Raw genomic sequence first — 57,671 nt, forward strand, 5'->3', positions numbered from 1 at the left:
CGCCGTTCGTGCTGGACAGCGTCCACGCGTTGAGCGTGACATCGCCGTTTCCGCCGATCGTGCCCGCGCCCGCGACGCCGCCCGCATTGCTGTTCGTGATCGCGCTGGCGCTGATCGTGGTCGTGCCGGAACCTGTGTTTGCGATGCGACCGTTCATGTTGTCGAGCGTTGCGCCCGTGACCGTCAGTGTTGACCCGGTGCCGTCCGCCTCGATCTGTCCGCCTGTGTTGTCGATTGCGCCCTGTGCCGACACCGTCGTGTTACCCGTGCCCTGGATCATGCCCGCACGGTTGCCGAGCGTGCCGCCGGACTGTACCGACGCCGCGCCGCCCGCCGTGATCGTGCCGCCCGAGTTGTCGACGCTGCCGCCCGCGACCGACACGCCGCCGTTGCCGCCAATCAGACCGTTGCGTGTGTTCGTGACTGCGTCCGTCGCCGTGACACTCGCCGCACCTGTGCCGCCGTTCGCGATTGAACCGCCGTCGTTGGCGATGGATTGCGCGGAGACGGCCAGCGCGTCGTCCGCCTGGATTGTCCCGCCCGCGTTATTGAGTGCGCCCGCATCCGTCACCGATACCGTCTTTGCGCCGACATAGCCGCCGGCGCTGTTGTCGAGCGATGCGAGCTTTAACGTCGCGCCCGTCTGTGCCGCAAGTGTGCCGCCGCGATTCGAGACTGCGCCCGCGCGCACGTCGAGCGCGCCATTCGTTGCAATGGTTCCGCCGTTGTTCGACAACGCGCCCGTTGCGACCGACAGTGTTCCCGTGCCCGCGCTGGCAATCGTGCCGTTATCGTTCGTGAGCGCAGCGGGGCCAAGCGCGAGACTGTCGGCGTTGGTCTGGAGTGATCCGCCCGTGTTGTCGAGTTTGCCGGTCACATCGACCGTTGTCGCGCCCGTGCCTGTTTGCGTGATGCTGCCGCTGTGATTGACGAGGTTTGTCGCGTGCAGCGTGAACTGCCCGGCCTGTGTCGTGCCGTGGCTATTGTCGAATGTGGCCGCCGCGATGGACGCGGCGTTTCCGGCCGCGATGGTGTTCGCGTTCGCCAGCGTCGTACCGGCTGACAGCGTCGCGTTGCCGTTCGCCGCGAGCGTGCCGGTGTTGAACAGGGTCTGCACAGCCGTTGCAATCAGGTTCTGGACGGCCGCAATCGAACCTGCATTCGCGATCTGTCCGGCCTGCAACACAACGTTTCCATTGCCGCCGATGCTGCCGCCCGTGCCGTTGTTCAGCAGGCCGCTCACCGTGAGACTCAGGCCGTCCGAATTGAGCGACGCAATGTGACCGCCCATGTTGTCAACCGAACCCGCGTGCAGCATCTGTGCGCCCGCTGCCTGGATCGTGCCGCCCTGGTTCGAGACTGCACCCGTCACAGCCGTTGTCAGCGTCGAGCCTGAAACGATCTGTCCGTTGCGGTTCGAGAGCGCGCCCGCTGTGATGGTCTGCGCGCCTCCCGACGACAGCGCGCCGTTATCGTTCGTGAGATTGCCCGTCGCGCTCGCGTTGAGCGTCGTGCCTGCCGTCGTGGTTGCGCCGGTCAGGTTCAGGTCGCCGCTGTTCGCCGCGAGGGTGAGCGCGCCTTTGGCCGACGTGCTGCTGCCTGCGAGATCGAGCGACGCGCCGTTCAGCATTGCGTTGCCGCCCGCAGCATTGCGGCCAGTTGCAGTGACTGCGCCGCTCGCGGACACCGACAGGTCGCCGGAGTTAGCAATCGTGCCGTCGCCATTCACGCCCGCGCCGAGCGTGCCCGTCGATGCAACACTGCCCGCGCTGATGGTCGTGTTCTGCTGCGCGGCGAGGGTGCCGCTGTTGGCAAGCGTGCCCGATGTGCTCGCGCTGACGCTTTGCTGCCCGTAGGTCGTGCCGCTGTTGTCGATGCCATCGCGCGCGCTCGCGGTGATATTGCCGCTCGCGGTCGTCTGACCGGCGAGAATCAGCTTGCCCTGCGTCGTCAGGATCAGGTCGCCCGCCTGCGCCGCGAGCACGCCCCGGTTCGACACGCCGACGCCGTTCTCCGTACCGACAAGCATGATGCGATTCGCATACATGCCACCCAGGTTGCTCACGTCGATGGAGACACCCGGCACGGGGCCGCTGCCCGCAACAGGCGTCGCGGCAAGCGTGTTGTAGTCGACGGCATTTGCGCCTGTCACGACATTGAGGTTCTTTGCATAGATTGCGGCATTGGCTTGCACCGCACGCGCCAGCAGATCGACCTGATCGACATTCGAACCATTGAACCCCGCGCCCTGCACAGTGATATTGCCGCCCGTGACATTGAAGCCCGCAAGCGAACCATCGGCCGCGAAGTTGGGCGTGCCTGTCGTGAGCGTCGCGCGCGACGTATTGATTAAGCCGCCGCCGTCGATCATCAACCCGTTCGGGTTCGCGATAACGACCTGCGCGCTCTTGCCCGCGACTTCGAGATACCCTCGCAACTGCGACGGCGAACTGCTGTTGACCTGATTGACGATCACGCGCGCGGCATCGTTCGGCCCGAAGTTCGGATTGCCGTTGATGTAGCCCGCCTGCTGTGTATTAACGATGGTGGGCGAGTTGTTAAGAATCGCGCCGTTCTTCTGAACGTCGAACTGGTTGTAGGTATTCACCGACACGCCTGCACCGCCAGGCCTGCTAATGTTGACCTGCGGGATGCCATTCTGCGTCGTCACAACGCCCGGCGCATGCGCACCGCCCGGTACGATCTGCGCGCTCGCCATAACAGGCGCAAGGGCGAGCAACGCGGACAGCGCAAGCTGACGCAACGACAGGACTATATCCAGCGCTCCCGATGCGCGGCCCGCCGCGCGTGTCTCTCCCGCCTTTCCTGCTGATGTTGCGGTTTCCTCGACGGCCACGAGCATACCGCGCAACCGGCTAAATACGAGCCGGTAAGTCTTTTGATTCATTTTGTTCGTGTTGCTTATTATCCGAGCGGTAAACCTATCGCGAGTCTCGCGAAATATCTGTTGATAACTGTCAACACGCGAACGAAAACAACAGAGCCGGCAAAATCAGTGCTCTCTGATTGCAGGCGAAAAAAAAGCCCGCTTATAGCGGGCTGGAAATCAGCTATCCGTTTTGGGCACTACATCGATGGCCGGACCGCGCGGGGTCGCGAGTTCGAACAAGCCTCAATGTATTCACTGCTTTCTGTGACGGTCTATCGAACAAGTCCGAAAATTCGCTGCGCCCATCGCTTGAGCCTGAGCAGCCGAACGGTTCGTCGCGACCGGTGTGATGCACCTCAAACCTTGCCCGAGGCCCGAATCTGTTCGCACGCGTTGCCAACGCTTCGAACAAATGCCCCCCGCTTCAATTACCCGCACAAAAGCTAACCTCGCCGGGCGTTTGAAACCGTATGCAGGCTGTCGTGATTTTTTTGCCGCCCGCTTCAGCCCTTCGGGTCGCCGAACAGGCTGTTCAGGTCTTTCGTGTCTTCCGACAGGTTGTATTCCTTCTGCACCGCCTTGAGTGCTTCGTCCACCGTGCGGTCGAAGCCAATTGCATTGCCGAAATGCTTCATCGTCCAGTTGCAACCGCTTGCGTCCGGTTCCTGTAGTTGCGGGCGCGGCACGCGGATCTTCACGCCGTCTTCGATTACCTCCGGCGCGCGCTCGATGCGCCGCCTCACCTCGTCCTGTAGTTGGGAAGCGGTGCGTGTCTTGCGTAGCATGAGCGTCTCCTGCGCTGTTGGCCGATGTCGCCGGACAGTCTAGCGCATGGCTTCACACGAAGCGCTTACGATCGTGTGGCGCACCGAAATCCTGCACCGGGCCAACCGGTACGATGCCCGTCGGGTTCACCGAGCGGTGGCTCCCGTAGTAATGCCGCTTGATATGCTCGAAGTTCACCGTGTCGGCCACGCCTCGATGCTGGTAGATGTCCCGCGTATATGCCGACAGATTCGGATAGTCCGCGATGCGCCGCAGGTTGCACTTGAAGTGCCCGAAGTACACGGCATCGAAACGGATCAGCGTCGTGAAGAGCCGGATGTCCGCTTCCGTCAGCCGGTTGCCCGTCAGGAATCGCTGCGTAGACAGTTTCTGTTCGAGCCAGTCGAGCGTCTCGAACAGCGGCACGACAGCCTCCTCGTACGCCGCCTGCGTGGTCGCGAAGCCCGACTTGTAGACGCCGTTATTCACCGTGTCGTAGACGCGCGCATTGATCGCGTCGATCTCGGCGCGCAGCGGCGGCGGATAGAAGTCGCCCGGCTCGGCGCCGAGTTCGTCGAACGCCGTGTTCAGCATGCGGATGATTTCCGACGACTCGTTGCTGACGATCGTCCGTTGATGCTTGTCCCACAAGATCGGCACGGTCACGCGGCCCGTGTAGTGCGGGTCCGCGGCGACGTAAACGTCGCGCAGATACTTCGCGTGGTTCAACGTGTCGGGCACGACGCCCGGGCCGTCTGCGAAGGTCCAGCCGTCGCCGAGCATCAGCCAGTGCACGACGGATACGCTGATCATGTCTTCGAGGCCCTTCAGCGCGCGCACGATCAGCGTGCGATGTGCCCACGGACACGCAAGGCTCACATACAGGTGATAACGTCCCGCTTCCGCTTCGAAGCCGTCGCTGCCGCTCGGGCCGGCTTCGCCGTCGGGTGTGACCCAGTTGCGGAAGATGGCATCCGTGCGCACGAAGCGGCCGCCCGTCGATGCCGTGTCGTACCAGTTGTCCTGCCATTGACCGTCGACTAACAATCCCATTTCGCTGCTCCTTCTATCCCGCGTTCCCGGCCCGCGCGCCGTGCGCTTCGCCGCTGCGATGTCAGCCGCGCAGCGGAACATCGGCACAAGACCCTATGATGGACCGGCGTTCGGGTTTTGCCGTACGATTTTTCCGTTTATCTCATTCGACAGGTTCGCACATGTTGACGGATGAAGAGCTTGCGCTGCTCGAAGCGATTCGCGAAAGCGGCAGCTTGTCGCGCGCTGCGGCGCGCCTCGGCAAGGCTCCGTCGACGGTGTCGCACGCGGCGCGCCAGCTCGAAACGCGCTTCGATGCGCTGCTGTTCGACCGCCGCCGCTACCGGCTGCAACTGACGCCCGCCGGCCAACTGCTCGCCGAAGAGGCCGCGCGCCTGATGCAGGACGTGTCGCGCATGACGCAACGCGTGCGGCAGATCGCCAGCGGCTGGGAGGACCGGCTGTGGATCGTCACCGACGAGCTCATGGAGTTCGAGACCTTCATGCCCGTCGTCCATGCGTTCGATGCACTGCAATCGGGCGTCAAGCTGCGTCTGACGACGGAAGTGCTCAGCGGCACGTGGGAAGCGCTGCGCGATGGCCGCGCCGATGTGATCGTCGGCGCGACCAACGAGCCGCCCGCCATTCCTGGCTTGCGCTGGTTCGAGCTGGGCGTGGTCGACTGGGTGTTCGCCGTGTCGCCGCGGCATGCGCTCGCGAGCATCAAGGAGCCGCTCAGGCGCGAGCAGATCGCGAAGCAGCGCGGCATCGTCGTGGCGGATTCGTCGCGCGCGAGCGGCCGTGCGTATGGCCTGCTCGGCGGGCAGACTTCGCTCGCGGTGCCCAGTATGCGTGCGAAAATCCTCGCGCAGCGCGATGGGCTCGGCGTCGGCTGGTTGCCGCGCCAGCGCGTCGCGTCGCTGCTCAAGCGCGGTGAACTCGTCGAAAAGGAAACCGCCGATCCGCGCGAACCGAATGTGCTGTACGTCGCGTGGCGCGGCGATCAGGAGGGCCGGGCACTGAAGTGGTGGCTCGACCAGCTGCGCGAGCCGCGTTTTGCGAAACGTCTGGTGCAGGGGATCGACCAGTTCGCGTGAACGGCGCGAGGCGCGTCCGGCCAGTCCAGTGAACGGCCGACGGCCGCGCGAAACAAACGGAAATGCGACGGAAACCCGCAACCCGCACGTTGAAGGAATAAAGCGGCCGGATCGGGCGTTCTGTTGATAAGACGATTGCAGTGCGCGCCTGCATGTCGTTCCGCCGGCTTGCACATCGCTTTCGCCGTCCCCACCGACTCCCAACCACAACGGCTCATGAACACTTCGACAACTTCCCGCACGGCCTCGCGAGACGGCATCGAGACGCTCTCCACGCCAGCGCATGCGCCCCGCTACACACGCACCGCGATCATCCTGCATTGGCTGATTGCCGTGCTGATCATCGTGAACGTGGTGCTCGGGCTTTCCGCCGACGCGCTGCCGGACGGCTGGGTGCGCCCCGTCATCGACACGCACAAGTCGATCGGCATCACGGTGCTCGGCCTGGCGCTGCTGCGCCTGCTGTGGCGTGCATCGCACCGGCCGCCGCCGCTGCCGCGCGAATTTCCGTCGTGGGAGCGGATGGCCGCACACATCGCGCACTTCCTGCTCTATTTCGTGATGATCGCGCTGCCGCTGTCGGGCTGGATGCATGATTCGGCGTGGAAGGCGGCGGCAACGCATCCCATGCACCTGTTCGGCGTGATCCCGTTTCCGCGCATCGGCTTCATCATGAATCTCGATCCCGCCGTGAAAGAGCCGCTGCACGACAGATTCGGCGCGCTGCACACGTACCTCGGCTATGCGCTGTACGCGTTGCTGGCGATGCATATCGGCGGCGCGCTCAAGCATGAGCTGTTCGACCGTCATTCCGTCATCAAGCGGATGGTGCCGTGATGGATACCGATGTGATTGAAGACGCGACGCTGACTAACTACAGCCTTTCCGACGAGCCCACGGTTGTAGCGGGCGAGCGTCCCAGGCCGTCGCTACGCGAAGCGCTCGCCGCCGCGTCGCCGCGCATCAACCCGCGCAAGGGCACCTGGCAGAGCGCCGTGATCCACGGCAGCGTGACCGCTTTGTGGCTGCTGCTGTTCGCGCGCGCGTTCTTTCTGCATGGCGCGCTCGCGTGGTCGACGGGGATCGCTTACGTGCTGTACGACACGCTGCTGCTCGCGTTCGTCACGGTGAAGACGTGGCCGCTGATCCACCGCTCGTTGCCTGCGCGTCGGTCGGCGGATGGTGCGAAATTGCCGAGCATGGGCGTGATCGTCGCCGCGCACAACGAGGCAGGCGTGCTGCCCGTGACGCTCGCCGCGCTGCTGCGGCAGACGCAAGGCCCGGCGCAGATCGTGATCGCCGACGACGGCTCGACGGACGGCACACGCGATCTGCTGACCAGCCGCTTCGGTCTGACGGAGCCCGCGTTGGGCGTGCTGAGCGCGCCGAGCAGCCGCTATCCGAATCTGCAGTGGCTGCGCGTGCCGCACGGCGGCAAGGCGCTGGCGCTGAACGCCGCGATCGACGTGATGACGACGGACACCGTGATGACCGTCGACGCCGACACCTTGCTCGCCGACGACGCCACGCTCGCCATGCGCGCGTCTTTCGCGCAGTCGCCGAAGCTCGTTGCCGCGACGGGCATCCTCGTGCCCGTCTGCGACCGCACGGCGAGCGGGCGCGTGTTCCAGTGGTTCCAGACTTACGAATACATGCGCAACTTCATCGCGCGCTTCGCCTGGATGCGCGCCGACAGCCTGTTGCTGGTGTCGGGCGCATTTGCGTCGTTCCGGCGCGACGCGCTGGTCGCCGTCGGCGGCTTCGACGCGCAATGTCTGGTCGAAGATTACGAACTGATTCACCGGCTGCGTCGCTATTCCGTCGATCACAACCTCGGCTGGGACGTGCGCGTGGTCGGCGACGCGCACGCGCAGACGGAAGCGCCCGCAACGCTTGGCGCGTTCCTGCGCCAGCGCCGCCGCTGGTTCGCAGGTTTCCTGCAAACGCAGTACTGGAACCGCGACATGACGGGCAATGCGCGATACGGCACGCTCGGCCGGGTGATGCTGCCCGTGAAGGCGTTCGACACGATGCAGCCCGTCTACGGCCTGACCGCGTTCGCGTTGCTGCTCGGCTTCGTGGCCGGCGGACATGGCCTGATCGTCGTGTCGATCTTCAGCGTGATCGGTCTGAAGACGGCCATCGACCTCGCGTTCTATTTGTGGAGCATTCATCTGTACCGCCGCTGGACGGGGCTGACGAGCGGCACGAGCCTGTCGATGGCCGTCGTCGCCGCCATCGCCGAGCCGTTCACGTTTCAGTTGCTGCGGCATACGGGCGCCGTGCTCGGCTGGCTGCAATTTCTACGCGGTGGCAAGACGTGGGGCAAGCAGCATCGGTCGGGTCTCGTCGGCGCGACACAAGTCACGCGTTGAGCGCCGTTACGCCGCATTTCGGCGACGTATGAGGTTGTTGGGGGCTTGTTGAGCGTTGCGGTTGCAACGAAAACTGACGGGCGGTGCTTCGGCGCCGCCCTTTGTTTTTGGCGCGGCGGCGGGCGTCGGCGCACGTCCGGTAATGCCTACCGGCGCGCCTATCTGCGGCGAGTCCTCATGATTCTCCGGCGCGACTTCTAGTAGACTGACCGGACATCGGTTTTCTAACTATCAAACCCGCTCGGTCCCGGCGACCGGCCGACCGTTGTGCCAGGAGGCTTCATTCATGCACGTAGTCGCTCCGTTGGACAGCAATCCCGTCGATAACCCTCCCAAGGCTGCCGTGCGCGATCTGCGCCGCGTCGATATTCACCCCGATCACTGGTATCCCCTTGCATGGTCGCGCGAAGTGAAGCGCGGTAAAACGCATGCCGTGCGCTTTGCAGGCGAGCCGATCGTGCTGGCGCGCACCGAATCGGGCAAGGTGATCGCGCTGGAGGATCGCTGCGCGCACCGGCAGGTGCCGCTGAGCGGCGGCGTGGTCGACGGCGAGGCTATCCGCTGCGGCTATCACGGCTGGACCTACGACTGCTCGGGCAAATGCATCGACGTGCCGTATCTCGGCCGCGAGCGTCTGCCGAATGGCGTGCGCGCGTATCCGTGCCGCGAAGCCGAAGGACTGATCTTCGTGTTTCCCGGCGACGCCGCGCTCGCCGAGACGATGCCGCTGCCCCCGCTCGGCTCCGTGGCCGACAAGGCCTACAAGACGCGGCGTTTCGGCCGCGAAGTGGCTTGCCACTACTCGTTCATGCACGAAAACCTGATGGATATGAACCATCAGTTCCTGCATCGCAAGCAGATGGGCAAGATGCGCGCGCGTTCGCTGGGCCGGCGGCGCGGCGACGACTGGGTCGAAGTGGACTACACGTTCGCGCGCGAAGCAGGGCAGCAGCCGATCGGCGAAGCGCTCGTGTTCGGGCAGAGCCGCAAGAACACGAGGACCGACCACAAGGATGTGATGACGATCCGCACGCAGTATCCGTTTCAGACGCTGCGGATTCGCACGTCCGACGGGACGATCGTCATGGACCTGTGGATCTGCTACGTGCCGCTCGATCGCGAACAGCGCACCAATCGCACGTTCGGCCTGCTGTCCATCAAGCGGCCGAAGATCGGCGCGCTGCTCGACGTCGCGTGGCCGCTGCTGGTGTGGTTCACCGAGCGCATCTTCAAGGAAGACCGCTGGATCGTCGAGCTTGAGCAGGCAGCACACGACGCGCAAGGCGCCGACTGGAATCACGAAGTCTTCCCGGTCATCAACGACCTGCGCGATCTGCTGCGGGAATGCGGCGCGCCCGCGGCGCGGCGGGTGATTCCGATCGAGCCGTCCGCCGAGCCTTCTGCCGAGTCGGTTGCCGTCTGAGCTTGCGGCGCTGCGTTTCCAGCGGCCATTGATCGGACTTTAGGCGCGGACGTTAGGCGTTCGAACGTTCGGCCCCTCTCATTCGCCGCGACTTTCTGTCCGTGCCGCGTGCGGCAGGCGCGCGATCCTTCGCCAATGCGTTATGCTTGATTTATCCGCCTGTCTTCGGGCGGATGCAGGGCATTGTTCGAAGGAGGCTGTCTCATGTCCGAGGATGGCGACGCAACTCCGCCTATCGCGGATCTGCAAATCGTATCGACGCGCGTGTTCGATTTTCCGCGCGATCTCGTGTTCAGGGCCTGGACGGAGCCGGTACATCTCGCGCACTGGTGGGGCCCGAAGGGCTTCACCCATTCCTTCCACGAATTCGACCTGCGTCCGGGCGGCAACTGGCGCTTCGCAATGCACGGGCCGGATGGCGTCGACTACAAGAATCACAGCGTATTCGTCGAGATCGTCGCGCCCGAGCGTATCGTGTTCGATCATGTGTCGGGGCCGCACTACCGCGTCACGGCTACCTTCGATGCGCTGAGCGACGAGCAGACGCGCATCACGTTTCGCATGGTCTTCGAGACGCCTGCCGTGTGCGCGCAGGTGAAGACGTTTGCCGTCAAGGCCAATGAAGAGAACTTCGACCGTCTGCAGAAAGAGTTGAAGCGGATGGTCTGAGCGGGCGTCACGGTTCTCGTGGCGCTGCCCCGTCAGTTCAGCCGGCTCAATAGGCAACGGCCTCACGTTCGGAAGAACGTGAGGCCGTTGTGGTCGCCTCGTGGGCCCGAGCGCTTACGGCAGGTCGATCGTACGCATCGACCCGCCGCGCTTCGTGTTCGATTAGAAGCGGTGACGCAGACCGACGGATGCGACGCCCTGGCGGTGCGACGACGAAACGCCCGTCACGCTGCCGTTGTCGATCACTGCGTTGATCGTCGAGCCAGCCGGCGCGCTCGTTTCCTGATACGTGCCTTGCGCATACACGTCCGTGCGCTTGGACAGCGCGTAGTCGCCCTTCAGGCCGATCTGATTCGCGTGGAAGTGAGCATCTTCGGCCGCACCGTTCGAGTACGTGTAGGCAACACCCAGCGCCAGCGCAGGCGTCAGGTTGTACGTGGCGTTGGCTTCGTAGTTGTTGGTGTGAACGGAACCCGTGCCGCCCGTCACGTTGTCGAGGCGAGCTTGCGTCCAGACGATGCCGAACAGCGCCGGGCCGAACGCATAGGTTGCACCCGCGCCGAACTCGCGCTGGCGGAACGATACGCCCGTCAGACCGATATTGCTCAGGTCGGCATTGTTGTACGCGCCGCCCGACGTGGTGTTCGGGTTGTTCTGCTGCGCGTAGCCCGCGCCGACGCGCAGACCTGCGTTTTCATAGCCCGCACCGAAGCTGTATGCGCGGTTGTTGGCGAACTGCGAGCTGTTCGAGAACGAATACGTGCCGGCGAACGAGACGCCCGAGTAGTTGGCGCTCGTGAACTTGATCGAGTTGCTGGCTGCGTCCTTGCTGTCCTTGTTGAGGTGATCGAGGTTGCCGTAGTGGGCGAAATTCGCGCCGCCCCAGCTACCCGTTGCAGACAGCGGCGACACGAAGTCCTGCATCGCGTCGTACTGACGGCCCAGCGTGACCGTGCCAGCCTGGCTCGACAGGCCGACGAATGCCTGACGCGAGAACATCTTGCCTTGCGACGCCTGTGCGCCGTTGTTCGTGTCGAAGCCTTCTTCCAACGTGAAGATGGTCTTCAGGCCGCCGCCGAGGTCTTCGACGCCGCGCAGGCCGAAGCGGTTTTCATCGGTCGAGCCGCTGCCGACTGCCCACTGGTGGCCGCCATTGACGTTGCTCGTGTAGGAGATCGACGTGTCCAGCGTGCCGTACAGCGTGACGCTGCTTTGTGCGTGTGCGACCGAGGCGAACGAGGCAGCCACTGCCGTCGCGATCAGAATCTTCTTCATCTGTGCTTCCTTCAGTTCATGGGGCAATACGAGGCTTGAATACAAACGGACAAGCTATGCATGCCACGTCCTGTACGAAGCAAGACCACTCAACTTGCCCGGTTTGGGGAAGCGCAAGTATAGAAAGGGACCCTAACTATCGATTGATATCTAAGTCGGAAATGGTCTGTTTCCAAAAAGGAAAGGAAAGGGGTAAGGGTTTGATTCGATTTATATTTTAATTGAGATAATTTCTGGAATTTTTATTGGTACAAATTAAATTGTTGTGATACGGCAACGAAGTATTGTGATGATTTATTTGAGATAAGTCATGTCGGGAAAATACGCGCGATGTAGTCGCGCGTGCAGCCGTATCGGTACTTTTATAGCGATGAAAGCCCTATGAAATATGGGGCTGAGGCGTATGAGCGATTTCGTCAGAGTATGTCATAGATCAAAAATGTCGATGAACTTTTTGGGCGAATTGCGATCGTCGACGTAATCGAATTAATTTGATTGAGTGTCGATCGGAAATAGTGTGCGTTATAAATAGATTGCAGTCGTAAAAAAAGACAGATATTCACAATTAAGCAAATAAAACGCGAGTGACATCTTTTGACAAATATTAAGGCGGCGATTGAGCTTAAATCGCCGCCTTTAAAAACAACTTCGACCCGCATCACTTGCCCAGTTCGTGACCGATGATCCCGCCCGCGACAGCGCCGCCCACCGTGCCCACGGTGCTATGCGTCGTCTCGTGGCCGACATAGCCACCCGCTGCCGCGCCGCCGACGGTGCATCCGCTCACCAACGGCACCAGGACCGCTGCTGCGATTGCGACGCGGACGATATAGCGCTTCAACATGTCGTGCTCCTGCGAGATTGAGGATCCAGGTCGTTCAGCAAGCGTTATGCCATTTCCCTCAGTGGAATGCCCATTCGCGCGGCAGACCTTTCCGCCCGCGTTGCCACTTTGCTAGACTGCCTTCGCCAGCAGAATCAACCTTTGCTGCCATTGCCGCCGCGCCACCCGTCTCACGAAGTACGGCACCCCTCGAACGCCGCGGCCCGACAACCGGAACACGGAGTCACCATGTCCTACATGCTGCTCATCGTCGAACCTACCCAGCAACGCGAGGAACGCGGCGAAGTCGCGGGCCGCGCCGTCTACGACCGCATGCTCAAATACCGCGCCGGGTTGCGGGCGCGCGGCCAGCTGATCGCGGCCGAATCGCTGTCGCCCGACAAAAACGGTGTGCGTCTCGAAAAGCGCGACGGCCAGACGCGCCTGATCGACGGGCCGTTTGCCGAAGCGAAGGAAATGGTCGGCGGCTTCTTTCTGCTGAACGTCGATACCTACGAAGAAGCGCTCGCGCTCGCCGAAGAGTGCCCGGCCGCCGAGTGGTGCACGATCGAAATCCGCAAGGTCGCGCCGTGCTACGAGTACTGACGGCGCGCGCCGGCCGACCCGTCCGGCGCATCCGCAAGGGTTTTCCCTGACGATGCCGGTTGTCGATCTGACTGCGCGCCGCTCGTCGTGGAAGTGAGAAGCCGCCACGGGGCTTCGTTCATCCACGAGGAGAGACGGCGATGCGATTCATGATTCTAGTGAAGGCCACGGCCGACAGCGAAGCCGGCAAGATGCCGGAAGAAGAACTGATGGCGTCGATGGCGACGTATCACGAAGCCTTGCAGAAGGCGGGCGTGCTGCTCGACGCGTGCGGCCTGCAGCCGAGCGCGAAAGGCTGGCGCGTGCGCTATGCGGGCGGCCGGCGCACCGTCACGGAAGGGCCGTTTGCGCAGACGAAAGAACTGGTGGCGGGCTACACCGTGATTCAGGTGCGATCGCGCGAAGAAGCGATGGAATGGGCGCGGCGCTTCCCCGCGCCGTCCGGCGAGCAGGCCGACGGCGAAATCGAAGTGCGCCAGATGTTCGAACTCGACGACTTCGAGCCGAGCCAGTCGACCGAACGCTTTCGCAAGATCGAAGGCGCAAACCACTGACCTTGCACCTGTGACCTGCCAGCTTCCGAGGAACGATCATGCACAAGCAAATCTATGTGAACCTCGCCGTGAGCAGCGTGGAGAAATCGAAGGCGTTCTTCTCGCAACTCGGCTTTACGTTCGAACCGAAATTCACCAATGAGCAGGCCGCCTGCATGGTGATCGGCGAGAACATCTACGCCATGCTGCTCGCGAAGGACTTTTTCCAGACCTTCACGAACAGGACGCTGTGCAACCCGAAAGAGAGCACGGAAGCGCTGATCTGCCTGTCGTGCGACAGCCGTGCGCAAGTCGACGATCTGGCCGGCAAGGCGCTCGCCGCAGGCGGCGCGTCGGCGCGCCCGGCGCAGGACCACGGCTTCATGTACGAGCGCAGTATCGAGGATATCGACGGGCATATCTGGGAACTCGTGTACATGGACCCGAACGCCGCGATGCCAGCGGCCGACGCGTCTTGAGGCCGGCCGTGACGACGGCTGCGACCCATCGTGCCATCGAGGCAGTCTGGCGGATCGAATCCGCGAAGGTCATCGCTCACGTCGCGCGCATCGTGCGCGATGTCGGCGTGGCGGAAGAACTCGCGCAGGACGCGCTGGTGGCCGCGCTCGAAACCTGGCCCGACGCAGGCGTGCCGGACAATCCTGGAGCATGGCTGATGGCGACGGCGAAAAACCGCGCGCTCGACCGCTGGCGCCAGGATGCGCTGCACGCGCGCAAGCACGAGGAACTCGGCGCCGACATGGACGCGCGCGAGGCGCATATCGTGCCCGATTTCGTCGATGCGCTCGACGCCGCGCGCGCCGACGATATCGGCGACGATCTGCTGCGACTGGTGTTCACCGCCTGCCACCCCGTGCTGTCGAAAGACGCACGTGTGGCGCTGACGTTGCGCCTGCTTGGCGGCCTGGCCACGGATGAGATCGCGCGCGCGTTTCTCGTGCCCGAGCCGACCATTGCGCAGCGCATCGTGCGCGCCAAGAAGACGTTGTCGGCGGCGAAGGTGCCGTTCGAAGTGCCGCAGACGAACGAACGCGCGGTGCGGCTCGCTTCCGTGCTCGAAGTGATTTATCTGATCTTCAACGAAGGCTATTCGGCGACGGCGGGCGACGACTGGATGCGCCCGACGCTGTGCGAGGAAGCGCTGCGCCTGGGCCGCGTGCTGGCGGGCCTGATGCCCGACGAAAGCGAAGTGTACGGACTGGTCGCGCTGATGGAGATTCAGGCGTCGCGCATGCATGCGCGCGTCGATGCGCAGGGACGGCCGGTGCTGCTGCTCGATCAGGACCGCAGCCGCTGGGACCCGCTGCTGATCCGTCGCGGGTTGAGTGCGCTTGCCCGCTCGGAGGCGCTCGGCGGGATGAGCGGGCCGTACACGCTGCAGGCCGCGCTCGCCGCGTGCCATGCGCGCGCGCACACGGCGGCACAAACGGATTGGGTGCAGATCGTCGCGCTGTACGATGCGCTTGCCGAGGTAGCGCCGTCGCCCGTGGTGGATCTGAATCGCGCGGTTGCTGTCGGCATGGCGTATGGCCCGATGGCCGCGCTCGAACTCGTCGACGCGCTTGCCGACGAGCCTTCGCTGAAGAATTATCACTGGCTGCCGAGCGTGCGCGGCGATCTGCTCGCCAAGCTCGCTCGCAACGATGAAGCGCGCGCGGAATTCGAGCGCGCCGCATCGATGACGCGCAATGCGCGCGAACGCGAACTGCTGCTCGAACGCGCGCTCGAAATGGGCGGCGCGCCCGGCCGCATGCAGTAAGCGGTCGCGTGCCGCATCAGCTTGTTACGTGAGCGAGCAGCGAGCGCACGAACGGAATCGCATGCTCGCCGGCGACCATGCCGAGCAGGCCGAGCAGCGCGACGATGGGCGGCGCGGGCGATTTCACATCGACGATGTTGTACAGCAGTCCGACGACGACACCTGCCGCCAGCGACACGATATACGGCTTCATACGAGTCTCCGGATTCGATTGAACGGGTGTGTCACATCGTGATGACGACGCGCCCGCGTGTGCCGCCGGCGACGGCGGCGTAAGCGTCGCGCGCCTGTTCGAGCGGAAAGGTCTGCGCGATCGACGGCGCCTGCAACGCGCCGCTATCGAACACGCTGGCCAGTTCCGTCATCAGGCGCGCGGAATCCGCGACGCCGAGCTTGGCGCTGTCCGCGCCGAACAGTTGCGTTTCGTTGTGATAGAAGTCGATCAGGTCGAACTCGACGCGCCGCTTGCCCGTTGCGCTGATCTCGACCACCCGGCCGCGCCACTTCGCGAGCTTCAGCGCCGTTTCGAACGCGACGCCGCCGACGGCGTCGTACACGACATCCGCGCCGCCGAGTGCCTTGACGCGTTCCGCGGCGTGCTCGTCGAACGGTACATAGTGGTCGAGCAGACGGCCCGCGGGCGAGTCCGCGTCAGGCTCGTGGCGATCAACGGCGATCACCTTGCAGCCGCGTGACTTCGCGATCTGCACGACCGCGCCGCCGACGCCGCCGCTCGCGCCGATCACGGCCACCGTTTCGCCCGCGACGAGCTGTGCATAATCGACGACGCCGAGCCACGCGACCACGAAGTTCACGCCGATCGCCGACGCCTGTTCGTGCGTGAGCGTGCGCGGCTTGCGCGACAGCGCGCCGACGGGAACCTTGATGAACTGCGCGTGCGTGCCGTCGCGCGTGAAGCCGATGTCGCCGCCCGTGCCCCATACTTCCGCGCCGATCCATTCGGCGGGGCCTTGCGTCACGACGCCGCTGAAGTCGCGGCCCGGGATGCGCGGCAGCGTCGTGTGGCTGAAATGGCCCGAGAGGTTTTTCACGTCGCTCGGATTCACCGAGGCTGCTTTCACCTGCACGATCGCGCTGTCGGCGTCGGCGTCGGCGGCGGGTGTCGGCAGGTCGACGAGGTTGAGGACTTCGGGACCGCCAAAAGAGTTGAACTGGATCGCCTTCATTGCCGCTCCTGTGAAACCGTCGGATTCGATAGGGTTTGCTTGCTGCTTCACGATGGGTAAATCAGCGTATGAAGGCAGTCTAAGTGTCCTGCGCAGCGCGGTTCAGACAAGTGCTTTCGAATATCGGACAGAGGGCGGCCCGCGTCCGGAATGATTGTCAACGCACATTTAAGATGCGACCAATTTTTAGCATCCTATTTAAACGTTTTGCCCCGTGAGCGATTTTTCGCATTATGGAAGGCAGCCGCCAAAAGCAGTCGTAGCGGGGCTCTCGTGGTCGCTAGCTAGGCGTATTGCTGCGCCACAGCAATTGATGTGAGGTTGAAAACTGTTTGAATGCACAACCAATATAATTTGTGCGCTCAGCTCTGTCCTCGAGCCAGCAACGAAACTGCTAAGTTGTGAATGGTTTCAGCGAATACCTATCATCTGGCCACCTCACTGTAACAACAGCTAAGCCCGGGACTACATGTACGCCAGACAAGGCTCGCCGGCTTTTGCGGTGCGTCAATTGAAGCAAGCGCGAAGCCCGTGTCCTTTCGACCGTGCATAAATAGCGTGGGAGCCAACCTTACATTTTTCGAACGAAGCTTGCGGGCCTGGCATTGCGACAGGTATCTGGAAGATCTCGGTAAGGAACCTCGCAGGCGTTCGCCGCACGTCAATTTGATAAGATTGCGGGACTTTCATGTCTCCGAATCGGGCTCCTTTTGGTACCACCCAACGTCGGCGGGTCGAACGATGCTGCGCAATTTCGTCGCGAGCTAGGGTCGGTCGTACGCGTGCTGCGCGCACACAGAAAGTTTTCTCAGCAAGGGTTGGCTGATCGTTCGGGATTGACGCGAGCATTCATTAGTCTTTTGGAACGAGGGGAGTCCAACGTCTCTATCGATTCGTTGTTTTCATTGTGCGCAGGGTTGTCAATCTCGTTCACTGAACTCGTGATGCTAATGCGCGAGCTCGAAGAGATCGAATCTCAACGACGTAGGAGGGGCCGCGTTCCGAAAAAAGAGCTGGCGCGTGGCAAGCTCAAGATGCGTCAACAACCTGCGAACGCGACTGGCGTCAGGAAACTGGCCTTACTGCTTCTCAAGAACGAGGCGTAGCTCGAAGTGTAAGGGGCGCTCGCATTCATTTCATGTTTGCCAAGCCGGCCTCTGACAGCGAATAAGTATTGTCGCGCGAAGCGCGGCACAACCGGATTCGGTGTAAGGCACTCATGCCGATGCTGCCTGTTAAGCCGACCAAGCAGTGGCCTGCAATGCCCCTCTACAGAGCTGGCTCACGGCTCCTTAGTAAAGAACCAGTTTGTGACCTGGGCGTAATAGCCGAAGCCAGGATGCTCTTCACCTAACGTCACAACGGTCAAGAAGTTGCCGTAGACGTCATGGAACGCGAAAGTGCACTGAGCAAGCCCGGTTGGCCAGGCATTTTCTATCTCCCAGTATCCTTTGGACCAAAACTCGGGAACGTTGCCTCCGCGAACTTCCGGATGATCGACGTGTGAGTGGTGGCGCATTCGCGGTTGCCAGCCAGCCCCAACCAGCAGGCTCCTCGCATCATGGTAGATGAGGCCTGCTATTCGAGGGAGGGGAGCGTGAACCGCTGACGCCGGCTGCGGCAGGTAGTCCGGCGCATGCCGCCCCGTCAATGCGACGTCCGCATCAAACTCCGCGTCTCGCTTCCATTGATGCAAAAGCTGAGACGTGAAGCGCATTAGATCGGAATCGATCAGCTTTGAGCAAATTTGGCATAGCCATATCCCGTTCACGATTGCGGAACGTTGCTGGGCCGAGATGGTTTCGTCATAACGTGGGCTACCGACGGACGCAGCGGTGATATGGCTCGCGACCCCGACATTAACTGATCGGCCCGCCTCTTCGTGCGGCCCGCTTGTTGTTCTACGGCAGTTCGGATTGGAGCACCGGTGACCGACCCTCTTCGCGAGCGTCTCCTTTACACGCTTGGGAAAGTCGTCTCTCATCGACGTTTATGAACAGTTGGACAAATGAAACTGAGCGCGCAGATTTCTTGATGCCGTGCTGCGCCGGCATGCCCGCGAAGCGTTTTGCGGTTTCTGCTCCGCGTCTTTGCGCGAGATGCAAAAAACTTTTTGCGCATAAATTCTGTATTTGTCGAGGTGAAGGACCGCGTATGTGCACGGAGATCCTCAACGCGTCCGAAATGCCTCCGCTCAACAGCTAGGCCGACCTTTGCATCGCCTCCTGCCTTCGCCCAGGTTGAGCGTCAAAGACTACGACAGGCAGCCCTTCAAATTGGTCTGGGGCGCTGCCAGCAAGAGGCCGCCGTTGCGAAACTGCAATCGTATCAGGTCGAGCAATAAGTGAAACCTGCCACCGGCGCCTTAGCTTCGGACTTAGAGGAGGAAACAGTGTCGACCGGTTTCTGACAAAATGTGTGGGCTGGCGTCGAGCGCCGCACGTCCGGAATTTCATGCCCTCGCGGCCATGAGCGATGACAATGTGGCGGTGATTACTAACTATGAGAGAGGGCTAAAATGTCGTTAGGGCTGGTTCGTGGGTCAACAGATTTGCTTTTTTCCCGGGTCGACTGGTACAGCGTCGAACAGCATCAAAGAGGATCTCTCGATGCGGAAATTAAGGACTATCACGCCGACAAACTTCTGAACACGTCGGATGACGCACTCATCGCTTACTTTCAGAGCAAGTATCGGATGGATGTGCCGACTATCGAGCGAGAGGCAATTACGGTTGACCAGCGCGAAACGCGGATGGACGTCAGTAACGATCCCATGCGATACATTTCCGATAGAAGTCAGCCGTTCTACGTGTCCGGAACACTCATTGAAGCAGAGATGCCGTTTTCAGGAGACGAGGAGTTCTTCTTCGTTCAGCCCACATCGTTCTCGCTCAACCCCCCGCGTGGTGAAATTCGCGGAGGTAGCCTGTTCACGCAGATTCACGGAACAGGCCTCCAGCCCGAGCAGGTCAAGCAGCAGATTGAAACCACGCTATCGGAGATCCAGACGAATCTTGATCGACTTCGCGCATCTGCTGACCAGTTCAACCGCACCATCGTGTCGCAAGCGCAAAGCGCAATTGCAACCCGAAAACAGAAACTTCTGAAGGACCGAAATCTGGTCGCCAATCTTGGCTTTCCGATGAAGCGCCGAGAGGGTGCTCCTGCAACCTATGCCAGCCCCCAGGTGCGCAAAAAGCTCTTGCCCGTACAACCTCCGGCGAATACTGCGAGCTTCGCGCCTGAACCGACGCTGCCGGACGATCACTACAACAATATCCTCGACATCATGACCAACATGGTTCATGTGATGGAGTGTAGTCCGGCCGCATTCGAGCATAGCGACGAGGAAGCGATTCGAACGCACTTCCTGGTGCAACTCAATTCGCAATATCAGGGGCAGGCGACCGGAGAAACGTTCAATTTCGAGGGTAAAACAGACATTCTGGTCAAAGACAACGGTCGCAACATTTTCATCGCGGAATGCAAGTTTTGGCGTGGGGAAAAGGCGTACCTGGAAACTATCGACCAGCTGCTGGGCTATTTGACTTGGCGTGATACCAAGGCCGCAGTCGTGATTTTCAACCGGAACAAGAACTTTAGCGATGTGCTGGCGAAGGTGAGATCGCAGACTGAGACCCATCCGGGCTTCCGAAAATTAATAGCCGAACGATCGGAAACGAGCTGGACGTTTCGTTTTGCCCACCGAGATGATCCCAACCGGGAGATGACAATTACTGTGCTCGTGTTCGACGTACCGCGAGCCGAGTAGGGTTCAGTCTGGAAAAGCAACACAGTTGAGTATCACGCATGCTTCGGGCTATCAAGAATCACGGGGATGAGGGCAGAGCCTCCGTGCGCTTGGCGACTGTGCGCAGCTTTTCCTCGGGTATCTCTCGCGGTGTACGCTATGTTTTTCAGTAGTAGTTGCGCAGATGCGGCACGCCTGCGAGTCGGGTTATGCCTTCAGTCGTTGGGAAACATATGAGTGAGAAGGCGAAAAGTGGGTTGAGCGGATATCGAGGCTACGAATACCAAATCGTCGCTTCTATCTGGGTCACACTGATACTGATGCTAGACGCGCGTCGAGTCACGGAAGTGACTATAGAGCCAGATAATCAGGAAGACCTCCAGGCCGAACTGGTCGGGACAGGGTCGCCTCTAGATCAAGAGTCTTCTATCGTCGCGGCGTCATTTGGAGAGTCGATTCGCCACGTCTTCCAGATGAAGACTCTATCCTCAAGCGTATGGTCAGTCGCCCTACTGAAGGATGTGATCGGCGACGGGGCATCGACTCAGGAAACCGGCGTCGAATCTCGACGCCGCCCTAGGGCCTTGCAGTTGCTTCTGAAAGATCGCTCTTTGTCGTACACGTTAGTGACGGATGCTAAGGTCAAACCTCAACTCAGCACCCTTGCGCGCGACAATGTCCTGCTGGAGCGCGATGATACCGAGCTGCCCACCGAACTGTTAAAAGGCGGCACGCCCGACAGCGTATCGAGTCTACGCGGTCGACTCCATATTATCAGTGGCTCAAATGCGGAATTGCTTCAGTATCGGATTCGCGAGTTGCTCACCCAGAAGGGTGGAGTGCCTCATAGTCGCGTTGTCTCTTGCATCGATGACCTCACACAAGTGTTTCGCCAATGCCTGCTCGGTGAGCGCAACACCCGTTTTACACTCACAGAGCTCGAGTCAACACTGAGCCGTTACGGTGCACGGCCTGTTGCAACTCCGGGCCCTTGGTATGTGCCGCCAGTCGTCGCTGAACAGGCATCCTCGATACTGCGTTCCCAAGGATGCGCTGTTATTGTCGGCCCCTCGGATATCGGCAAAGCATCGCTCGCCGACCACCTCGCATCCACTTTCAAACTAGGTGATCTGGCCTGTCCGTCGATCCGGGTGAATCGTCTGGACGAGTTGGCAGGCCGTCTGCGGGAAGAGGGGCCGGCATTAATAGTCGCAAGAGATGGCTGGGCTGACAGCGATGGTCGGCGTGAGCCCGCCAACCTATCGGCGATGCTGGCGAATGCACTTGGTGACAAGTACGTAATTGTGACATCCGACCTTGACGTATTTCAGCGCTTGCCGCCGCACATGCGTACTTCTCTTGCGCGATTTGTTGTGACGTTGAATGCGGAACACTACGACGAATCGGCTCGCTGGCAGATTGTACTGAACGAGGCCGGGCTTTCGGGATGGCAATTGGAGTCATTGAACGCCTCTCGCGCGGTAGTTCTGCGTGAACTTGCTGAACCCTTCCCTCTGCGTTTCTTCGGCACACTCGTACGCAACCACGCGGAGAGCATGATTCAGCCAGCGATCTTAGATGGCGAAGAAATGCCACCGTTTGATTTCCGACAAGCAGGCCCGAACGAGGACTTCTTCAGCGAACTCGCCGAGCGCGCTCTTCGAGAAACCGAGGGACACCGCGTGGAGGGGCTGATATTGGCCTACCCCAACGCACCGCTGCAACACGCAGCACTCGTACTGGGGATTCACGTGATGCAGGGGCAGGGTGGCGTTTTATGGTTAAAAGATGCATTGCCGGCCATGGAGCGCATTGCCGAAAGCGTGGCGACGATGAGGGCACTACATCTGCAAGTCGACTCTTATATCGAGCATCTGGTGAAGACCGGCGTTGTGCAACGCTGGGAGGACAAACGTCTCACCTTCGAAGCTGGATCGATTGACGCGCTATGTCGAGTTATCACAGACGGAATCAGTGAGGTTCACCGGGTGCTTGCGGCAGTCGCGTCTGAGTTTGTTCAGGCGATGGGGCCAGGTAATTTCTCGGTACATCTCCGCCGAATCGTGACACTGCTTCAGCTCACATATGGCGATGCATCGCCACGTAGTAATGCCTGGACGGACGTAGTAACGGCGATAGATGCTCAGCTTGTTCGTGCGCTTAGCGGTCAGGATCGCGTCGAATCTGAAAATAACGTGCAGGCGGCGATGGAATGGGGCTGGGGGATGTCCGCGTTGGCACGCCTCTTGTACACCATGCACCCGAAGCGTGTTCCCTTTGTCGAGAACAGTGACTTCTGGTTTTCCTCCCATGACGCTTGGTCCGCTGTGACAAGGCTGCAGCCTGACTTCAACTTGCGCCGATTTGTGCGGCGTTATCTCATCGGCTTTATGCCATACACGTGGATCGACTATAGTGCAGCGTCAGAGCAATTTGCCAGTTTCTTCCGGGCTTCTGGGCTAGTGCTTGGGGAAGATGTGTACCATGCCGTGCATGCGCTGGAACAGCATAGCTCGACGGGTGGTCGGGGCGATGATCGATGGACGTACGAGGACGGCAATCATAACAAGCGGCCACTGTTAGCTTTGCTGGCAGCCGTCAGCGAAAGACCGTTTGTGTCCCGGTTGCGGCCTCCGACCCCATCGTGGGATCTGTAAACCGACGTCCCGCGCACTTATCACTGCCGCAATGTGCGCGAACGTTCCTCCAGTGTCGCTGAACCTGCGGACGGTAATCTCGTGCCAGTTCGGAGACCGGACGCGCGATCGCGAGACTTTATCGCGTCAGATCCGGCACTTCATCGCTGACTTGAGCGTCGCAAAATCCTTGCTTGTTCATTTGCCGCAGGTTTTTGTCGCAGGCCAGCGGGCGTATCAGATTTAGTGCCGAATGGCAATCGGTGACCAGTTAAAAAACCACAGTATCGTTACTGCGTAACGAAGAGTTTCACACGTAAAACGCGAGTTCGGTTGGTGGACTCGATTCCACGAGAAGGGCCGACTTTTTTGTTTTAGTCGCAGCTACCAAAAGAGTAGAGCCTCGCATATGCATCGGCCGCCGGCTGTGCACATTGCGAGCGAAGGGGAGTAGTGCGGACCCTTACCGATACTATCTTGCGCAGGTGGTCGCATAGGGCGCGCTATTCTGTCGAATATCAAAAGATGGGCGCCGAGCATCGGGTGGTACGGTCGGCGGCCTGTTGCGAATATCGACAGTTCTTATGAGCCGCAATGAGCACGAAACGCATCGAGGTCGGGGGCATAGTGGTTATCGAGCCTGACGCGAACCATTTTCGCAGACGCTATCCGCGTTTCGACACGGTTGAGCGAGTTGAGAAACCGTATCAGCAATTACAGATGGCACGGGACCAGGCGCTCGATCATGAGTATTACAACCAGCACGAACAAAGTCGAAGCATGGAGGCTGGCGAGTACCCCTTGCCGGTAATCGATTTATCGGGTGGAAACGAGGTGATGCTCGAGGGTTGGAGTACATACGATGTACTGGTGCAGCGCGGCGTTGCCAAGGTTCCCGCACTGCTCGTTGAAGACAGCGCTCAACAACCTTGAGTCGTTCCACCCGCAGTCGTTACCTCATGCGCAGCGTTCGATGAGCCGCCGCACATAGTTTTCGACTCCCAGGCAAGTCAGTGGACGAGTCGCAAATGATTCAGGACATCTGTGATTCTCGCGCGCTGTTCTTCGACAGCGTCCGCGCGCTCTGTCACCAGTCTCTCAAGGATGTTCATCGCTCGCTGGAGAGATTGGAACGAGTGGATGTCTTGCAGAGTCATCTCCCGTGCATCATTGTCAGCGGCTACCACGACATCGTTACTCTCCTGTACCACTGCAACATGCTCGTCCGTACGTGCAGATGGATGAGCTACTAAAAACATATATTGCTTGTTCATCGAATTCCCGAGAACTATGAGCAGAACCTGTGAGTGTTTAACGGCCTGAGAGCCCGGAACTTTACTTCTGGTGTCTGCGAATCTGTTTTGAGTGATTCTTCTTTGACGGTTGAGCGGCCGTCGCTACTCAGTATCACGAATGTTCGCTGGCGGTCCGGCCGAACGGCATCAGTGATTCCTGCTGAGGCCGCCGCCACAGTATCGTTGTTGTTATTGTTGGGTTGTCGGAAATTACGCTGTGGCACGCCCGCGAAAGGCTCGCGGGGCAACCGTCGCCGTGTCGTAGTTAGCGATTTCGCTGTGCAGCCAAGGATCGCAACGTCGACAGATCCATGAAAAAAGCCCGCCGGGAAAGGCGGGCTTCCAGAATCCGCACTGCCGCCTTTATGCCGCAGCGTCCTTCAGTTTCTTCAGCGCGCGTACTTTCAGGCGCACCGTCGCCGGCTTGGCATCAAACCAACGCTCTTCGCCCGTGAACGGATCTTTGCCAAAGCGTCGCTTTTTCGCCGGAACCTGCTGCACGCCAATCTTCACCAGCCCAGACAGCGTGAACTCCCCTGCGCCCTTCTTGTGAACAGAACCGAGGATTGTCTCTTCGAGAGCTGCAAGCACCGCCTTCGCCTGCTTCGGCTCAACACCGGCTTGCTCAGCAACGTAGGTCGCAAGCGACGCCTTGGTAAACTGCTCTTTTAGGGGCTTCAGCGTTGAGCCAGCGGTCGCCGCTTTCTTCGCCGGCGCCGCCTTCTTCACGGCAGTTTTTGTGGCAGCCTTTTTGGCTGCAGGTTTTGCGGTCTTCGTTGCCATCGACTTCCTCTTATTCAGGTTTGGAGAACCGCTTAAGACGGCACACGACGCCTTGCGTTACTGCGCCGTCTTAAGCTGGGGCCTAGCGTAGCAATGGTTGATCCACCGCGCAAGCAGCAAAGTGCCTAAAACAAGGGCTTTTTCTGCGTTGATGCAGAGATCGATCCTTCCCAGGGTCAATTTCGCGGGCACGGCGCGAGCTACAGTGGACAGAAGCAGCGGTCATTCCGCGATCGAACCGGCACGCTACCTATGGGCTACCGGCTTGCTGTTATGCTTGATTGACTCGCGTTTGCTCAAGAACTCCTCGACAGGCTTTGGCGACGCGACAACTGCCCCCAAGTGGCTCCAGATGAGCTGCCCGCCCGCGAGACCATGCGCCGGCTCTGTCGGAAGTTAAGCCGGATGAAATATTGCCGTGGCTTAGCGATACGTCCGTCGAAGGCTCGCCCTCATTTGCCTCGCTGCAACTGGTTTCGGCGTCCAGACACGCCACCGGGCGGCGCCGGACAGCTCAAGTTTCGCCGCGAAAACCCGATATATTGGGAGAAAGACCGCATAGATTAATGCGTCAGCCTGTGCATAATTACGGAGAGGCATCCGAGCGGCCACGAAACAGCGGGCGAGTTTGATTTATTTCAAACTGCGCGAATTCGCGACGAACATTGAGACCAGTCAAGACTTATGAAAATCAGAACTCTCCTTCTGCTATCGGGCATAGCATGGGCTGCGCGTGCCAGTGCTGCTGGCCCCGTCAGTACAGTGCTTGCCGATACGCCAACTATGGCATTCATACTCGTCAACCTGGGCTTAACGATATTCTTCGCGTTTATCCGATTTGACAGGTTCTCTGTCGTTCATGGTCCGGAGGTGCTGACGACAATCGGCATCCTCGGATGTTTTTCTGGGATTGCTATGGCGTTGCTGCACTTCGACGCCTCAAATGTATCCGAAAGCGTGCCGCACCTGCTGGAGGGAGTGAAAACGGCTTTCCTCGCGTCCGTGAGCGGAGTGTTCGGCTCGCTGGTCATCCGAGGGCGGCACTATTTCCGGAAAACACCTATTCCCCAGACCGAGGGGGCCCCGAAGGCCGCCACCCTGGATGATGTAGTCGCGGCCACTCAGGCGCTTCAACTGAGTCTTTCAGGTAACGAACAGGGCAGCCTTCTGTCTCAACTCAAACTGATGCGACAGGAGCAAGGGGACGAGTTGCGTATGCTGCGGATGTCGTTTGACACGTTTGCTCAGAAGATGACAGAGGATGGATCGAAAGCCCTCATCGAGGCGTTGAAGGAAGTCATTCGCGATTTCAACGCGCAGATCAACGAACAGTTTGGTGAGAACTTTAAGCATTTGAACGCAGCTGTGGAAAAGCTCGTGATCTGGCAGCAGCAGTACAAGGAAGAGCTCGACAAGTTGCAATCGTTACAAAAAGCATCCGCCGACGATATGCGAAGTGCCGCAGCTGGCCTGGCGCTGTTCATTGACAGAGCTTCTGCCTTCGCCCAAACGGCGACGGCGCTCGAGGAGACGCTCAAGGGGCTTGCGCATCAACACCAGCAGATCGACCAGTCCCAGCGTTCGATGGTTGATGTTCTATCGCAGATGAAAGATGTTACGCCACAGTTTTCGCGTAAGGTCGACGAGATGACCGAATCGATGAAACAAGGGGTTGCCAAGGTGCAGGCAGACGTCAGCGATGTGGTCAAGAATTTTGGAGTTCAGGTGCAGTCTTCGTCGTCAGAGATGAAGCAGCTTCTAACCGATACGCTTCGCAAGACGCAGTCTGAAGTTAATGAGAGCCTCGTTCGCTCAATGGATTCTGTCCGCCAGAGCGTTGTCACGTTGGACAAGGGGTTGCAGGAAGAGCTCACGAAAAGCCTCCAGACGCTTGGTCGTCAGCTCGCATCGCTTTCAGAAAAATTTGTGTCGGACTACACGCCGCTCACAGATCGTCTGAGAGAAGTGGTTCGAATTGCTGGTACCGCTTGAGGTCGAGATGGATTTCGAGCATAGCAACCAATCTTATTGGATACCAATGGCGGACCTGATGACAGGTCTGATGATGGTATTCATGCTACTCACCGCTGCGTTCATGCTGCGGGTCGAACAGACGACAACGCTCGTGGTCAAAGAGTATGAAGCAACCAAACGAGACATGCAGCTCGCGTTACAGAAAGAATTCGCAAAGGATTTGAAGCAGTGGAACGCTGAGATACTTGGCGATATGACCATCCGTTTCAACGACCCGACCGTTCTCTTCGCCACTGGCTCCTCCGAGCTGCGGCCGCGCTTCAAGCAGGTGCTTGCTCAGTTCTTTCCGCGCTATGTAGCGTTGCTGACATCAGGGCAGTACAAGGACGCAGTCAAAGAAATTCGAATTGAAGGCCACACAAGCGCGTTGTGGACCGGCACTACCGATGAGAAGACAGCTTACTTTAAGAACATGGAGCTATCTCAGGCACGTACCAGAAGTGCTCTCGAATACCTTCTATCACTTCCGTCGGTCCAGGGAAACGAGAAATGGCTCGTACAGCATGTCACAGCGAACGGTTTATCGTCTTCGCGTCCAGTATCTCAGGAGACGTCATCTGAAAGGTCGCCGGTTGCAAATCAACGCGTTGAGTTTCGCATCGTTACCAATGCAAGCGAAAAGATGGACCTTATAGCGGACAAGCTGGCCAGGAAATGAGCTTCGAGCTACCGGATTTTCTTGAATGGAGTTCGTTGAACGCACTGCGGCGGGAGATGCGAGCGCCGCTTGCTGCCAACTTCGTCCCTGACCACAGATTCAAGGACATCGATCTCCCCGTGCGCGAGCGGCTCGAGAGTGCCGGGGTCGACGTCAATTTTGACGAGGTCGAGGTACTTGACGACGGCACCTTGGCTTACAAGGGCTTCCGGGTCTTGCTCTATATCAGAGACATTGGATCAATTGGGCATCAGGAGAGCATGCCCCGCTATCATCTTGCGTACTGCCGAACCCTCGACAAGATGCGTCGGAATTCCAGATTTGACCGATATGTAGTTGCGAATGGGGACAGCGGAAGTTTCCAGGTTAATGTAATAGAGAATAATGTACGAACCCAGCACGTACGATTGAACGTATGCCAGAATTGTCTTGATGAAGTGCATTGGGATGGATTCGATATGGCGATGTCGCGCGAAGATCGCATGCGACTGGTATCCGGGTTCGCGCTCCCAGACTTTTTCAGAAAATATCCACGCGACCTGATGGCAGTAAAACCAGCGCATTCTGCTGATACTGCTCCGCTCAACGTCTACGCACAGGACTGGCCTGAGGTGTCGGAGCGGACCAAGCAGCAGCGCGGCTATAGATGCGGTACCTGTAGCATCGTGCTTAGACAGACTGATTCACGGTTCCTGCACGTACATCATCGTAACGGACAGAAGCACGACAATCGTGATTCAAACCTTGACGTGCTATGTATCGGTTGTCACGCCGAAGAGCCGATGCACGCACATATGAAACGCTTATCTGACTATAAGACATATATCGAGCGATATCGTCGATAGGTATTGAAGTGGCTTCAATCTTTGCCGTAAAAAATATAATCTCCGAGGGCACAATGCGTATTCAATCTGTCCGTATAAGAAATCTCCGAACCATCAAAGACGCAGTCGTGGCCATCGACCCATACAACTGCTTCGTCGGGCCGAATGGTGCGGGTAAATCCACCTTTCTTTTTGCGCTAAACGTTTTCTTCCGTGAAACGGATGGCGTTTCTACGGATGTCACCGTTCTGTCCGCCGAGGACTTTCACCGAAAAGACACGTCAGAACCAGTTGAGATCACCGTCACGTTTTGCGAACTGAGCGACGATGCCAAACAGGAGTTCAAGGACTATTTCCGACAGGACCGGCTGATAGTCACGGCAAAGGCAACTTTCGATCCGGCGTCCGGACGTGCTGAAGTCGTGCAGTTCGGTGAACGACTGGGGATGGCAGAGTTCATGGAGTTCTTCAGACGGCACGGCGATAAGGCTAAGGCTGACGAGTTGAAGAGGATATACACGGATCTCCAGGCAAATTTCGACTTGCCAAAAGCCAGTAGTGTCGGCGCTATGGCCGATGCCCTTAAGAGCTTTGAGGCAGAGCGTCCGGACAAATGCACGCTGATTCCAAGCGAGGACCAGTTTTACGGTGTTAGCAAGGGAGCGAACCGCCTCCAGAAGTATTTGCAGTGGGTGTACATTCCTGCTGTCAAGGATGCGACGGTGGAGCAGTCGGAAAGCAAAACCACCGCGTTGGGCAGGCTACTTGCAAGAACGGTACGGTCTAAGGTCAATTTCGCTGAGCGGCTGAACGCTCTCGCCCAGCAGACAAGGGACGAGTATCAAAAGCTGCTTGATGAGAGTCAGGGGGATCTGGAAGGAATCTCTGATTCGTTGCAGAACCGGCTTATGCAATGGGCGCATCCGGATACAAGCCTGCGTGTAAGCTGGCAGCAGGATCCGGGTAAGTCCGTAAAGGTTGAAGAGCCGTTTGCGAGAATTATCGCGGGCGAAGGCACGTTCGAAGGCGACCTGGCGCGCTTCGGCCATGGCTTCCAACGTTCCTTTCTGTTGGCGTTGTTGCAGGAACTTGCGAGCCAGGGTGAATCGACCGAACCAAGGCTAGTGCTTGGCTGCGAAGAGCCAGAACTCTATCAACATCCTCCGCAGGCACGTCACCTGGCGGGGGTTCTAACCAGCTTAGCTGCTGGTGGCTCACAGGTTCTGGTAACCACCCATAGTCCGTTATTTGTTTCGGGCAACTCGTTCGAAAGCGTTCGACTCGTACGTCGCGATTCGGCAACGAAAGCGTCGTATGCTACGCAACCGTCACCGACGGAGATTGGGCGCCAATATGCGGAACTGACGGGTGAAGCACCTCTCGCCGCAAAGGGAAGCCTGGCAAGAATCGCTCAGATATTGCAGCCCACCCTGTCCGAGATATTCTTTGCGCAGAAGCTTATCCTGGTTGAGGGAATCGAAGACGTTGCATATATCCATTCTTGGCTGGCACTGAACGATCGCATGGACGAGTTCCGGAAGGCCGGATGCCATATCGTCCCGGTTGACGGCAAGAGTTACATGCTCCGTCCCGCCATTATCGCGAGGCAGCTGGAGATTCCCCTGTTTGTCATATTCGATGGTGACGCCGATTGCGATGACAAGTACAAGACTCACCATGTGAAAGACAATACAGCCCTACTGAAATTGCTAGGCGGCGATGAGACAGTTCCATTGCCGACCGACACGGTTTGGACTGGAAACTTCACCATGTGGCGCACCAATCTCGGTCAAACGGTTGACTCGGAAATCGGGGCGTCGTTGGGGGAGGAACAATTCGAGAAACTTAAAAACAAGGCGCACGCGTTGTACGGTAACGCGAAAAACATCCACAAGAATCCATTGCTTATTGGCGCGAAGCTCGCACTCGCGCTCGACGACGGCGCCAAATCAGAGTCACTTGACAAGCTCTGCGACCGGATCCTGGAGTTCGGTCGCGGGTGAGTCTTTCCAGCTCACCGACCAAATCGCCACCGGAAAACTGCTGTAAGCCGGTGGCGCGACTGATGTTGTTTCACGCTTGCACTCGCAATGCTTATCCTTCACACGTCCGACTGGCATCTTGACTAGCATTTCACTCGCGGAAGCCGCCCGCCGAACACCAAGCCTTGTGCAGGTCGAAGCATGCGGCAGACGCACTTTTGATAGCGGCTGGCGTTTTCGACAGAGGGAAGCCGCAAAATTACCATTGCACGAAATCGTAAATACATGCAGCTAGAGGGGTCGATGCGAGAAAAGTATGGGGAACAATCGTCGCGACAAGATAAGCAGCTCAGTCCGAGCAGCTTTATGCGAGCGCGTCGACCGGAGCTGTATTCAGACTCGGTATCCGTAGAAGAGCAAGGGCTCACAAAAAACCAGCTTGAGTTTCATCTGGATACGCTGACTCAGCGCAAAGAAGAGATACGGTTCGAGCACTTCTGCCGCCGGCTTGCGGAGAAGGAGCTTTGTCCGAATCTCCTACCTCAAACCGGCCCTACGGGAGGCGGCGACAGCAAAGCGGATAGTGAGACGTATCCGGTCGCGGAGTCCATCGCAGAACGTTGGTATGAAGGTGACCCAAAACGCGCAGCGACGGAGCGTTGGGCCTTTGCATTCAGTGCCAAGGCAAAGTGGAAGCCGAAGGTGGAGGCCGATGTCCGAAAAATTGCCGAAACGGAACGTGGATACACACTCGTTTATTTCATTACCAACCAGGCGGTTTCAGATCGGAATCGTTCCCTGACCGAAGATGAGTTGCGAAAGCAATGGAATTTGGACGTTCGTATACTCGATCGGACATGGATCGTCGATCGAATCGTTCAAAACAATCGCTGGAGCATTGTTTATCAGACGCTCGATGTCGACGCGCCCGTAGGACGTGCAGGCGCGAAGACGGGACCGCTTGATACACAACGTGAACAGGAACTAGCTGAGCTCGAGAAGCTAATCGAGGACACAGAGCGCTACGTGGGAGCGGGCTGGCAGTTGTTCGAAGAATGCATCCAGAGCGCTCTCATCGTGCGCGCGCTTGGTAAGTCACGAATGGAAGTTGACGGACGCTTCAGCCGTGCCCTGCGGCTCGCAGAGAAGCATAAGAGTGACCGCCAGAGATTCTTGGCGTACTACCACATGGCATGGACGGCGAATTGGTGGTTCGATGACCATGCGGAACTTGACCGACTGTACGACCTCGCTGAGCCGCTAGCGCTGGATTCCGACTACATCTGGGACCTTGACAAGCTTGGGAACCTGCTACAGGTAGGTATAGCGTGGCTCCGCGTGAGCGGAAGCGGTCAACGTGAGGTCTGGGACGCTCGCACCACGCGCCTGCGGGAGGGTCTGGTTCGATGGGCTATGGACGCAATGCGTCCAACGAGCGCTCTCTGGGCGCGCACGCAGCTATTGTTCCTTGACCTGAATGCGTCTGTAGATAACGTTGAACAGACCGCTTCGATCTTAAGACAGATGAAAGCTGTTTTGGCAGAAGCGGAAGGGCATATCGATTATCCGGCTGATATAGTTGCACGGATTATCGAAGAACTGTCCGAAGTACTTGATGGCGGCGACGAGCTCGATGAGGTCTTCGAAGTCGCAGTAGAGTTGCGTGCTAAGCGGGTCGGCCGTGGGAAAGAGGGTGAGATGCGGCTCAGGCGTGGGTTGCAAAAATTAAGCGCAGGGAAGTCTTACGACGCAATCCGACAATGTGCGGCGGCGCAGACATTGCTTGTGCAAGAGGAGCATAGAGACACGTTCATAAGGGCAGTGGGAGCAACAGGCCTGGCTTACGAGTCGGCGGGACTTCTCTGGGCGGCTCGTGCGAATGTCATCGTGGCGTTAGACCGTACGATGTACCAATACTCGAAAAACGGGACAATCGAGCCCTTGGCGTTGTCACTCCTGCGGAAGCTGGTGTGGCTCGAACTGCAGCTCGGCCGAATACCTTGCGTGCTGGGATGGCTTTCGTGGATTGCGCCGATGATGCACATCGTTGCACCGCCCAACGATATGGTTGAGGACGTGCGCGAAGAGTATTCGCTTATGGACACCGTTCTGGGAATTCTCGTCTTGCGGACCGGATTTGCGGAATGGCCAAAGCTAACGTGGAGTCCAGCATTGCTCGACAAGTTGGATCTACCTATGTCGAGCATTGCCGCGCTCTTTAGTCTGGGAGATGCCGAGACACTACGTGAACAGATTGGCGAAGAAGACGTAGAGGACATGAACGGGGCAATGTCTGGATGGCTATTGCAGCCCGCAGCCGCTGACCTACCGGAGGTTTCCCAGTGGGCGACCGGACGTGTTGCGCCGATGCGTACCGTACTGTTTGGGTGTGTGATTAAGCTAGTCGTACAGAATACCCTATCGGTACATCTAGTTGCGGAAGCATTCCTTGCGTTTTTGGAGTCGCTATTATCGACCTCCGTCGACCGCGAGCGTTATCCGGTCTCCTTTCGAGAGCAGTTGGTGCTGGAATTTGCCGTCGGTAACGCGGGAGATGTGGATCTACCGCTGGGTCATTCGGTAGTCGATCACGAATGCGGCGAGACCAGTATCTTGGTGTCTCTATCGGACTATCCGGCAATCAGCATAGTTCAACATGAGGGGTATCAATCCGCGATGCTCCACCTCTTTTCTCAAGTGCTCGAGCAGCTGCAGATGCCGTCGATTGAGAAATGGCTACCCGCACTATTGGGCGAAAGTGGCACATTGGAGAGGGCATTCATGGCGGCACGTTCGGTCATCTCGACGTGCAATATCCTCGGCGAAACTCCCAAATATCTGGCCTCGGACTGGGCTAACGAGGCGGAAGGTGTCTTGGCAAAGGTTCGTCGGACCAAAGCCTGGATTCCAGATCTGCCAACGACGCGTGAAGTGCCGGGAAAAGCCGGCCAGAGGAAGGAGACCACTGAATCCGGAAACGTTGGAAAAGAAACGCTATTTGGGATTGATGGTTTCAAACATCGCGACTTTCGGGTCCTATCACCCATAAACCAGAACTTATGGGGAAAGGCGAGATGGGGAGCTTGCGCGTACATTGGAAATCCTGCTTTGCCGCCTGAGCTGCACCTTTGCTTTCAAGATCTCGATGTCGGCGAGAAGATATTTCGTGGATGGCGAAAACGCGTGGGCGAGACAGATATCGAAGAGTGGATTGGAGTAACCATCATTACGGGCGTAGACCGGAATTTCCCTTCCTACTATCGCGTGGTAATCGGTGTCGGTGAGAAGTACCTCTCCCAGCACACTGGACCAACGAGTCGATTTGCAACGGTGGCACGCCAAAATGATATGAAGCCGAAAGACAGGAGTGGGCTCGATACCTTCCTCGCAGAACACAAGCGATATGGCGGTTATTTCCTCGCTCCGAGTGGATTACAGAAAGGGAGTCTTGTACCGAGCAGGAATCTTGGCGACTTCGCGCTCTTCAAGCGTCAATTGACAGTCGTAGAGGCGTGGACAATTGGTCCGGATAATCTCATCGCGATTTCGTTGCAGGGAGTTACAGATCCGGTGATTCCGCCCGATGCAAACGATGTGCCATTTCTCCGGCTGCGGGAAAGACTCGAGTCGCGAATCGCCAATGAGTGAGTCGCTGCGTAGGTAGCAACCATCCCGCGCTTCCAGTAAAGCTTATCCTCACGATTGGCCGGCGTGGCAGAGCTGACAGCGCCGTCTCTGCTCTCGGCCACTCGGATCCAATGTTTTGTCGGCTACTTATTTTCCGCATCCGCGAGTGCCTTGTCTCGATCAGCTTGACGGGTCTGTGCTAACAGGATCAGCGGCGCGGCATATGCCGATTGCAGGCTGAACGCCAAGTTCAAAAGAATAAAGGGATAAACATCAAATTTTGTCACACCACTCACGTTGAATATAACCCACACTGCGACGATCAGGGTCTGCATCACAAGAAAGGTGGGGGTGCCGAAAAAACGTGCGAAAGCTTCTGCCTTTAACGCAAACCAATTGTCGCCGAATGTAGACGTAACGTGGTTGTATGGCAGATGAAACCGCAGATGTGGCGACGTCTCTGCGCCAGACGAGGCTTTCTCGGTTTTGGCTTGATCAAACGGTGTCATGGTGAGCCCTCTCCTCGATTCACTGGCCTACCAATCTACGCTAGAGACAAGTTGTTTGCTAAACATGTGTCATTGTTCGAGGTACCTTTCCGTCCGCCATGCTGCGCGCAAGCGACCAAGCGCATCGACGAGTTAATTGAGCGGTTCGATCGGTTTCGCTTGGATGTAGTAGCACGTGGTCAGATCGTTTAGCTCGTAGGCTGATAACGCGTACGCGAGGCGGCCACTTGGAAGGTATCGAGTTCAAGTCGCTTCTGGCTCTAAAATGTCTTCGATATCGGTGAAGCCGACGTCGCCCCAGTGCTTATGCAGCCTTGGTGTCAGTGTATTTAGACTTCGCGCTCTTGACGCGAAGGCTGCACTAAGCGAAAGAATGACGGGAAACTCCTGCCATTTCCAGTTCTACGCCGCTGGCAGTGAAGAATTGATCGGCGTTAAGAATCTCAGACGGGAACGTGACGCGCGCGGCAGAGGCAATCTCCGCGATTTCTGCCATGAAAGGTGTGAACTCTTCGGTTACCGTAAATTCCCACGCGATATTCGACAAATCCTGTTCGAGCACGAAGCCGTAAGCAGCAAGACCCCCGTTGAGTCGGGCAACGACGACTTTCCAGTAGCTTGAGGGAATTTTTGCCCGGATGATTGCTCCATCCTCGCCGTAACTCAGAAAGTTCTCGTCGCTATCACGCAATACGGGCCCGGAAAAGATGCAGAGCCGTTCTGCCGACGCGCTTTTCAGTACGAGATTTTCGAGGGCCCCCCAATTGTCACGGCCCAGATTTGATCGATTGAAATTGGCAATTTGCGGAGAACAGTTGGTGGCGTGATAGGTGTCGCCGTTTGCGCGGCGGAGCTCGGCGAAAGTAGTTCCCCATGCGACATCCTGGCGGCGAACGATGTGCCCCTTGTCGAACGAACCACGCCCCTTCCTGAAAAAGGCGTCGGGCAACTGATACTGTGGATCAAGCCGTGGGTCAAGAAACCACTTCTCGTGGTCTCCCTTCTTAAGATCGGAAAGCGCGGTACGCGTATAGTTGGCAGTTGCTAGCGGCTTTCGCAACTCTGCTTCCCTTGTAACGTTGGAGGCTGTAAAGAGCGCCATCCGCCTCTTCGCGTGGACAGCGATGGAAAAATTCTGGTAGTGGAGGACGGTGCTGCCGTCGATGGCGACTGCCAGTTCATCCGGGCTTTCTGGCGAGGGAAGGGGGACGCGTAACTCTGCGTCGCTATCACCGAGAAATGCTTCGTCGTATCCGTTTCTTCCCGAGTAATTTGCGTCATGCCACGGTTCCCTAAGCGCCTCCTGCTCGTCGGCTCCAGAAGCCTCTCTGATTGATACTGCTCTTACATCGCCAATTGCGACGGAAACCGTGATGGTCAGCGGCAAGTTGACATTCAATGTTTGGGTTGTCAAGTTGGACTGTCCAACCTGTGCCTGTCCATTAACGTCTCGATCGGACGGCAGGCCGGTGGGAGCCGGTTCATCGTCCGGTTGAAATTCGTTTTCGGCATCGGCGCGCGTCCACCAGAGGGCATTGGCCCTCGGATCAATCGTTGGCGGTCCCGTGAACGAGACACCTGCGTCCACAACGCGTTTGTCTGCAGCGAGTGCCGCGCTCGGCACGGCATAGTTGATTTGATGGTAAAAGCCGCCGAAGTGCAGCGCGAGGACCTCACCCGTGTTGAGGTCAAACACTGCGGATCCAGAGTTGCCGCCTAATGTCGAGCAATCATGGCCAGCGGCGCGGACTGTCTTGCCAAAGCTGCCGGCATTCACGCCGCCATGTAGCTCGCCAGGCTGCAAGCGTTTGATGCCGTAGCGACGAGAAAAAAGTTCGTCTTGTTCGACTGTGGGGTTTCGGCCATCAAATGACGGGTAGCCAATGATAAATATCTGGTGACCATCCATCTCGCGAGCGTCTTGTAACGATAGACGCAATGCTGGTCTCGAATCAGGAATTCCCTCTACGTTCAAAAGCGCCATGTCCCAATAAGGGTGGATCATCACGACGCGTCTCACTTCGAGGAGGACTTCAGGGGGGCTGTTGTACTCACGCACGAAGTCGATTCCGGCGCGGCCGTTTTCACGGAATCGGAGTTGCTTGATTCCGGTGCCTTGCGCAAAGATCTCTGCAACGTGTCGGTTGGTCATCAGCAGGTCCTTGCCGACGATAAAACCTGTGCCGCCATAGAGAAACCTGCGATTTCCCGGCAGTTCAATTCTTCCAACGGAAGCCGCAGCTGACTCGATCCGATTCCGGGTAATCTCGTTGGTGTAGAGGTGCTTCCAGACAGGATGATTGATAACAAATTTTCCGCCGACAAACTCCACGGCAGGGCGTATTTCACTATTGATCAACGCCTCGAGACCAATTAGCTGGGCTGGTTGCAATTGGCGCTGAAGCTCGATGTCCTGAGCAGCCTGATATGCCACGTCAAGCATGCTCGCCCCGGAATGTTCGTCTGCGATGGACAGGCCGGTCGTGGCTTCATTATCGCGCGCGTCCCGGATCATTTCGATCACCTCGAGAGGACTCGACGCATCACGGGTGATTAGCGAAAGATAGCGCTGGATCTCTGGAGTACCGCTTCCCTGCAAAAGACCGTCTTTCATGTGACGCTCCCTTGGGCAGATGCTTGGCGGAGTCCTCGGCGGCGCGTGCGCAAGGAACCTGTCCCGGCACGTGGCAATGTCGGGGGGCGGTACGCGCGGGCTTGAGGACAGAGGAGGGTAATGCGGGGTAAGTAAGCAGCTAACTACTAATACTCAGCGGTGAAATTCAATTCCCGCGCACAGCGTTTCAGATGCCGAGCTTTTCCCGACGAGCGCGCGCGTCCGCCAACGCCTTAAATACGTCGATATGTCGACCTTCATCCACCGGATCAGGACTGATCGTGGCTTGGCGTCGCACCGAGAGGCGGGCTTGGGAACGGAGCGCGCGCTCCCCGGCAGGCGTCGCATCGACCAGGACGGATGCGCTGTCTAGCTGCTTGAGCACAGTTACCCCCTCCGGCATGGACGTGGGTATGCTAGAACCTGTTTTAGTCTCAATAATCAGTTTCATTTCGATCCCGGTAGGCCGTAGCCTTCATGTGTGGGTTGAAATCCGAAAACCTTAGCGCTATTGAGGGCCAAATCACGAATCTGATCTGCTCTGTTGCTATTTCGTTCGGACCGTAGTATATCACGCCCCGCTGATGTGCTCAAAATGCGGGCAAGCAGGCCAGTTGCAATGGGTGCTGCAAATGATGTTCCTCGGCCAGCTGCGAGTCTGTTCTCTGGCCAGCACGACACGATACCTACGCCAGGCGCGCATAGATGCAATTGGTCGCCGATGTTTGTAAACGTCGACACGTAGTCTCTTTCATCGTGGCCCGTGTCACGCGTTTCCGAAAACACAAACTCGGACGTTCGCGGATATGCGTTGAGCCGGCCCATTGCGCTTACCGAGACTGCCTGCGGATAGCAGCCGGGAAAGCTCACGTGCCGCCGAAATCCGTTACCCGCCGCAACAATACACACGACTCCTTTGGCAGCGGCGTCGCGCATTGCTCTCTGCACGGTGCTCATCTGTATGGTTCCGCCAAAACTGATGTTCAGTAAATCGCAGCCGTTATCTGTTGCTGCCCGGATGGCACTTGCGAGCGCCGTTTCCTCGGCCCGAATGCTTCCGCGCGCGCATATACGATAGGCGTGAAGCTCGCACGCGGGGGCGAGACCTCGAGGCGTTGACTTGCCATCACCTTGTGCAGCGATCAGGCCGGCAACCATGGTGCCATGCCCTTCTGTGTCGTCCCAGTCGAGGTTGTCGAACTCACCGATTACGTAACTGCCACCATCTGCAACGTGGAGGAGTGAGTGGTCTTTGCTAACGCCCGTATCGATCACTCCGACCCGGACTCCCAAGCCTGCGGCAGCAGGATCCATGTCATCGATTCTGTGGGTGAAAGCTTCCAACCATGTTGGCGTGAGCCGTTCGAGGTCGAAATCTGCCACAGCGCCGATGGCACGCGCCAGTTCAATCTCCTTCGTATATGACCAGTAGGTATGTATAGGTATCGCACTGACAGCGACTTTCGCGGAATGCGCCTTCGGCACTCGCAGTTCACAGAAGCCTTTCTCGTCCGTCACATCTTCCACGAAGTTTGCTTGGGAGAGGTAACCTCGTACCTTGATGCCGGGCAACGGGACGCCATCCGCTCGGACATTGACGACGATTCGCTTACCTGTGTTGGCCGGGACATTCAATGGCGCGCCTGCATTCAGGCTTGTTATCTGGACCATCTGGGGATAAAGGCTTGCACTCGGGAGCAAAAGCAGGCCCGAGTGTTTCAGCTGAATCTGCTTCTGCTCCTCGACGGTCGCCTTGATGACGAGACCTTCGCCGAGTATGGTGTCGACTACAGGCACTTCGGTTGTCGAGCCATCTGCCGCAACCGCCTGCACGGAGCCTGCTGCGAGCAACTCGCTGAACGCCTGGATTGATGCCGCGCTAGCCCCTTCGTCAGGGCGGTCAGCGTAGTACAAACGTGGTTTACCGCACTGACACCCATGATCTTCTGCGCCGGCGATCACGCCAAGGTTCCCTTGCGCCGGGTCACCTGCAGCTCGGCGTTTCAGTTCAAACAGGAAACTGGAGTCCTGTTCGAAATCGACGGCGACGACCATCCGGATATCTTTGACCCGCCTGCTTCGCTCCGGCGTGTGCGCGGCATTGGCCGAGTCAGCCAGCAAATTGAAGCGCCGTTTCCGGATAGCCCTCGTGCGACGGATTTTCGGCATGATCTCGTCCTTTAGTCGAGATGCGGCGAAGCACATTTTGTCCAAAGACAGATCGGATCAGGCCGAAATCTGAACGGGATGTGATGTGCAGAGCGTTGGATTCAGGTACAACTGGCAGGACTCTGAAAATCAGCCGCATCTGAATGTATCGTATCCCGATGCCAGCTAACAGTACTTTAGTGTGTTAATGCGCAATGAACAATTGATCTGCGAAACTTTTTTAGCCTATAGGTTCGGCTTCCCACGTACACTTCCGGAAATCTGCAGCCAAAGCAGAAAACCGATTATCGACTGATTCTAATCTCCGCTTATCAGGCAGTTTCCGTTACGTGGTAACGACCGGAATCCGAGGCTGTCAGTTGACTTTCGAACGGCGATGGATTTGAATCCGGCCGAGAAGACGCCTCGCCGGCGCCGGTGACGCTTTGTCGGATACTTCTACGAAAGAGCATCGCCGGGACGTTTGGGGCGATGCGTCGATTGATCACATATCCCGTCGAATGGGATCTTTGAAATCAGGCTTCCGTCACAATCGAAAGGCGGGATCCATCGTCTCACCGTTCGCGAAAAATGGCAGTGGCTCAAATAGTCGTTGAGATCGTCGGAAAACCAGATGATGTAGAGCGATTGCAGCGATGGAGCTAAGTGGGCACGGTAGCGCGCTCACGTTGTTCGCAAGTGAAAAGAGAAGGTTGAGAGTCATTGGACGCCTCAGTGTATGAAAAATTCGTTCATCGCAATTAGCGGCGCTGCGCTGTTGTCTGGTAGTAACACAGAACTGTCTGTGCTTTCCGGGCTGTGTTCACGTCAGTGACAGGATGAGGGAAACGCGCAGGTCAAGCTGGGCGCCATTGGCGTAAATGGTTCGGCTGTGGATACAGGATGGCCGTGCGTTGTGACGTAAAATAGTCGCCACAATTTGATTGGCCGCGCGGAGTCAGCCTTGATATAGATGATGGGACGCGCAGGCCTCCATGACGACGCGCACCGATATGACCAACAGGCCGCTTTTAGTAGCATCCCTTTCGAGGCTAAATTCGTTTTTGCGCGAGTTGCCACCCACCGGGAAGGCGGGCTTTGAGGGGTTGGTTGTCAACTTGCTGTCCCGACTCGTAGGGCTATCATTCGCAATTGCCGCGAGCGGACGGCAGGACGGTCGTGATGCGCTCGGCAGGACGGTATACGGAACTCAGGTAGCCGTTGAGTGTAAGCGGTACGCTCACACAACTTTGAATTCACGAGAATTGATTGGAGAGCTGGATCAAGCTTCCCATTCGCTGCCTCATCTCGAACTGTGGATTCTGGTGGCCAGCCGGTCGATCCCAGATATCCTCCAGCAGGACCTGATTTCGGCAGGAGTCAGCAAGGGTATCTGCGTGGCATTTCTGGAGTGCTTCGACGATGAAGTGGGGAGTTTTTCCGCTTTATGCGCAAAATACCCTGAAGAGATTCTGCGCTTCGGTGGTCGCGAAAAGGACGCCTCTGTTGAAAATGCCCTTGAGGCGATTCGCAACGACGCTCATTTTGAATTGCAACTCGCGGCGCTGGCAAAAACGTTTTCGTCTCCGTGGTATGGGTACGAGCAGCTCCGAGCGAGCAACGCATCCGTTCTCTTAAGCCGATTCGCTGACCCCGGGGAAAGTGTCGCTGCTTTTTCGCAAGACTTGGCAGTGGTGCCCGCCGCGATTCCCCGTGAGCGATATACCCGGAAGGTATCCTCCTGGTACGAGCAGTCATCATCGGCGAAAAGTGATGCGTTGGTTGTTCTCGGGGATGAGGGAGACGGGAAATCCTGGGTCGCCGCGCGGTCCGTGGCGTCACTCCTGCAGTCGGATATCGCCCCGCTCGTATTGTTTTTCCCCGCATTTTCTGTCGCACAAACTACTCCGGACCAACTCCTGGCAAGTGCACTGCACACACAATGGCCGGTCGTGACCATTGAGCAGTGGCGCATGCGACTTCAGCGGTGGATGTCATCAGACGGAGGGGGATTTCCGCGTATTCTGATGATTCTGGACGGAATAAACGAGAAATACCCTCACACGCATTGGCGCAGACTGTTTTCTGAATTTGACCGGGCATCGTGGCGTGCGCGGGTAAGACTGTTGCTCACTTGTCGCAGCTCATATTGGAAAAGCACGTTCGCGAGCGTTTTCTCACGTAATCATGAGGTACTCGTTGTCGAGCGTTACGATGACGTAGAGCTTGAACTCGCCCTGCACAAGGTGGGGTTATCACGTGCGGCGTTACCTGCGGCGCTATTCCCGCTCGTTCGCAAGCCTCGGTACTTCAGCCTGGCGGTTAGACATCGAGAGCGGTTGCAGCACACCGGTGATCTTACTGTTGCGCGCTTACTGTATGAGGACTGGCGTGACCGCTACAGGCGGCGCGATGGTTTTCCGATTCCGCCGGACGATTTCAACAATCTGCTGAAGACACTTGCCTCGCGCTCGTTGAATAGCCGGACAGATGGGCATTCAGGCCTCACGCGATCCACCATTCAGGATGAAATCGATAGTCTTCGCCCTGGCAACGGATTCGAGCTTTATGTCGAACTGGAGACTGGCGGAGTATTGGAGGATGCGCGTCAGGGAAGAATTCGGGTCGTTCCGGAGCGACTACTTCTCGGGTTGGGTCTTTTGCTTGCCGACTACGCGATGGACGCATACGAGGCCGGGAGTGACATACGAGAAACGATACTTCGCCATCTCGAGATGACAGGGCAGATCGACGAAAGCTCGGTCATCGTTGAGCACGCCGCTCTCGACGCGTTGACGCGCGACGATTGTCACGATGAAGTGCGGGTTGCGCTGCTGGCGGTCTGGTTAGATTTCCAGAATCGCTATGACCCGGACGGCGCGAGCTTCATCGCCTATCTTCCCAGCAGACCATCGACGTTCTTCGCTTTAGCAGAAGTCTTGTGGAGTTCGGGCATTGACCAAACCTGGGGGCAGCAGCTAATCGTTGAAGCAATCATTAATTGGCGCTACAACCCGTCCGTGTCGGCGCTGGCTGTGAGGTATGCCGAGAAGTGGCTCGGGATGGTTGCCTCCTATGAGGATCAGGGCACAGATACAGTTCCAGGGACAGAGGAGGCGATACGACGTGGCCGCGAAGGTATCGTTGCGGAGTTGGGGCAGGTCGTGGACGGTGATACGGTGACAATTGGGCAAAGCACTCTCCGTGTTTGTCGTGACGAGTCACTGATCCGACTGGGCCGCATGGCGCTTGCCTGTATTTCTGCAGGACCGCGTGCACAGTTTGTTGACGCACTTGTCGTCGCGGCACTGGCGGAGATCGTCCAGCCGCAGATTTCGCGGATGGATCTTGTGAGATGGGTGATGCGCACGTCTCCCGACGGGGATGATTTGCGACAGCGGCTGTTTGACGCGGTCCAGAATCTTGCATCTCAATCGCAGCAACCAAACGCACTCTTCGCGGTGCACCGTCTTTTGCGGGCGGAGGGTTCCGAGACAAGCGCAGAATTCGCGAAGAGGTTCCCTCCGGCGGTGAACCCTCGGAGTGGTGCTTCGCGCCTTTATGAGCGGCACCGCGAAGACCCCTGTGGGGGACTGTTCACGTGGACGCGGGCCGATTGCAATGTATGTCTCACGCGGACGGATGTTGATGCGGACAGACTTCTCCGGTCGGCCAAGCGCTTTCTGCTCGAGCCAGGTTTTCCCGCAGCGCCCGGTTTGCTCGATCGCATCGACCTTTCAATATTCGCGGGCGAGGGTGGGCTTTGGCAGCATCGGTCTAGAGCGCTCGTCGAATCCAGGCTTGACGACATTGCCGTTGGGTTTTACGCGTGGGCGCCCGAGAGGCTGGCGTCGATGTTTCGTGAAATATTCAGCGGTGCAGCCACCCGGTCCGGGGACGCATTATGGGCTCTGGCGACGCACGTCACGGACTATGCGATGATCCTTGACACCGAGTGCCGCCGTGTTCTCGTAGAAATCTGTGCCTCCCTGCCTGAACATTTTGCCGGTCAGGACCTGCTTCAGACTGAGCTTATGTTGTTTGCCGCATTACTCGATGGCTGGGACGCTCGCGAACAGTTGACGCATCTTCTAGCTCGCTCGTCGGGCTCATTTGACGCGCTTATGTTTGAAGACCATTTCAAAAGTGTAGATTTCGAGTTTTGCAACGCCTTTCCGGTGCCTGAAGATGAGCTTTCGCTCATGCGAACCGTCTGGTTTATGAGTCAGTCAGACGAGTTTGTAGGTTCACGCATCTTCGAATGCGCGCTGGCACATCATGTAAGCCATATCCGTGGCATGGCGCTTGAAGCGTTGCACCGTAGTGGTCAACCCGAACGCATACGCACGTGGTTGCAAAGCGGATGGCGACATGGACCGGACCATGCACCGAAGGAATCGTACTGGGGCTCGCGGCTCGTGCTTGAATCCAATGAGCTGGATGCGGTCGAGATAATCGATCGAATTGATCCGACATTGATACTGAGCGCGTTGCAAACGCGGGGTGAGGATAATGGGTTTATCGATGTTGTTCAACGTTGGCTGCACGACTGGCTTTCAACTTCAGTTGCGCGCATGGAGAGGGGCGTGATACCGGTGCTCCCTCCATTGAGAATCGTTGTACAGTCCTCGTCGGCAGATTCGGACTTTGATGCCAGCACAATCATGGAGATTGAACGCGATACAACCCGTCGCTTCGTCAGCGCGTCTGCGATCTGGGGTGGCCTTTTTGCCACGAACAACGATGATGAAACCGCCACTGCTGAAGAAACGGGCGCACGATGGCAGGCACGTGCGCGTAGGCGAACGGAGGCAGTCGATGCTGTTCGAAGAACTGGGGGGTACTGGGTTGATCGGCGGGAAAGCAGGGAAGTCATTAACCGTGTGTTTGGATCCAACTCGTCGCTTGGGTATCGCCTTCTTGAAGTGATCAGCGAGGACAACCCCGGTGTCGATGCGTTCATTCTGCAGTCGTACGGTCTGTTAGTCGGCCTCTGCGAGTACCTCCTTGCTGCAGAGCCGACGCTTGGCGTTGATCTATATCATCGCATCGTCTCGGCAGGAGGTAACGTTCGTCACGAGATGACGGACGCGGCGTTGACATGGGCGGACACCGCGCTCTTCGATGCCCCTGCTTCTGATCCCGTGGTTGCCCTCTGGGAACATAGGCTGGGCACAGCAAACCGAGACGCCGACTTGCTGGAACTGGCGATACTTGCCCGGAGCGGTGATGCACGCCGATGGATCGAGCAACAGATTGCGCTTGATCGAGCAGGTTCAATCCAGTTTTATCGCGCTAGGGCTGAGGTGTTGGCGGGTTTTCTGGGGCTTACCTTACCTGACCATCCGCCCGATACGTGGCTGGGCGAAGTCTCACAGCTGGCGTCGCGCTACGCTACGACTGATCGTTGGGCAAAACACTGGCTTTTGGCATTCGTAACGGAGACTAACGATGACCGGGCGTTTGCGGCTTTCCGATTATTTCTGTTGTGCGTGGATCGACGTTTCTGGATCTGGGGTGACGCGGCGATCTCGGAGGCTGAAGAGCTATCATCCGCTCGTAAGGTCTTCTTGAAAGAGGCTGCCGGCACCATCAGAAGTGCTGTGTCGGAGAATGAAAATAGGATGACGGAGTCTTTCCTGGGACAGGCGGTGGCCGATGGTCAAGTATGGCCTTGGCTACACCTCGTTACTGACGACTTGCGTCGAGGCGTCACTTTGCATGCCGGAGCAGCATCCGGCATTGCGTGAAAGCTCTGACCCAGCAGTTCGTGGCGAGAGAACGCAAACAGAAATTCAGTGCCCGATGCCGTCGGCGAGAGCCGACGGCTTGAAGCGGTGTCAGAATGTGGGCATTTCGCTAATGGGGTATAGCGTTTCGTTCTTCGCGATGCGCAGCTCGATCTCAACCGGTGCGCCGAAATAAATCTCGCCATTCTCAATCTTGCCAGTTATCACCGTGTGCCCGTTTTCCAGCAATTCAACGATATCTTTGGCAGACATCCCCCGTGCCGAAACCATGTCTCCGGGAGAGTCGCCCGCCACGAACACCTCAAATGATGATGCGACGTGGTTGTTCCGGTTTTCGTGCTTCGCAGCAGTAATACAATATGTAGCCATCGTTCCTCATTGTTTGGTCGCGCGACGTAATCTGGGGGCGCTGCGACGAGCTTCAACGATAGAGAAGGGGCGAATGCACCAAGAACATCCGTTACGCAGTAACGACGGTTAGATATTGACAATTGTCATGACGTACGACGAGAGCGATTGCACATCACCCGACAACACCTCTGACATACCGCGCCATGAAGCACTCGCAACTTGAAGACTACGTCAGCGCCGTTTCGCTGATGCTCAAGATGAACCCTGCAATGATTGCGCTAGCAAAGAGAAATCCAACATTTCCGAAAGCGGAGAAGCTAGCAGTTGTTTCTATTGCAGACGCGGATTCCTTAGTTTCTGCACTGAGAGCCCACGACAACTATGCCGGTCTCGTACCTGATTGGAAATTTGTATTCGCATCGACACACGGTGCGACGCCGGGGCTCGCAGTAAGCCGAACCTTTTCGGACGGAGCTGTTGTGCGGGGGCTATTTGCGACGGATCACGTCTTTGTATTGGATGGCGAGACGATGGAGTCGATGAAAGATGGGGACACTGCGATCATCCCAATCGATTACTCGATATCGTTGGACACACAAGCCCTGAGTTATCTCACGCCATACCTCGAGGGCAACAAATCGAAGATCCCAAGAGACTTCGACGAAATATTCTCTTTTCTGGCCAAAGACTGTGTGAATGTAGACCCGGTGCCATACATGACCGAGAACCTGCCGAACATTCTCAGTGAGAAGAATGTTCCCAAGATCCGGAGACGACTTAACGGCTACGAGATGCTTCGAACGATTGACGAACCACACTTTCGGAGCACAAAGGTAATTCGCTCAACATTGGACGACAGGACGTTCAAGCGAAATGTCGACGAGCATGTCGCAAGAATGCTGCACGATGCATCGGATTCTGAGTTAATGGGATCGCTCAACTGTCGACATGCATGCGTGTATGCCACCCTGTTGAAGATGGCGATCATTCAGATTGGCGACCCGAGACGCCTGCTGAGTTCAAAGCTAGAGGAATTCATGGAGTTCATGGACCATGAGATGCAAACAATATTTGCGAGGGAGACAGTAATCGCCGAAAAGTATTTCAGGGCCGGACAAAATCTGAAATTCTTCGGGAGGCTGCAAAGATCGTCGGAAAGCAATCTTCCAAAGGTGCTCCGAGCGGCGAAAAATATGGCTTGGGATTTTCTTCATATTCGCAACATTGAAGACCAGGCAAGGCATACTATGACCACGCTATATCAGGGAAAAACAAAGCCGCGATATTTCTTTCCATCCTTTCTTACGACTGACAAGGATTTCATCGAGGTAATTGATGCCTATCCGTTGAAGTCTTACGCCTATGAAACAAAGACAGGAAGGCTAAATCTGTTCCCGGCGTTGAATTGGCATTCCATCGTTGCAGGCGAACCGGGTCGAGAAGAGGGCATCAAAAGCCGATTTTTCTCAGACGGCGTCGTTCGTCGCCGTGAGTTGAAGCGCAATTCCGCGCTAGAACGAATACACGAGACAGTACGAAAGCTTGAGGTGGAGTTCAGGGAAGTTGTAACTGCGACCAGACGGTAAAGATGCCGTGGGGAACTCACCCGTGCGAACTAAGGAACGAAACGCATACCGTCGATTTCTGACAAATCGTTTGCAGCGGTATCGGATACAAGGCGGTGCCGGAGTAGCTAGGGCGGGCTACGTCGTCATTGCGACATGGACTACCGCCGCCTTTCGACAGGCCTACATCGGAGATCGGCAGCTTCGGTCTGACTAGGTACGCGTCACCATCGGAGAGAAACTTTCGGTGAATGGCATGGCGGTGCGTCTGTTGGCAGCTCAAATGCACGACCTTCACGCTTCAAATAAACTACTTGCACGCGCAACCATCGCTACGCGAAAGAGCGGGATCAATATCATGTGGTGGATTGCTTTGTTGTTCGCGGATCAACTCGCGCACATCCTGCTTGACACCGGTTTAGCGCATGGCTAACACTTAGTTCTTAAAAAAATAGATGCATAAACAGAAACGCATTGTCACCGGGTATCTGGGTTGGTTAGCAAGCGAGTTCGATACAAATGCCGGGAGCTCGATTGGGAAACGTCTCGGCTCGTTCGCCTATTGCTGATGGCTGTTGAAGGCGAGTCCATAGCGTTCAGCGTCGAGGGTAGGCTGGTTCGCTACACAGCGTTCGCCGTGTTGTGACGTTATGTGTGAGCTTGCTGTGCCTCAATCAGCGCCAAGCGCAGTCCACCGAGAGTGTTGCGATCAACTCCACTACCAACTGAGTGACCGGCATGCTCGTCTCGGCGCCTAGAATTTGAATGAAAGAATCGGATTAGTCTGGAATGGCTAGCGAGCTAGTCGGCCGGGACATCATCGGAGGTGGCAGGATCGTACTCTTCCCACTGTCCGGATTTGTTTCTACGCATGTGTTGCGTTGAAGGATAGTCATTGCCGACAATCTTGAAGATATCGATAATCTGTCGCTCCTCGACGTAATAAATTCTGTCGTGCCGCGTTCGATCAGAGTTGACATAGACACCGGTGAACGAATGTTTCTCATCAATCACAGGCATAAACACGTAGCTGTGTACAAACTGGTTGCACAAGAAGAGCAAGTCGCGTTGCTCGCTTGTCGTTTTCCTGAGCTCGTAAAGATTATCTAAGCGATGAGCATTCATATAGTCAACCACCTGTCCATTGGACGGCGACCAATTCAGCACGAGTTTCATCCGACGGGTTGCAGGGGAGACCTTGAATGTATCGAGTAGCTTTCTGATGCTATAGAAACCAACGAACAGCTCTCGTTCTAGCCGAACCAGTTGACGCTCGGCATGATCATCGTCGAACCGGGCACGCTTCATCCATCTCGCGGCTCGTAACAGTGGATCTTTCCAATATTTTGATTCGTATAACACAGATACCTCGCGGTCTGAATGAAGGCAGATATTGCGCCCGGCTTAGCCGAAAAGCGCAGCTGAGATCGGGACCGAGACCAAGTGACGCGACCTTGGGACGCGTCTCAAAAGTGCCATCTCTCGCGTTATGTGCGAGACGGTGTCTCGAGAAGCCATGCATGCGTGGACGCGACGAAGCGCACTGGCAAGGTTTTTCCCTGCGTCTATTTGTCTTGTCGAGCTCCTCACATACATACGCCAAAGGGATTGGATAAATAGGGGCGGATGACCGCGAGCCATTTTAACGTGCTTGTTTGCAACGCAACGCACCGCCGCCTAAAGGGTTCTTCGCCCAGCCGCTTCGATATTTTGCGCAGATTCCTGCAGCAGGAATGCTGTAAGACTTCGCTCCAACTCGAACTACACGATGTAAGGTACCTTTCGGAAATTGGGCCTTCGACATGTCGAAGGTTGCAAATGGTAAAAAGGGACAGATTTGGCGTTTGTCTCGGTGCGCGTTCGCGACTGAGGGCCATCGCGTCATTTCAGGTCGATGGAGCAAGGAATTCACGACACCGTGAACAAGAAACGGCCGAGGAAATTTTGAAGAAGGCGGATTTTCACGACTCGCATCTGGACGCGTTTGTGCTTGAGGCCGCTGTAAGCCCCGCCAGGTAAGGACATCAATTTTCGACCTCTATGTGGCATGACAATGATCAATCGGTTCGGGGAAACGCGTGATGCGTGACGAGACAACAGACCTGGTGGGCGTGGACGGCTGCAAGGGCGGCTGGTATGCCGTCAGGCAGCACGCCCGGACGGGTGCGATCGAGACGCGCATTTGCGCGTCGTTTGCCGGGCTGCTTGCGTGGGCGCCTGCGCCCGCCATCGTGGCCGTCGATATGCCCATCGGCCTGGCATCGACGGGCTATCGCGCGTGCGATGCCGAAGCGAGGCAGCGTCTGAAGTGGCCGCGCAGCGCGTCGGTGTTTCAGACACCCGTGCGCCAGACGCTTGGTATCAGGGAGTATCGAATGGCATGCGATCGGAACCGCGAAGCAACGGGCAAGGGAATCTCGCAACAGGCCTTCAACATTCTCGGCAAGATCGCTGAAGTCGATGCGTCGTTGCGCGCCAGCAAGCGCGATGCTTCGCGTGTGTTCGAGGTGCATCCGGAGCTTGCCTTCATGCAGCTTCAGATCGACCAAGGCGGCGAGGCGGCCGGCCTCAAGGAGGGTAAAACGTCAGAAGCGGGACATGCGAAAAGAAAAGCCTTGCTCGCGTATGTCTTTGGCGCCACGTTGCAGACCGCGCTCGACGAACGTGTTGCCCGGCACGCGCAGAAGGACGACGTGCTCGATGCCTTCGCGGTGCTATGGAGCGCGCGCCGCATCGCGGCCGGCAGCGCCGTCGTGCTGCCCGATGATGAACCGCGCGACGGCGCGCTTCTGCCGATGGTGATCCGCTACTGAGCGAATCTCGGGGCGTTGCGCGTGCGGACAATCACTCCGCGCCGCGCACGATGCGCAGATCGCGCTCGACGCCATTGCCGAGCGCGGCCAGCGCCTTCTTGTAGTCTTCGGTGTCGTAGGCCGCGACGGCCTGCTCGTAGGTCGGGAATTCGATCACGACGGTGCGGTCCTTCAGGCCATGTTCACGCACTTCCTCGGCCAGACCCCGCACGAGAAACTTGCCGCCCGCGGCCGTGACGGCCGGCGCCGCCAATTGTGCGTATGCGGCCAGCGCCGCTGGATCGTTCGTCTTGCGGTAAAGAGTGACCCAGTATCCCTTGCTCATTTCACGTTTCCTCACGTTAAAGGTTTGGCCATGGCGACGTCAGCCGGTCCATCCGTAGGTCCGTCCGCGCCGCCGACGCCCACGATTCTCGCTCAAGCGCAGCAAGCGCGCTTTGAGCGTGTCGCGACGCCCGACAGCTTCAGGACTTTAACGCAGCGGGCGCGGCCAGCGTCGCGTGAGGATCGAAGTCGGTCGGCGACGCGCCCAGCTCGCGGCGGAACATGTCGCTGAAACTGCTCGGCAGGTAGCCGAGTTCGCGCGCAATGGTGCTGACCGCGCGCCCCTCGGCCAGTCCGGACACGGCGACGGCCAGTTGCACCTGCCTGCGCCATTCCGCGAAACCGATCCCCAGCGCCCGCGAGAAGAGCCGAGCCAGCGTGCGCACGCTCGCGCCCACGGAAGCCGCATGCTGCTCGAAGCTGATCGCATTCGACGGATTGTCGATCACCGCGCGGCACAGTGCGTCGAGCCGCCGGTCCGACGCATCGGGCAGCGGAATGCGCAGCGACGAGCGCGGCGCCTGTTCGAGTTCGAGCATGGCGAGCCGGTACGCCGTGCCCAGATAGTCTTCGTCGCGCGTCTGCGCTTCTTCATGTTCGGCAATCGACGCAATCAGTTCGCGCAACAGGCCGTTGATCTCGAACACGTCGCTACGTGCGCTCAGATGGCCGATGCTGCGCTCATGGAAGTACAGATTGCGCATCTCGACGTCGCTCATCATGTGGATCGAGTGCTCGGTGCCGGCGGGCAGCCACACGGCTCGCTGCGGCGGGACGACGAGCGCCTCGTGCGCGGCTTCGACCCACATCACACCCGATACGGCATACAGCACCTGTGCCCACGTATGCGAATGCGGGTCGATGCGCAGCCCGCGCGGATAGCGCCGCGCGAGCGAATGGCCTTTGTCCGCGTCATGGAGGGCGGGCGGAGTCGCTTGTGTCATCGCTCAGTGCGCGTCCTTGCGAGGCTTGCGGTCCTGGTTGTCGTCGCGTTCGCTCTGGTCGATGAACGGCGAGTCGGTGTCGGTGCCGCCCGAGCGCAGCGCGCTGCGCGCTTCTTCGGCGAGCTGTTCGTAGCGCTTGCGAAAGCGCCCGAGATCCTTTTCGTTCAGTTCCTCGAGATCGAGCAGCGCGTTGTGTGCGCCGTCCAGCGCGCGGATCAGTTCGTCGAGCTTGATCTGCATCGCGGCCGTATCGCGGTTTTGCGTGTTCTGGATCAAAAAGACCATCAGAAAGGTGACGATCGTCGTCGACGTATTGATCACCAGTTGCCAGGTGTCGCTGAAATGGAACATCGGCCCGCTGATGCCCCACACGACGACGAGCGCCACGGCAATCACGAACGTCGCCGGCTTGCCGGCCATCGTGGACAGACCCGTCGAGAACTTCGAGAACCAGTTGTTGTTTGTCACTGGGCGCTCCTGTCGTGTGAAGTCCAGCCTTGACGATACCGATTCCCCGGCGCGTGCGCCATCGCACCCGCCGGGCCGCGCAGCCGCAAAAATTCCTGCGACGGATTTTCGCCGCTTGCGCGTTTAACTCCAAAACCGAACCGGCAACTGCTCCAAGGGAGAAAAAATGAACATGCAAAAACTGGTCCGCATGCTTGCGGCAGGCGTGGCCGCGCTGAGCGCCTCAGCGGCGTTCGCGCAGGCGGTGATCGTCGCGCCGATGGCGCCGCCCGCCGCGCGCGTCGAAATCGTGCCGCCGCCGCGCGCCGGCTATGCGTGGGACCCCGGCCACTGGCGCTGGGCAGGCGGCCGCTATGTATGGGTGGCGGGGCATTGGCAGACCATGCGTCCGGGCTACCGCTGGGTGCCCGGACATTGGGTCGCGCATGGCCCGAACTGGCGCTGGGTGCCCGCACACTGGGCGAGTTGAGGGCGGCGACGGGAGACTGAAAGATGAAGAAGCTGTTGCTACTGGCGTTGCTTGCCGTGACGCTCGCGGGTTGCGTGGTGGTGCCGGCGCATCCTTACTACTACCGGCCGGCCGTCGTCGTATATTGAACAGCCTTGAACAGGGGTTGACGGAACTCACCGCGCAGTTCGGCGCGTTCCAGTGAAGTCACTCGATCAGAACAACAGGGAGCGACAGCAGTGACGACAGAACATCTCGTCGCGACAGATGCCGCGCACTACGCGTGGCATGCGTGGAACAGGCGGCACACCCGGAGCCGCGCGCGTTGAGCGAACGCGATCCGGATGCGGAACTGGTGGCGGGCGTCGGCAGGCAGGAGCCGTCCGCCATCCGCACGCTCGTCGCGCGCAAGTTGCCGCGTCTGCTGGCGCTCGCCACGCGGATGCTGGGAGACCGTATGGAAGCGGAAGACGTCGCGCAGGAAGCGTTCATGCGCATCTGGAAGCAGGCACCGCGCTGGCGCGAGGGCGAGGCGCGTTTCGATACGTGGCTGCATCGCGTCGTGCTGAATCTTTGCTACGACCGTTTGCGCGCACATCGCGAACAACCCGCCGACGAACTGCCCGACCACGCCGATCCCGCCGCCACACCCGATGCGCAACTCGAAGCGCAGTCGCGCGAAGCGCGGGTGCGCGCGGCGCTCGCCGCGTTGCCGCCGCGCCAGCGCGAGGCGCTCGTGCTCAACTACTACCAGGATCTGTCGAACATCGAGGCGGCCGCGCTGATGGGCATTACCGTCGACGCGCTCGAAAGCCTGCTGTCCCGCGCGCGCCGCAATCTGCGCGCGCAACTGGCGGGCGACGATCTTGCCGGAACGAGGACCAGCCGATGACTCCACAGAGATTTCGCGCAATCGTCGATGCGTATGGCGCCGATGCGCGCCATTGGCCCGAAGCGGAGCGCGCAGCCGCGAGCGCGTGGGCCGCGCAGCATCGCAGCGAGGCGGATGCGCTGCTCGCGCAGGCCGCGCAACTCGACGCGTGGCTGGCGAGCGATGCCGCCGCAACCGATCTGGCGCCGGACGCCGCGCTCATCGAGCGCGTGGTGGCTTCGGCGCCCGCTAACCGACAGCCTCGACAGCCGCGACGAGCGCGCCGCTTGTCGCTCGCCTGGCCGGTCGGCGGCTCGGGGCGCGTGGGCTGGTGGTGGTCGGGCGCGGCGTTCGCGGGCGTCGGTTTGATCGGCGGATTGGCCGGTGCCTTCGCGGTGTCGTTTTTTCTCGTGACGGGCAACCCGTCGCCGGGACCGGAGTCTTCCTATCTGACAACTGGATTTGGCGGCACGGCCGCGGACTGGAGTGACGAATGAGCGGACGCGCCTGGAAATTTCTGTTGGTCGGCTCACTGGTGCTCAATGTGTTTCTGATTGGCGGCGTCGCGGGCGGCGCGTATCAGTGGTTCGTCGCGCATGGAGGCGCGACGGCTGCCGCTCAACCTCAGTCGCGCGCGTTGCGTTTCGCGGCCGAAGGGCTGTCGGCGGAGCGCCAGCAGCAGTTCGTCGATGCATTGAAGGACGCGCGCCGTGAAGCGCGCGAGTATGCGCGTGACGGGCGGGAGGACCGGCGCGAGGTGCTGCGGTTGCTAGCCGCGCCGCAACTGGACCGCGCGGCACTCTACGTGGCGCTCAACCGCACCCGTGAAGCCGATATCGCGCTGCGCTCGCGGGTCGAGCAAAGCGTCGTCGATTTCGCCGCGACCTTGTCGCCTGATGAGCGCGTGAAGTTCGCGGAAGGCTTGCGCGAACGTGGGCAATGGCGGCTCGCGCAGGCGCAGCAGCGCTTGCAGAAGCCGGGCAATCGGCCCGCGAGCGACTGATCGGCCGCGACTGAAAAAAGCAGCGACGGAAAAGCGTGACCCGCTGCGTTTAATGCACATCCAACCACGCACGACAGGCGAGACGGGAGCGAGCATGGCCAATTCACCTGCCACCACGGCGCCGCCGTTGAGCGCGGCGGCGATCGCGCTGAACCGTTTCGGCCTTGGCGCGCGCGCCGACGAAGCGCCACCGGCCAACGCGAAGAACTGGTTGCTCGCGCAGTTCGACGCCTATCAGCCGATGCCTGCAGCATGGGCCGCGCAACCGACATCGCTGGCGATCGCCGCCGAGCTGGCCGACGAACGTCGGCAGGCGGTGGCGAATCCGGCAACCAACGCAACCAACGCAACCAACGCAACCAACGCAACCAACGCCACAGCGAGCGGCGCGAATGCCGCCAGCGCGCCGAACCTCGCCAGCAACGCGGCGGACGCGCGCAAAGCCGCCCGTCAGGCCGCGAACAACGCGCAGCGCATGGAAACGCGCGACACGTACCGCGCAGCCGTGAACGCGCGCGTCGTGAGCGCGCTGACGACGCCCGCGCCGTTCGTCGAAAGGCTCGTGCACTTCTGGTCGAATCACTTTGCGGTGTCCATCGACAAAGGCCGCGTCGCGCCGTTTGCCGGCGCGTTCGAAGCGGAGGCGATCCGCCCGCACGTGCTCGGGCGCTTCGAAGACATGCTGGTGGCCGTCGAGCGTCATCCCGCGATGCAGCTTTTTCTCGACCAGACGCGCTCGGTGGGACCCGATAGTGTCGCCGCGATGCGTGCCGCGCAGCGCAATCCGAACCGCAAGCCCGGACTCAACGAAAACCTCGCACGCGAAATCATGGAACTGCACACGCTCGGCGTGCGCAGTGGCTACACGCAGGACGACGTCACCGAGTTCGCGCGCGCCATGACGGGCTGGAGTATCGCGGACGCGCAAGGTCCGCAGCCGAACAACCCAGGCACTGCCAACACCGCGCCGCCGGGCGCGTTCATGTTCCGCCCGCAACTGCACGAGCCGGGCACGCGGACCATCATGGGCCGCCGCTACGATCAGCCGGGCGAAGGGCAAACGCTCGCGGTGCTGCACGATCTGTCGAGCGCGCCCGCCACCGCCACGCATATCGCGACCAGGCTCGCGCGCCACTTCGTCGCGGACAATCCGCCGCCCGACGTGGTCGACCAGCTGGCAACGGCGTTCATGCGCAGCCGCGGCGATCTGCCCACGGTTTATCGCGCGCTGATCGACAGTGACGCTGCGTGGTCGCCCGTTGCCGTCAAGTTCAAGTCGCCGTGGGAATGGACCATTTCGTCGATGCGCGGCCTCGGCATGCACAACCTGAACGACGGCGAGCGCCTCGTGCAGATGGCGCCCGTGCTGACGCAACTTGGCCAGCAGGTCTGGCGTCCGGGCTCGCCGGCCGGCTACGACGACATTGTCGCGAGCTGGGCCGCGCCCGATGCGCTCGTGCGGCGTGTCGAGATCGCGCAGCGTTTCGCGGCACGCGTCGGCGACCGGCTCGATGCACGCGCGCTCGGCCAGACGCTGACGGCGGGTTCGCTCAGCGAGCCGACGCAGCTTGCCGTGTCGCGCGCGGAAAGCGCCTCGACGGCACTCGCGCTGCTGCTCGTCTCGCCCGATTTCCAACGGAGATGACCATGCTCACTCGCCGCCGTTTCGTGCGCATCGCCGCCGCAGGCGCGGGCGCGATGCTCGTCGCACCGCAGATCGCGTTCGCGCGCGTCGCGACCGACCGCCGCTTCGTGTTCGTGATCCAGCGCGGCGCCGCCGATGGGCTGAACATCGTCGTGCCGTACGCGGACCCTGCCTATGCGTCGCTGCGAGGCGCGCTGGCCGTCGACACGTCGGCTTCGACGAAGCTCGACGGCACGTTCGCGCTGCATCCGTCGCTTGCGCAGATCGGGCAGATGTACGGGCGGCGCGAGGCGCTGTTCGTGCATGCCGTCGCATCGCCGTATCGGGACCGCTCGCATTTCGACGGACAGAACGTGCTGGAGACGGGCGGAACGGCCGCGTATCAGGTGAAGGACGGCTGGCTCAATCGGCTCGTCGGCATGATGCCGGGCGCCAGGTCGACGACGCGCGAGAACGCGATTGCGTTCGCGCCGACCGTGCCGATGGCGTTGCGCGGTGCGGCGAACGTCACGTCGTATGCGCCTTCCGGGCTGCCGCAGGCGCCCGACGATCTGCTCACGCGCGTCTCGCAGCTCTACGAGCAGGATGCGCAGTTGCGTCCGCTGTGGGAATCGGCGATGGCGGCGCGCGGTCTCGCTGGCGATGCGGGCGCGCGCCAGGACCCGGCGAGTCTCGGCAAGCTGGCGGCCGGGTTTCTGTCGCGCGAAGACGGGCCGCGTATCGCAATGATCGAAACGGGCGGCTGGGACACGCACAGCGCGCAGATGCCGCGCCTCGCCGCACAGCTCAAGGCGCTCGACACGATGCTCGCTGCATTGCGCGACGGACTCGGACCGGCGTGGAGCAAGACGACGGTGCTGGTCGCCACCGAGTTCGGCCGCACGGCTGCGGCGAACGGGACGGGCGGCACGGATCACGGTACGGCTTCCGTCGCAATGGTGATCGGCGGCGCGGTGGCGGGCGGGCGCGTCGTCGCCGAGTGGCCCGGCTTGCGGCAAAGCGATCTGTACGAGGCGCGCGACCTGAAACCGACGGCCTCGCTCGATGCGCTGATTTCGGGCGTCGCAAGCGACAGCCTCGGGCTCGATCCGCACCGGACTTCGCGCACGCTGTTCGCGCAAGCGGGCAGCACGCAGCCGATGACGGGCCTGATTCGCGTGTAGGCCGCGCGAGCCTGATTTAACAATCAGGCCAGTCAGTATTCGATCAACAGGGAGATAACTCGACAATGAACGTCTTGAACTTGAAATCAACGAAACTGCGCGGGCTGCTGGCGGCCGCGCTTTGCGCATCGACGCTGTCCGCCTGCTACGTCGAGCCCGTGAGGCCGGCGGAGCCCGCGCCGGTCGCCGAGGTGATTCCTGCGGCGCCTGCGCCGGGATATAGGTGGGTGAAGGGTCACTATCGCTGGGAAGGCAATCACTGGGCATGGGTGCCGGGGCATTGGCGGCCCGTTTGACCGCCGCTCGATCCGGTTCGAAAAAATAATCGGTTGCGTGTGTCGATCTGAAGATGGCTTACTCGTCGTAGTGATGAAGACTCGCTGATCGGGCGAAACTTCGTCACTCATGAAACTCTTCTCTTCACTCAGGAGACACGACATGTCCACGCCAGCCGTCAAGCCCATCCCCGAAGGGATGCACACGTTGACACCGCACATCATCGTCGCGGGCGCGGCCGAAGCAATCGAGTTCTACAAGAAAGCGTTCAATGCAGTCGAGCAGGTGCGCCTGCCCGGTCCCGGCGGCAAGGTGATGCATGCGCAGCTGAAAATCGGCGATTCGACGCTGATGCTGGTCGATGAAATGCCCGATTGCGGCAACGGGGCGTCGTTCGGGCCGAAGGCGCTGAAGGGCACGCCCGTCGTGCTGCATCTGTACGTCAAGGACGCGGACGCCACCATCGCACAGGCCGCGTCAGCGGGCGCGAAGGTCATCATGCCCGCCACCGACATGTTCTGGGGCGACCGTTACGGCCAGGTCGAAGATCCGTTCGGCCACCGCTGGTCTGTCGCGACGCACCAGCGCGACGTCACGCCCGCCGAAATGCAATCGGCGATGGAGCAGATGGCGCAAGGCCGTCAATAACGTTGCCGTGGGCGCGTGATTCCATGTGCGGGGTGCGTCGCGCATTTCGCCGCACGCTGCCGCGCCCGATACGACCATCCAAGGAG

General features: G+C 59.0%; 49 protein-coding genes (1 of these 49 running past the window's edge). 30 read left to right on the forward strand and 19 right to left on the reverse strand.

The genetic code is table 11. The features are described 5' to 3' along the window. From C2L66_RS16705 to C2L66_RS16715, 3 genes are all read right to left on the reverse strand, one after another. Positions 1 to 2,908, reverse strand: the start of a protein-coding gene (locus tag C2L66_RS16705; protein ID WP_082670411.1) for a hemagglutinin repeat-containing protein. Its footprint begins 6,239 nt before the window's first position; 2,908 of the gene's 9,147 nt are visible here — the first part of the coding sequence; it begins with the start codon at positions 2,906 to 2,908; its stop codon lies off the left edge, out of view. A 485-nt stretch (positions 2,909 to 3,393) separates the two neighbouring features. Continuing rightward, complete coding sequence (locus C2L66_RS16710) at positions 3,394 to 3,675, reverse strand: hypothetical protein (RefSeq protein WP_054933125.1); 282 nt, start codon at positions 3,673 to 3,675, stop codon at positions 3,394 to 3,396. A 52-nt stretch (positions 3,676 to 3,727) separates the two neighbouring features. After that, on the reverse strand, positions 3,728 to 4,708 hold the full coding sequence (locus C2L66_RS16715) for a glutathione S-transferase family protein (RefSeq protein ID WP_060607003.1): 981 nt from the start codon (positions 4,706 to 4,708) through the stop codon (positions 3,728 to 3,730). Positions 4,709 to 4,869: 161 nt separating this feature from the next. Between C2L66_RS16715 and C2L66_RS16720 the strand changes: the two genes are divergently transcribed. The 5 genes from C2L66_RS16720 to C2L66_RS16740 all read left to right on the forward strand — a co-directional run bounded on the left by C2L66_RS16720 (position 4,870) and on the right by C2L66_RS16740 (position 10,251). Beyond that, the gene (locus C2L66_RS16720; RefSeq protein WP_042304361.1) at positions 4,870 to 5,784 is read left to right on the forward strand and encodes a LysR family transcriptional regulator; all 915 of its coding nucleotides are present in this window, start codon (positions 4,870 to 4,872) and stop codon (positions 5,782 to 5,784) included. Positions 5,785 to 6,000: 216 nt separating this feature from the next. Further along, positions 6,001 to 6,621 (forward strand): cytochrome b, encoded by a 621-nt coding sequence (locus C2L66_RS16725; protein WP_054933124.1) that lies wholly within the window; start codon positions 6,001 to 6,003, stop codon positions 6,619 to 6,621. Beyond that, complete coding sequence (locus C2L66_RS16730) at positions 6,621 to 8,159, forward strand: glycosyltransferase family 2 protein (RefSeq protein ID WP_060604498.1); 1,539 nt, start codon at positions 6,621 to 6,623, stop codon at positions 8,157 to 8,159. Before C2L66_RS16725 ends, C2L66_RS16730 begins: the two co-directional genes overlap by 1 nt. A 286-nt stretch (positions 8,160 to 8,445) precedes the next feature. Beyond that, complete coding sequence (locus C2L66_RS16735; protein WP_054933122.1) at positions 8,446 to 9,582, forward strand: aromatic ring-hydroxylating oxygenase subunit alpha; 1,137 nt, start codon at positions 8,446 to 8,448, stop codon at positions 9,580 to 9,582. A gap of 204 nt (positions 9,583 to 9,786) precedes the next feature. Next, on the forward strand, positions 9,787 to 10,251 hold the full coding sequence (locus tag C2L66_RS16740) for an SRPBCC family protein (protein ID WP_054933139.1): 465 nt from the start codon (positions 9,787 to 9,789) through the stop codon (positions 10,249 to 10,251). Positions 10,252 to 10,413: 162 nt separating this feature from the next. On the opposite strand, the gene C2L66_RS16745 is transcribed toward C2L66_RS16740, so the two are convergent. Then, positions 10,414 to 11,526 carry a porin gene (locus C2L66_RS16745; protein WP_054933138.1) on the reverse strand — a complete coding sequence of 371 codons (1,113 nt, stop codon included), beginning with the start codon at positions 11,524 to 11,526 and terminating at the stop codon, positions 10,414 to 10,416. Positions 11,527 to 12,184: 658 nt separating this feature from the next. After that, on the reverse strand, positions 12,185 to 12,370 hold the full coding sequence (locus C2L66_RS16750; protein WP_054933121.1) for a glycine zipper 2TM domain-containing protein: 186 nt from the start codon (positions 12,368 to 12,370) through the stop codon (positions 12,185 to 12,187). Between the two features lie 228 nt (positions 12,371 to 12,598). Here C2L66_RS16750 and C2L66_RS16755 point away from each other — a divergent pair, with 228 nt between their 5' ends. The 4 genes from C2L66_RS16755 to C2L66_RS16770 all read left to right on the forward strand — a co-directional run bounded on the left by C2L66_RS16755 (position 12,599) and on the right by C2L66_RS16770 (position 15,268). Continuing rightward, the gene (locus C2L66_RS16755; protein ID WP_060604494.1) at positions 12,599 to 12,955 is read left to right on the forward strand and encodes a YciI family protein; all 357 of its coding nucleotides are present in this window, start codon (positions 12,599 to 12,601) and stop codon (positions 12,953 to 12,955) included. Between the two features lie 140 nt (positions 12,956 to 13,095). After that, entirely contained in the window at positions 13,096 to 13,509 is a 414-nt protein-coding gene (locus C2L66_RS16760) for a YciI family protein (protein ID WP_054933120.1), read from the forward strand. A 38-nt stretch (positions 13,510 to 13,547) separates the two neighbouring features. Beyond that, positions 13,548 to 13,967, forward strand: a complete 420-nt coding sequence (locus C2L66_RS16765) for a VOC family protein (protein WP_054933119.1) — start codon at positions 13,548 to 13,550, stop codon at positions 13,965 to 13,967. A gap of 8 nt (positions 13,968 to 13,975) precedes the next feature. Continuing rightward, complete coding sequence (locus tag C2L66_RS16770; RefSeq protein WP_060604491.1) at positions 13,976 to 15,268, forward strand: RNA polymerase sigma factor; 1,293 nt, start codon at positions 13,976 to 13,978, stop codon at positions 15,266 to 15,268. A 16-nt stretch (positions 15,269 to 15,284) separates the two neighbouring features. Here C2L66_RS16770 and C2L66_RS16775 read toward each other — a convergent pair whose 3' ends face one another. Both C2L66_RS16775 and C2L66_RS16780 read right to left on the reverse strand, forming a co-directional pair. Beyond that, positions 15,285 to 15,461 (reverse strand): DUF1427 family protein, encoded by a 177-nt coding sequence (locus C2L66_RS16775; RefSeq protein ID WP_060604487.1) that lies wholly within the window; start codon positions 15,459 to 15,461, stop codon positions 15,285 to 15,287. Between the two features lie 31 nt (positions 15,462 to 15,492). Further along, entirely contained in the window at positions 15,493 to 16,455 is a 963-nt protein-coding gene (locus tag C2L66_RS16780) for a quinone oxidoreductase family protein (RefSeq protein WP_060604485.1), read from the reverse strand. A gap of 782 nt (positions 16,456 to 17,237) precedes the next feature. Here C2L66_RS16780 and C2L66_RS42360 point away from each other — a divergent pair. Then, the gene (locus C2L66_RS42360; protein ID WP_409372644.1) at positions 17,238 to 17,561 is read left to right on the forward strand and encodes a helix-turn-helix domain-containing protein; all 324 of its coding nucleotides are present in this window, start codon (positions 17,238 to 17,240) and stop codon (positions 17,559 to 17,561) included. 176 nt (positions 17,562 to 17,737) lie between these two features. On the opposite strand, the gene C2L66_RS16790 is transcribed toward C2L66_RS42360, so the two are convergent. Further along, entirely contained in the window at positions 17,738 to 18,226 is a 489-nt protein-coding gene (locus C2L66_RS16790) for a hypothetical protein (protein ID WP_148654600.1), read from the reverse strand. Between the two features lie 747 nt (positions 18,227 to 18,973). Here C2L66_RS16790 and C2L66_RS16795 point away from each other — a divergent pair. The 3 genes from C2L66_RS16795 (at position 18,974) to C2L66_RS16805 (ending at position 23,775) form a co-directional block, all read left to right on the forward strand. Beyond that, on the forward strand, positions 18,974 to 20,227 hold the full coding sequence (locus C2L66_RS16795; RefSeq protein ID WP_176056903.1) for a hypothetical protein: 1,254 nt from the start codon (positions 18,974 to 18,976) through the stop codon (positions 20,225 to 20,227). Positions 20,228 to 20,439: 212 nt separating this feature from the next. Continuing rightward, the gene (locus tag C2L66_RS16800) at positions 20,440 to 22,863 is read left to right on the forward strand and encodes an nSTAND3 domain-containing NTPase (RefSeq protein WP_060604477.1); all 2,424 of its coding nucleotides are present in this window, start codon (positions 20,440 to 20,442) and stop codon (positions 22,861 to 22,863) included. Positions 22,864 to 23,436: 573 nt separating this feature from the next. Further along, complete coding sequence (locus C2L66_RS16805; protein WP_060604471.1) at positions 23,437 to 23,775, forward strand: hypothetical protein; 339 nt, start codon at positions 23,437 to 23,439, stop codon at positions 23,773 to 23,775. Between the two features lie 77 nt (positions 23,776 to 23,852). Here the strand turns inward: C2L66_RS16805 and C2L66_RS40680 are convergent, their stop codons facing one another. Together C2L66_RS40680 and C2L66_RS16815 are read right to left on the reverse strand one after the other, a co-directional pair. Then, positions 23,853 to 24,116, reverse strand: a complete 264-nt coding sequence (locus tag C2L66_RS40680) for a hypothetical protein (RefSeq protein ID WP_148654599.1) — start codon at positions 24,114 to 24,116, stop codon at positions 23,853 to 23,855. Positions 24,117 to 24,500: 384 nt separating this feature from the next. After that, positions 24,501 to 24,920, reverse strand: a complete 420-nt coding sequence (locus C2L66_RS16815) for an HU family DNA-binding protein (RefSeq protein WP_060604467.1) — start codon at positions 24,918 to 24,920, stop codon at positions 24,501 to 24,503. 684 nt (positions 24,921 to 25,604) lie between these two features. Between C2L66_RS16815 and C2L66_RS16820 the strand changes: the two genes are divergently transcribed. From C2L66_RS16820 to C2L66_RS16840, 5 genes are all read left to right on the forward strand, one after another. Next, a complete protein-coding gene (locus C2L66_RS16820; protein ID WP_060604464.1) occupies positions 25,605 to 26,912 on the forward strand; it encodes a hypothetical protein in 1,308 nt (435 codons plus the stop codon). Positions 26,913 to 26,919: 7 nt separating this feature from the next. Further along, entirely contained in the window at positions 26,920 to 27,612 is a 693-nt protein-coding gene (locus C2L66_RS16825) for an OmpA/MotB family protein (protein ID WP_060606997.1), read from the forward strand. Further along, complete coding sequence (locus C2L66_RS16830; RefSeq protein ID WP_060604461.1) at positions 27,609 to 28,457, forward strand: HNH endonuclease family protein; 849 nt, start codon at positions 27,609 to 27,611, stop codon at positions 28,455 to 28,457. Before C2L66_RS16825 ends, C2L66_RS16830 begins: the two co-directional genes overlap by 4 nt. 53 nt (positions 28,458 to 28,510) lie before the next feature. Beyond that, the gene (locus C2L66_RS16835; protein ID WP_060604458.1) at positions 28,511 to 30,439 is read left to right on the forward strand and encodes an ATP-dependent nuclease; all 1,929 of its coding nucleotides are present in this window, start codon (positions 28,511 to 28,513) and stop codon (positions 30,437 to 30,439) included. A 282-nt stretch (positions 30,440 to 30,721) separates the two neighbouring features. Beyond that, on the forward strand, positions 30,722 to 34,066 hold the full coding sequence (locus C2L66_RS16840; RefSeq protein WP_148654598.1) for a hypothetical protein: 3,345 nt from the start codon (positions 30,722 to 30,724) through the stop codon (positions 34,064 to 34,066). Between the two features lie 122 nt (positions 34,067 to 34,188). Here the strand turns inward: C2L66_RS16840 and C2L66_RS16845 are convergent, their stop codons facing one another. From C2L66_RS16845 to C2L66_RS16860, 4 genes are all read right to left on the reverse strand, one after another. After that, the gene (locus C2L66_RS16845; RefSeq protein ID WP_082670409.1) at positions 34,189 to 34,554 is read right to left on the reverse strand and encodes a DUF1003 domain-containing protein; all 366 of its coding nucleotides are present in this window, start codon (positions 34,552 to 34,554) and stop codon (positions 34,189 to 34,191) included. 361 nt (positions 34,555 to 34,915) lie between these two features. Then, positions 34,916 to 37,168 carry a DNA/RNA non-specific endonuclease gene (locus C2L66_RS16850; RefSeq protein ID WP_060604451.1) on the reverse strand — a complete coding sequence of 751 codons (2,253 nt, stop codon included), beginning with the start codon at positions 37,166 to 37,168 and terminating at the stop codon, positions 34,916 to 34,918. A gap of 187 nt (positions 37,169 to 37,355) precedes the next feature. After that, entirely contained in the window at positions 37,356 to 37,619 is a 264-nt protein-coding gene (locus C2L66_RS16855; protein WP_060604447.1) for a hypothetical protein, read from the reverse strand. Continuing rightward, positions 37,616 to 39,337, reverse strand: coding sequence for a S8 family peptidase (locus tag C2L66_RS16860; protein ID WP_158512170.1), 1,722 nt, complete (start codon positions 39,335 to 39,337; stop codon positions 37,616 to 37,618). Before C2L66_RS16860 ends, C2L66_RS16855 begins: the two co-directional genes overlap by 4 nt. Positions 39,338 to 40,311: 974 nt before the next feature. Between C2L66_RS16860 and C2L66_RS16865 the strand changes: the two genes are divergently transcribed. Then, positions 40,312 to 45,066, forward strand: coding sequence for a hypothetical protein (locus C2L66_RS16865; RefSeq protein ID WP_148654596.1), 4,755 nt, complete (start codon positions 40,312 to 40,314; stop codon positions 45,064 to 45,066). A gap of 90 nt (positions 45,067 to 45,156) precedes the next feature. Here C2L66_RS16865 and C2L66_RS16870 read toward each other — a convergent pair whose 3' ends face one another. Continuing rightward, positions 45,157 to 45,435, reverse strand: a complete 279-nt coding sequence (locus C2L66_RS16870; RefSeq protein WP_060604439.1) for a hypothetical protein — start codon at positions 45,433 to 45,435, stop codon at positions 45,157 to 45,159. A gap of 185 nt (positions 45,436 to 45,620) precedes the next feature. Here C2L66_RS16870 and C2L66_RS16875 point away from each other — a divergent pair, with 185 nt between their 5' ends. Beyond that, complete coding sequence (locus C2L66_RS16875; protein ID WP_060604436.1) at positions 45,621 to 47,003, forward strand: hypothetical protein; 1,383 nt, start codon at positions 45,621 to 45,623, stop codon at positions 47,001 to 47,003. Positions 47,004 to 47,783: 780 nt separating this feature from the next. Here C2L66_RS16875 and C2L66_RS16880 read toward each other — a convergent pair. Then, a complete protein-coding gene (locus C2L66_RS16880; protein ID WP_060604433.1) occupies positions 47,784 to 48,290 on the reverse strand; it encodes a hypothetical protein in 507 nt (168 codons plus the stop codon). 773 nt (positions 48,291 to 49,063) lie between these two features. On the opposite strand from C2L66_RS16880, the gene C2L66_RS16885 reads away from it, so the two are divergent. Then, complete coding sequence (locus C2L66_RS16885; protein ID WP_060604430.1) at positions 49,064 to 49,795, forward strand: DUF429 domain-containing protein; 732 nt, start codon at positions 49,064 to 49,066, stop codon at positions 49,793 to 49,795. Positions 49,796 to 49,826: 31 nt separating this feature from the next. Here C2L66_RS16885 and C2L66_RS16890 read toward each other — a convergent pair whose 3' ends face one another. The 3 genes from C2L66_RS16890 to C2L66_RS16900 all read right to left on the reverse strand — a co-directional run bounded on the left by C2L66_RS16890 (position 49,827) and on the right by C2L66_RS16900 (position 51,483). Next, complete coding sequence (locus C2L66_RS16890) at positions 49,827 to 50,120, reverse strand: DUF1330 domain-containing protein (RefSeq protein ID WP_054933114.1); 294 nt, start codon at positions 50,118 to 50,120, stop codon at positions 49,827 to 49,829. A 139-nt stretch (positions 50,121 to 50,259) separates the two neighbouring features. After that, the gene (locus C2L66_RS16895) at positions 50,260 to 51,063 is read right to left on the reverse strand and encodes an AraC family transcriptional regulator (RefSeq protein WP_054933113.1); all 804 of its coding nucleotides are present in this window, start codon (positions 51,061 to 51,063) and stop codon (positions 50,260 to 50,262) included. Between the two features lie 3 nt (positions 51,064 to 51,066). Beyond that, entirely contained in the window at positions 51,067 to 51,483 is a 417-nt protein-coding gene (locus C2L66_RS16900; protein ID WP_405083884.1) for a low affinity iron permease family protein, read from the reverse strand. 214 nt (positions 51,484 to 51,697) lie between these two features. On the opposite strand from C2L66_RS16900, the gene C2L66_RS16905 reads away from it, so the two are divergent. The 9 genes from C2L66_RS16905 (at position 51,698) to C2L66_RS16940 (ending at position 57,585) form a co-directional block, all read left to right on the forward strand. Continuing rightward, positions 51,698 to 52,000: a YXWGXW repeat-containing protein gene (locus C2L66_RS16905; protein WP_054933111.1), complete on the forward strand. Its 303-nt coding sequence runs from the start codon at positions 51,698 to 51,700 to the stop codon at positions 51,998 to 52,000. 23 nt (positions 52,001 to 52,023) lie between these two features. Then, positions 52,024 to 52,128: a lipoprotein gene (locus C2L66_RS41665; protein ID WP_233444989.1), complete on the forward strand. Its 105-nt coding sequence runs from the start codon at positions 52,024 to 52,026 to the stop codon at positions 52,126 to 52,128. A gap of 176 nt (positions 52,129 to 52,304) precedes the next feature. Beyond that, positions 52,305 to 52,871, forward strand: coding sequence for an RNA polymerase sigma factor (locus C2L66_RS16910; RefSeq protein WP_060606994.1), 567 nt, complete (start codon positions 52,305 to 52,307; stop codon positions 52,869 to 52,871). After that, complete coding sequence (locus C2L66_RS16915; RefSeq protein ID WP_060604419.1) at positions 52,868 to 53,347, forward strand: hypothetical protein; 480 nt, start codon at positions 52,868 to 52,870, stop codon at positions 53,345 to 53,347. The genes C2L66_RS16910 and C2L66_RS16915 overlap by 4 nt, the downstream gene beginning before the upstream one ends. Next, positions 53,344 to 53,853, forward strand: a complete 510-nt coding sequence (locus C2L66_RS16920; protein WP_060604416.1) for a periplasmic heavy metal sensor — start codon at positions 53,344 to 53,346, stop codon at positions 53,851 to 53,853. Before C2L66_RS16915 ends, C2L66_RS16920 begins: the two co-directional genes overlap by 4 nt. Positions 53,854 to 53,947: 94 nt before the next feature. Beyond that, complete coding sequence (locus C2L66_RS16925; protein WP_060604412.1) at positions 53,948 to 55,498, forward strand: DUF1800 domain-containing protein; 1,551 nt, start codon at positions 53,948 to 53,950, stop codon at positions 55,496 to 55,498. 2 nt (positions 55,499 to 55,500) lie between these two features. Further along, entirely contained in the window at positions 55,501 to 56,661 is a 1,161-nt protein-coding gene (locus C2L66_RS16930; protein WP_060604408.1) for a DUF1501 domain-containing protein, read from the forward strand. 65 nt (positions 56,662 to 56,726) lie between these two features. After that, positions 56,727 to 56,957, forward strand: a complete 231-nt coding sequence (locus C2L66_RS16935) for a YXWGXW repeat-containing protein (RefSeq protein ID WP_082433968.1) — start codon at positions 56,727 to 56,729, stop codon at positions 56,955 to 56,957. A 142-nt stretch (positions 56,958 to 57,099) separates the two neighbouring features. Next, the gene (locus tag C2L66_RS16940; protein WP_054933106.1) at positions 57,100 to 57,585 is read left to right on the forward strand and encodes a VOC family protein; all 486 of its coding nucleotides are present in this window, start codon (positions 57,100 to 57,102) and stop codon (positions 57,583 to 57,585) included. The last annotated feature ends 86 nt before the right edge of the window (positions 57,586 to 57,671 follow it).

It is taken from the genome of Paraburkholderia caribensis (assembly GCF_002902945.1).
Classification (GTDB): Bacteria; Pseudomonadota; Gammaproteobacteria; order Burkholderiales; family Burkholderiaceae; genus Paraburkholderia; species Paraburkholderia caribensis.

Bases quoted from the DNA above. Each gene is read 5' to 3' on its own strand.
- C2L66_RS16710 (WP_054933125.1), bottom strand. From the start codon at position 3,675: ATGCTACGCAAGACACGCACCGCTTCCCAACTACAGGACGAGGTGAGG.
- C2L66_RS16715 (WP_060607003.1), bottom strand. From the start codon at position 4,708: ATGGGATTGTTAGTCGACGGTCAATGGCAGGACAACTGGTACGACACG.
- C2L66_RS16720 (WP_042304361.1), top strand. From the start codon at position 4,870: ATGTTGACGGATGAAGAGCTTGCGCTGCTCGAAGCGATTCGCGAAAGC.
- C2L66_RS16725 (WP_054933124.1), top strand. From the start codon at position 6,001: ATGAACACTTCGACAACTTCCCGCACGGCCTCGCGAGACGGCATCGAG.
- C2L66_RS16730 (WP_060604498.1), top strand. From the start codon at position 6,621: ATGGATACCGATGTGATTGAAGACGCGACGCTGACTAACTACAGCCTT.
- C2L66_RS16735 (WP_054933122.1), top strand. From the start codon at position 8,446: ATGCACGTAGTCGCTCCGTTGGACAGCAATCCCGTCGATAACCCTCCC.
- C2L66_RS16740 (WP_054933139.1), top strand. From the start codon at position 9,787: ATGTCCGAGGATGGCGACGCAACTCCGCCTATCGCGGATCTGCAAATC.
- C2L66_RS16745 (WP_054933138.1), bottom strand. From the start codon at position 11,526: ATGAAGAAGATTCTGATCGCGACGGCAGTGGCTGCCTCGTTCGCCTCG.
- C2L66_RS16750 (WP_054933121.1), bottom strand. From the start codon at position 12,370: ATGTTGAAGCGCTATATCGTCCGCGTCGCAATCGCAGCAGCGGTCCTG.
- C2L66_RS16755 (WP_060604494.1), top strand. From the start codon at position 12,599: ATGTCCTACATGCTGCTCATCGTCGAACCTACCCAGCAACGCGAGGAA.
- C2L66_RS16760 (WP_054933120.1), top strand. From the start codon at position 13,096: ATGCGATTCATGATTCTAGTGAAGGCCACGGCCGACAGCGAAGCCGGC.
- C2L66_RS16765 (WP_054933119.1), top strand. From the start codon at position 13,548: ATGCACAAGCAAATCTATGTGAACCTCGCCGTGAGCAGCGTGGAGAAA.
- C2L66_RS16775 (WP_060604487.1), bottom strand. From the start codon at position 15,461: ATGAAGCCGTATATCGTGTCGCTGGCGGCAGGTGTCGTCGTCGGACTG.
- C2L66_RS16780 (WP_060604485.1), bottom strand. From the start codon at position 16,455: ATGAAGGCGATCCAGTTCAACTCTTTTGGCGGTCCCGAAGTCCTCAAC.
- C2L66_RS16795 (WP_176056903.1), top strand. From the start codon at position 18,974: ATGTCGTTAGGGCTGGTTCGTGGGTCAACAGATTTGCTTTTTTCCCGG.
- C2L66_RS16800 (WP_060604477.1), top strand. From the start codon at position 20,440: ATGAGTGAGAAGGCGAAAAGTGGGTTGAGCGGATATCGAGGCTACGAA.
- C2L66_RS16805 (WP_060604471.1), top strand. From the start codon at position 23,437: ATGAGCACGAAACGCATCGAGGTCGGGGGCATAGTGGTTATCGAGCCT.
- C2L66_RS40680 (WP_148654599.1), bottom strand. From the start codon at position 24,116: ATGAACAAGCAATATATGTTTTTAGTAGCTCATCCATCTGCACGTACG.
- C2L66_RS16815 (WP_060604467.1), bottom strand. From the start codon at position 24,920: ATGGCAACGAAGACCGCAAAACCTGCAGCCAAAAAGGCTGCCACAAAA.
- C2L66_RS16820 (WP_060604464.1), top strand. From the start codon at position 25,605: ATGAAAATCAGAACTCTCCTTCTGCTATCGGGCATAGCATGGGCTGCG.
- C2L66_RS16825 (WP_060606997.1), top strand. From the start codon at position 26,920: ATGGATTTCGAGCATAGCAACCAATCTTATTGGATACCAATGGCGGAC.
- C2L66_RS16830 (WP_060604461.1), top strand. From the start codon at position 27,609: ATGAGCTTCGAGCTACCGGATTTTCTTGAATGGAGTTCGTTGAACGCA.
- C2L66_RS16835 (WP_060604458.1), top strand. From the start codon at position 28,511: ATGCGTATTCAATCTGTCCGTATAAGAAATCTCCGAACCATCAAAGAC.
- C2L66_RS16840 (WP_148654598.1), top strand. From the start codon at position 30,722: ATGCGAGAAAAGTATGGGGAACAATCGTCGCGACAAGATAAGCAGCTC.
- C2L66_RS16845 (WP_082670409.1), bottom strand. From the start codon at position 34,554: ATGACACCGTTTGATCAAGCCAAAACCGAGAAAGCCTCGTCTGGCGCA.
- C2L66_RS16850 (WP_060604451.1), bottom strand. From the start codon at position 37,168: ATGAAAGACGGTCTTTTGCAGGGAAGCGGTACTCCAGAGATCCAGCGC.
- C2L66_RS16855 (WP_060604447.1), bottom strand. From the start codon at position 37,619: ATGAAACTGATTATTGAGACTAAAACAGGTTCTAGCATACCCACGTCC.
- C2L66_RS16860 (WP_158512170.1), bottom strand. From the start codon at position 39,337: ATGCCGAAAATCCGTCGCACGAGGGCTATCCGGAAACGGCGCTTCAAT.
- C2L66_RS16865 (WP_148654596.1), top strand. From the start codon at position 40,312: ATGACGACGCGCACCGATATGACCAACAGGCCGCTTTTAGTAGCATCC.
- C2L66_RS16870 (WP_060604439.1), bottom strand. From the start codon at position 45,435: ATGGCTACATATTGTATTACTGCTGCGAAGCACGAAAACCGGAACAAC.
- C2L66_RS16875 (WP_060604436.1), top strand. From the start codon at position 45,621: ATGAAGCACTCGCAACTTGAAGACTACGTCAGCGCCGTTTCGCTGATG.
- C2L66_RS16880 (WP_060604433.1), bottom strand. From the start codon at position 48,290: ATGAAGCGTGCCCGGTTCGACGATGATCATGCCGAGCGTCAACTGGTT.
- C2L66_RS16885 (WP_060604430.1), top strand. From the start codon at position 49,064: ATGCGTGACGAGACAACAGACCTGGTGGGCGTGGACGGCTGCAAGGGC.
- C2L66_RS16890 (WP_054933114.1), bottom strand. From the start codon at position 50,120: ATGAGCAAGGGATACTGGGTCACTCTTTACCGCAAGACGAACGATCCA.
- C2L66_RS16895 (WP_054933113.1), bottom strand. From the start codon at position 51,063: ATGACACAAGCGACTCCGCCCGCCCTCCATGACGCGGACAAAGGCCAT.
- C2L66_RS16900 (WP_405083884.1), bottom strand. From the start codon at position 51,483: ATGGCCGGCAAGCCGGCGACGTTCGTGATTGCCGTGGCGCTCGTCGTC.
- C2L66_RS16905 (WP_054933111.1), top strand. From the start codon at position 51,698: ATGAACATGCAAAAACTGGTCCGCATGCTTGCGGCAGGCGTGGCCGCG.
- C2L66_RS41665 (WP_233444989.1), top strand. From the start codon at position 52,024: ATGAAGAAGCTGTTGCTACTGGCGTTGCTTGCCGTGACGCTCGCGGGT.
- C2L66_RS16915 (WP_060604419.1), top strand. From the start codon at position 52,868: ATGACTCCACAGAGATTTCGCGCAATCGTCGATGCGTATGGCGCCGAT.
- C2L66_RS16920 (WP_060604416.1), top strand. From the start codon at position 53,344: ATGAGCGGACGCGCCTGGAAATTTCTGTTGGTCGGCTCACTGGTGCTC.
- C2L66_RS16925 (WP_060604412.1), top strand. From the start codon at position 53,948: ATGGCCAATTCACCTGCCACCACGGCGCCGCCGTTGAGCGCGGCGGCG.
- C2L66_RS16930 (WP_060604408.1), top strand. From the start codon at position 55,501: ATGCTCACTCGCCGCCGTTTCGTGCGCATCGCCGCCGCAGGCGCGGGC.
- C2L66_RS16935 (WP_082433968.1), top strand. From the start codon at position 56,727: ATGAACGTCTTGAACTTGAAATCAACGAAACTGCGCGGGCTGCTGGCG.
- C2L66_RS16940 (WP_054933106.1), top strand. From the start codon at position 57,100: ATGTCCACGCCAGCCGTCAAGCCCATCCCCGAAGGGATGCACACGTTG.